Source organism: Candidatus Thiodiazotropha endolucinida, assembly GCF_001715975.1.
Lineage (GTDB): Bacteria > Pseudomonadota > Gammaproteobacteria > Chromatiales > Chromatiaceae > Thiodiazotropha > Thiodiazotropha endolucinida.
Genome location: NZ_MARB01000017.1, coordinates 1 through 57,671, shown reverse-complemented (window position 1 = coordinate 57,671; position 57,671 = coordinate 1). Strand labels below are relative to the sequence as shown.

Sequence of the window (57,671 nt, the reverse complement as noted above, 5' to 3'; positions counted from 1 at the left end):
TGCTGCGTGGACTGCGCGGCTGTAGCAATCGATCAATCCGCGTCTTGGCGGTCCTTTGAGTTTTTCCTCAAGAGAAGGCAGGGTCCGGCTTGCCTGTTCGATCGCATCCATACCCAACAAGGGTATGGCGAGGGAAATCTTGCTGATGGGCTCTTTTGGCGGGTTCGGCAGATTGTTGATCTGCCGCATTACATGCAGGCTGAAACCGGGATCGCGGGAGATGACTTCGGATAATCTGCCGTGGTTGACACTCGACTTTCGCAGCAGATCCCTGACCTGAGTCAGTGTCCTTTGCATGACAAGGAGCGGCTCTGAAGAAAGTGCACGGGTCCATTCTTGGGCTGATTGGGTCATTGGGGATTGCCCTTTGAAACGGTTTTTATCGCCAAATGATTTTACCTGTATGGATCACCCAAAGGTGGCGGTTGCCGAGCCGGATGGGTGAATGGAGCTCGATTGTTATGCCCTCAGATTGTACTTAACAGATCGGCAATTCACAGTGAATCTTAAGCCGTCGGCATTCCTCGGTTTCTGCGAGATCGGGTGGATGATAAAATGTCATATTTGAATGCAGAGTTTTGAGAGGTTTGTATGGCAGGACACAGTAAGTGGGCCAATATCAAGCATAAGAAAGCCGCCAATGACAAGAAGCGCGGTAAGATTTGGACCAAGCTGATACGAGAGATTACCGTGGCTGCCCGCATGGGAGGGGGGGAAATCAATGCCAATCCGCGTCTGCGGCTGGCCGTTGACAAGGGTCTCGGTGCGAATATGCCCAAGGACACCATTGAACGCGCCATCAAGCGTGGCGCGGGAGGCACCGACGGCGATAACTATGACGAGATCCGCTATGAAGGCTATGGGCCGGGGGGTACGGCGGTCATGGTCGACTGTATGACAGACAACCGAAACCGTACCGCATCCGAGGTTCGTCACGCTTTCAGCAAGCTGGGTGGCAACCTGGGTACCGATGGGTCTGTCTCATATCTGTTCAGCAAGCAGGGAATGCTCAGCTACAATCCGGGAGTGGATGAGGATGCCATCATGGAGGCGGCCTTGGAGGCAGGTGCCGAAGATGTGGTCACCAACGACGATGGCTCGGTCGATGTCATCTCCACACCTGAGGAGTTCTCCCAGATCAAGGATGCCCTGGTTGCCGCCGGCCTGAATCCGGATACTGACGAGGTCACCTATAATGCCTCGACCAGCGCAGTCCTCGATCAGGACGATGCCGAGAAACTGTTGCGCATGGTCGACATGCTGGAGGACCTGGACGACGTACAGAATGTCTATACCAATGCCGAGATCTCGGATGAGATTTTGGATGCAATCAACTGAATGTTACGTATTATCGGCATCGATCCCGGCTCCCGCATGACAGGCTACGGCCTGATCGATACCGATGGCATGCATTCTGTCTACTTGTCCCATGGGGTTATAAAATTGAGCGGTGAACCGCTTCCCCCCAGACTTGGGGAGATATTTGCGACAATCAGCGGCTTGATCCAGGAGCATCAACCGGATGTGATGGCTATCGAGCAGGTCTTCGTGGCCAAAAATCCCTCTTCAGCCCTCAAGCTGGGGCAGGCGAGGGGGGCGGCCATCTGCGCTGCGGTATATCGCGGACTGAGTGTGGCGGAGTATACGCCCACCCGCATCAAACAGGCGGTAGTGGGAACGGGGCGGGCGGACAAGGCGCAGATCCAGCATATGGTGCAGATGATCCTGGGTTTGCGGCAAAAACCCCAGGCGGATGCCGCGGATGCCCTGGCGGTGGCCCTGAGCCATGCCCATACCCATACCACGCTGATGCGCCAGTCCGGCCGCGGAAAGTGAGGATACCCGTGCCCCATCCGTGCCATAATCACAGCCTGAATCGTCAACCGGATAACAACCCAGGATGATAGGCCGTTTAAGAGGGGAGCTTGTCCACAAACAGGCACCCCACATGCTGATCGATGTCAATGGCGTGGGGTATGAACTTGAAGCCCCGCTCTCCACCTTTTTCACCCTGCCGGAAGCCGGCCAGGCGGTCACGCTCTTCACTCACCTGGCTGTGCGTGAGGATGCCCATGTCCTGTATGCCTTTGCTACGGAGTCGGAACGGACCCTGTTTCGCAGCCTGCTGAAAGTGAGTGGAGTCGGCGCCAAGATGGCATTGGCGATACTCTCCGGTATGAGTGCCGATGAGTTCGGCCGCTGTGTGGAGGAGGAGGATGTGGCATCCCTGGTACGGTTGCCGGGAATCGGCCGTAAGACAGCGCAGCGGCTGATTGTGGAGATGCGTGACAGATTGGCTAAGCTGGGCGATCTGACGCCAGCCGTTAGTCCAACACAGGGTGGCTTGGCCGCAAATCGCGGCAGTGCCTCAACCGATGCCGTGGCCGCACTGGTGGCCTTGGGCTATAAACCGCAGGAGGCCGGCCGCATGGTAAAAGCGGTGGTGGAGGATGAGATGGATAGCGAGGGTTTGATACGGGCTGCGCTGCAGAGTGTGGTGCAGAAATAGCGGGGCTCTCGAGCATTGATACTAGGGCCTGCTAACAGGCCCTAAGACCGAACCGGAAAGATAAGTGATTAGTGAACCCAGATTGATCAACGGCGATGCCACGGGTGAAGACGCCGCCCTGGACCGGGCTATCCGGCCCAAACGTTTGTGCGACTATGTGGGCCAGCCCGCAGTCCGCGAGCAGATGGAGATCTTCATACCCGCCGCCAAGGCGCGGAGCGAGGCGTTGGATCATGTCCTGATTTTCGGTCCTCCCGGATTGGGCAAGACCACCCTGGCGCATATCATCGCCAATGAGATGGGGGTCAATCTGCGACAAACCTCCGGCCCGGTACTCGAAAAGCCGGGAGATCTGGCGGCGCTGTTGACCAACCTTGAACCCCATGACGTGTTGTTCGTCGATGAGATCCATCGCCTCAGCCCGGTGGTTGAAGAGGTGCTCTATCCGGCAATGGAGGATTTTCAACTCGATATCATGATCGGCGAGGGGCCGGCCGCACGCTCGATCAAGCTCGATCTGCCGCCCTTTACCCTGGTTGGCGCCACGACCAGGGCCGGTCTTCTGACCTCCCCCTTGCGGGACAGGTTCGGCATCGTTCAGCGGCTGGAGTTCTACAGCAGCAGCGACCTGGCCCATATCGTCACCCGTTCAGCAGACATTCTCAATATCGGTATGGACGCGGACGGGGCCAGAGAGATCGCACGTCGTTCCCGGGGTACGCCGAGGATTGCCAACCGTCTGTTGAGAAGGGTGCGCGATTATGCCCAGGTCAAACAGGATGGCCATATCAACAGAACTGTGGCCGACAGCGCCCTGGGCATGCTCAAGGTCGATGGCAACGGTTTTGACAACATGGACCGGCGCCTGCTGTTGGCGGTCATCGAGAAGTTTGAGGGCGGGCCCGTCGGGGTCGACAATCTGGCCGCGGCGATCGGTGAGGAGAAGGGTACCATCGAGGATGTCCTTGAACCCTATCTGATTCAGCAGGGGTTTCTGATGCGCACACCAAGAGGTAGAGTGGCGACCCAGGCTGCCTATCTGCACTTTGGATTGTCGCCGAAACCCGGCGAACATGTACCCACCGAGGACGATCTGTTCCGCGAAAAGTAGTCGACGAGATCCCACCCGAACAGGGCTTGCCCGGTGGACTGCAATCTGCCAGCACAGAATGTGAAATCGTGATTGAGTTACGATCTTTGCCGCCATCGATCCCGAAGCCTGACGGATTCAATCCGGCACGATGGGAACTCCTTGCAAATCACATACTCATAGATTGGGATTCATGCAGGGGTTTAACTATTTTCACTACCATCGGTTTACGAAGCTAAGTATGATTAACCGTTTAACTGAACTGCACCAGATGAAGCTGGCGCAATAGTGATTCGAGTCTGGAAAGAGGTATGAACGACGAGTCGCCGGGTTTTGTCTGGCCCATCAGGGTCTACTACGAAGATACTGACGCCGGTGGTGTTGTCTACTATGCCAATTATCTGAAGTTCATGGAGCGGGCACGTAGCGAGTGGTTGCGTTCACTCGGTTTCGAGCAGGATCTGTTGCTACAACAGGACGGGATCATCTTCGCAGTTCGACAGGTGGAACTGGGTTACCATGCTCCAGCCCGTTTTAACGATAACCTCGAGGTCATTGCCAGATTGTCTCAGAAGGGACGTGCCAGTCTCACCTTCTTTCAAGAGGTGGTGCGACCATCGGATTCACAACTGTTATGCCGGGGTACCATAAAGATTGCTTGTGTGAATATGGAAACAATGCGCCCCACCCCCATACCCAAGAAATTACTGATGGAGATACCGGATGTCGACTGACCTGACCATTACCCATCTGATACTCAATGCCAGTCCGGTGGTTCAGCTTGTGATTGCCCTGTTGGTATTCGCATCCGTCAGCTCATGGAGCATGATTTTCGACCGTATGCGTGTCCTGAAGAGCGCAGTACGCGCGGCCGATGAATTCGAAGGGCGTTTCTGGTCCGGCGGCGACCTGGCGGAACTCTATCGCCAGATCGAAAGAGAGACCGACGAAGAGTCCGGCATGGCATCCATCTTCCGTGCCGGGTTTCGTGAATTTGCACGGCTACGCACCAAGGGCCACAAGGATCCGATGGCTATGGTACATGGTGCGCAACGCTCCATGCGGGTCTCTCTGAACCGTGAGGTCGATCGCCTGGAACATCATCTTTCCACCCTGGCCACGATCGGTTCCACCAGCCCTTATGTGGGACTGTTCGGGACTGTCTGGGGCATTATGAATTCGTTCACTGCACTGGGTAACGTCAAGCAGGCAACCCTTGCGCTGGTTGCCCCCGGCATTGCCGAAGCATTGATCGCAACCGCTATCGGCCTGTTTGCCGCAATTCCTGCGGTTGTTGCCTACAACCGCTATTCCAACGATGTGGAGCGTCTGAATAACCGTTATGATGACTTTGTCGAAGAGTTTGCCACCATCCTTCAACGCCAGGCTGTCGCCTAAGCCGCCATATCACAATGAGTCGTCAAAAAAATCGCCGTCGCCCAATGTCCGAGATCAATGTAGTCCCCTATATTGACGTGATGTTGGTGCTGCTGGTGATATTCATGATTACTGCACCGCTATTGACCCAAGGCGTCAAGGTGGAGCTGCCCCAGGCCGATGCGGAGCCTTTGCCGAAAGAGGCGGATGAGCCGCTGGTGGTAACGGTCAATCGAGAGGGTGAGATGTTTATCGATATCGGCCAGGATAAGGATAGTCCGATTGATTCGGATGACCTGGTCAAGAGGGTGCAGGTTGTTCTCAAACACAAACCGAAGACCCCGATCATGGTGCGTGGTGATGCCGGAGTGGCCTATGGACGAGTGGTGGAGGCAATGGTGCTGTTACAGGCCGGCGGGGCGCCCAGTGTCGGCTTAATTACGGAGCCGCCGGAGTCATAGCCTTGTTCTCAGTTATAAAAAGAAATCCCGTTTCAGTCATGCTGGCAGTCCTGCTGCATGTGCTGATCGTGGTCTTTCTGGTGTTCGGCTTCGACTGGTCGAAAATTCACAAACCCGCGACACCCAATGCGAATGTGGTGCAGGCACATACCGTCGATGCCAAGCAACTCGATCAAGCCAAGGAGAAAGAGCGGGCGATAGAGCGGGAGAAACAGCGTAAAGAGGCGCTGAAGCGTAAGCAGGCGGAAGAGAAGAAGCGCCAGCAACTCGAGCAGAAACGCATTGCCAAGCAAAAGGCGGAGCGGCAGAAGCAGGAGGCGGAACGCAAACGTCAGGCACAGTTGAAGAAGGAGCGCGAGGCGAAAGAGGCCAAACGCAAGGCGGAAGAAAAACGCTTGGCGGTCGTTGAAGCCAAACGCAAGGCAGAAGCGAAACGGAAGGCAGAGGCTGAAGCCAAGCGCAAGGCGGAGCTGGAAAAAAAACGTAAAGCCGAGTTGGAAGCCAGGCGTAAGGCAGAGGCGAAGCGAAAAGCGGAAGCCGCAGCACAGGCCGAGCGTGAACGCGCCTTGCAAGAGCAACTGGCGGCGGAGCAGAATAGCCGTGAGATTGATCGCTATGTAGCCGTCATCAAACAGCAGATCGAACGAAATTGGCTGAAGCCGGGGCAGGCGGGAAAAGAGCTCTCATGTATCGTCCAGGTGCGCCTGATACCGGGTGGGGATGTGGTGCCTGGTGGTGTGAGCATTGTCAGCAGCAGCGGTAACCCGGCCTTCGATCGTTCTGTGGAGACCGCGGTCTATAAAGCAGCGCCGCTGCAGGTGCCGAGCGGACCCTTGTTCGAGTCCTTCCGCACTTTAAGATTGAAATTTAAACCTAGTAGCTAGCTAATGGTTATGATGAAAAAAAATCTACTTATCCTGATTTTGATACTGTGTTGGCAGCCGGCGCTCTATGCCGAGCTGACCATTGAAATCACCGAAGGTGTCGAGGGGGCGTTGCCGATCGCCGTGGTCCCTTTCAGTTGGCAGGGTAAAGGAGCGCCGCCTGAGGATATCGCCGCTGTGATCAACGCAGACCTGCAACGCAGCGGTCGTTTCAAGACCCTGCCCCGGGAGGATATGCTGGCAAGACCCGCCTCGGTGGATGCAGTGGAATTCAAGGACTGGCGAGCCCTGGATATCGAAAATCTGGTGATAGGCCAGGTACAGGCCCACGGTGCCGGTGGCTACCAGATACAGTTTCAGCTACTTGACGTCTTCCGGGGGGAGCAACTCACCGGTTACAGTATACCCACCACGGCGCCGAACCTGCGCAGTACCGCCCACCGGATTGCCGACCTGATCTATGAAAAGCTACTCGGTGTGCCCGGCGCCTTTGCCACCCGGGTGGCCTACATAACCTCAACCAAGCTGACCGACGGCGGGGCGCGAATCAAACTGAATATCGCCGATGCGGATGGATTCAATTCGGAAACCATCGTTACTTCCACCGAACCATTGATGTCCCCCGCCTGGTCCCCTGATGGACGGAAGATCGCCTACGTCTCTTTTGAGGAGGGACAGTCCGCTATCTATGTACAGGGGGTCTATACCGGCACGCGGAAGAAGGTCACTTCATTCAAGGGCATCAACGGAGCGCCCGCCTGGTCGCCGGATGGGCGTAAACTGGCCATGACCCTGTCGAAAGGCGGTAATCCCGATATTTATGTTTACGATTTGACTACACGCAAGCTCAAGACCATCACCAACCACTACGCCATCGATACCGAGCCTGCCTGGTCGCCGGATGGACGCAGTATCGTCTTTACCTCGGATCGTGGAGGCAGACCGCAGATCTACCGGGTCTCCGCGCATGGCGGCAAGGCCCAGCGGGTGACATTCCAAAACAGCTACAATGCCCGTGCCTCCTTCTCGCCCGACGGAAAGCTGTTGACCCTGGTTACCCGTGAAGAGGGGAAGTATCGCATCGCGGTCCAGGATCTCGAGTCCGGTGTGATGCAGGTACTCAGTCAGGGGAGCCTGGACGAATCGCCCAGTTTCGCGCCCAATGGGAGCATGGTAATTTACGCATCCAAGGCGGGTCATCGTGGTGTTTTGGCGGCAGTCTCGGTCGATGGCCGTGTACGACAACGCCTCGCCCTGCAGGAGGGCGATGTGCGCGAACCGGTCTGGTCACCTTTTAATAATTAACTGCACCGCTGCTAAGGAGATATTAAATGAAGAAAGTACTATTCCTCTGGATCCCAGTTCTACTATTGTTGCTGCTGGTAGCCGGCTGTTCATCCACGCCGACCAGTGACGGTGAAGGTGCTGAAGTCACTGAGCAGTCCACCGGTGCCGATGGCAGTGGCGATGGTAGTGGCGGAGCTTCAACATCGGCCGCCAGCCAGGGAGGAGAATGGCAGGGGGATCCCTTGGAGAATCCCAACAGTCTGCTGGCCACTCGGGTGATCTATTTTGATTTTGATCAGAGTACAGTGCGTTCCGAATATCTGGATGTGATTCAGGCCCACGCCGACTATTTGGCGGCCAATCCACAGGCTGTTGTGCGCCTGGAGGGTCATGCGGATGAGAAAGGAACACGCGAGTACAATTTGGGTCTGGGCGAAAATCGTGCAAATTCAGTGCGTAGCCTGATGTTGGCACAAGGTGTATCGGACAATCAGTTGGTTGTGGTGAGCTACGGGGAAGAGAGGCCCGCGGCCTTCGAGCACAATGAAGAGTCCTGGGCACTCAACCGGCGTGTCGAACTGATCTACTGATACGGGAGAGCGTGATGAGGCTGATCATCAAACGAGTCTTGCTCTGCATCTTGATGGGGCTGTTTTCAGTAGGGCCGGCATTTGCCGCAAATGGGGCCAAGCTGACGATGGAGCAACGCCTGCAGCGTATCGAGCGCATACTGCAGAACCAGAGTCTCGCGGATCTGGTACTGCAGGTGCAGCAGTTGCGGCAGGAGGTGCGGCAGCTTCGTGGGGATCTTGAGGAACAAAAATACAATATGGACGGCATGAGTCGGCGCCAGCGTGATCTCTATGTGGACATTGATCAGCGACTCTCGCGAATCCAGTCCGGGGGCGCCATGTCACCCACACCACAGTCCGTAACCACGCCGGTGACACCGCCCTCGGCATCGGGTGCTGTAGGCCAAACGGCTGCCGTATCTCCGGAACCGCCCCCTGAGGCACCGGCAAACGCAGCGATCGGCAGTGTGACCCCTCCCGATCCTAAAAAGGAGTCGGAAGCCTACCAAGCCGCCTTCAATCTGCTGAAGCAGGGTCGCTATGGGGAATCGATCACCGCCTTCTCCAGTTTTCTCAGGGACTACCCCGGGGGTGAATACGAGGACAATGCCCAGTACTGGCTGGCGGAGGCCAGCTATGTCAATCGTGACTTCGATACTGCCCTGGGTGAATTCACGAAGATAATGGAAAATTATCCGGACAGCCCCAAGGTTCCAGGTGCGATGTTGAAGATAGGGTACATTCAATACGAGAAGAAGAACTGGACCGGCACCAGAAATATTCTGAAACAGCTGATGGACAATTTTCCTGCTACCACCGAATCGCGCCTGGCGCAAAAGCGCCTGCAAAGGCTGACCAAAGAGGGGCATTGAGGGGGGATTTCGACCTTCCCTATACCTGAGAGTATGTCTCAACTCCGTATTACCGAAATCTTCCTCTCCCTGCAGGGGGAGGGGAGGTGTGCAGGTTATCCCACCGTTTTCGTACGTTTGACCGGCTGTCCGTTGCGTTGTCACTACTGTGATACTCCCTATGCCTTCAGCGGTGGTGAGAAGTACACCCTCGAAGAGATCCTGCAGCAGGTTGCCGGCTATGATGTGGAGCATGTCTGCGTGACCGGTGGGGAACCGCTGGTACAACCGGAGTGCCACTCTCTCCTCAGGGCCCTTTGCGATGCCGGTTTTCGGGTCTCCCTCGAGACCAGTGGCGCACTCGATATCGGTAGTGTGGATGAGCGGGTCGCCAGGGTGATGGATCTCAAGACGCCGGGCTCGGGGGAGATGCAGCGAAACAGGATGTCCAATATCGACTTTTTGCGGGCGGATGACCAGGTCAAGTTTGTGATCACCGACAGGGCCGACTACGAGTGGAGTTGCGAACAGCTGAAGCGGTTCCGTATTACGGACAGGTGCGAAGTGCTCTTCTCTCCCGCCCAGGACCGGATGAATCCCACGCAGCTGGCCGATTGGATGATTGAAGATCGGGTACAGGCTCGACTGCAGCTGCAGTTGCATAAACTGTTGTGGGGCGACCTGCCTGGAAGATGACCATGAGTAGACGCGCAGTGGTACTGCTTTCCGGAGGACTGGACTCGGCAACCGTACTGGCGATTGCCCGTAGCCGGGGGTATGCCTGCCATGCACTCAGCATGGCTTATGGTCAGCGCCATGCCGCAGAGTTGGCGGCCGCGTCAAGGGTTGCCGCGTCTCTCGAAGCGGAAGATCACAAAGTCGTGCATATCGGTCTTGATGACATCGGCGGTTCCGCCCTGACCGACCAATCCATACAGGTGCCGGAGGAGATGGGTAGCGGTATTCCGGTCACCTACGTGCCGGCGAGAAATACCGTGTTTCTTTCCCTCGCCCTGGGGTGGGCGGAGGTGCTGGAGGCCCAGGATATCTTTATCGGTGTCAATGCAGTTGACTATTCCGGTTATCCGGATTGCCGACCGCAATTCATCGAGGCCTTCCAAAGGCTCGCCAATCTGGCCACCAAGGCGGCTGTTGAGGGTGCCAGCTATCGTATACACACACCGTTGATCGATCTTTCCAAGGCGGAAATCATCCGTCTGGGTGTGGATCTGGGTGTCGATTACAGCCTGACGATATCCTGTTATCAGGCGACCAAGGCCGGTATGGCCTGTGGGGTATGCGACTCCTGCCGGTTGCGCGCAAAGGGTTTTGTGGATGCCGATATCGACGATCCCACCGTCTACGTCAATGCAAAGCGACAGCGCTGAAATGTCAACAGGCCCTGACAGCGCGGGCTTCAAATCACTTCTGGATCAACTGGATAAGCGGCAACTTGAGCGATTTAAAGCGGATCATCTTAAGGGGATCCACAACTCGGCCAACAACGTTATTGTTGAACTGAGCGCGGATACGCTATTTGGCGCGGTGAACCTTTGTAGATCGATCCGATTTATACAACCCTATTATCAGTGATAGAGCAACTCCGCCCAGCGCTCCTGCTCGACCAGAGTGGATTTCTCTTTGTTCCAGGCCTCTTCCGAACCGAATGCGTCCACCATGACTTTGTCGAATACCTGGGCAGCCTTCTCCTGCCCGGCAAGATAGAGATAGGTGTTGGGTTCACGGAGTAAGCGAACACACTCCTCGACGTTGTTCTTAAGGCTGTCCTGAAGACCCTCTTCCGCGCCGGAGAGCGGACGGTCTGTCAAAACGCTGAATGCCTTGAAGCTCTGTTCATCATAAAACTGAGTCAGGTCTTTCTGCTGGTCATTCATGTAGAGTAGATTCATGCCCCCGCGATCACCGTAGAAGAGCCTGACATCGCCTTGCCAGCTCCCATGCTGAGCGTAGATCTGACGCACGAAGGCACGAAACGGGGCGACACCGGTGCCGGTTCCGATCATCAACAGATTGCTCGAGGTATCGGCGGGTATCTTGAATGGGCTGCGATAAGGACCTGTGATCTTGATCTTATCGCCGACCTTGGCGTTACAGAGGTAGTTTGAGGCAATCCCCGGGTACTGCTCTCCGGAGATCTCATCCAGATAGAAACAGCGTCTGACCAGCAGCTCCAGTTCAATACTCTGGCTATTGTCGCTCTCCACCGGATTGGCTATCGAGTAACGGCGATGGTGAAACTCGTTGCCGAACTGGTGCGGACCAGGCACCAAAACGCCAATCGACTGACCGGCCGTATAACGGAATGACGGTTCATCGATCTTCAGAACGAGTTGGCGAACCTCATCCGTCGTTTCGGGAGTAATGCGTGTGGTTGATTTGAGCGTGGCAACACAACTGCTCTCAAGGTGGATCTCGTCAGCGCTATCAGACATGATAAATTCCCATAAAAACTATTAATTACAACTAGTTATAGTGTTTGTTCAGTGCAGCATCGTTGCATTATAAAGTGAAATCCATTGATGCTCCAGCCTTAGGCGTAAGCCAGTTGTCGTCACCGCGATGACGGGTGTTTCAATAACCGGATCCGCAGGATGAGGCGATTGATTGAGACAGTATGAAATGATATGTGACGAGTGGGGGTCGGATCGGCGAGAATGGACTCATGTCTTTAACTCCTATCGATAATGTTGTTGCCGTCACCGTCACCTACAATGTCGGCGGCAAATTTGAAAACGCCCTGCGGAGCTATCTGGATCAGGTATCGCAGGTCATTATTGTCGATAACAGCAGCGATGTAGACGCCAGGGAATTGTTGGAAGCCATAGTCAGGTCGGCAGGCGATCGGGTGACACTGATACAAAACGGTCAAAACCTTGGGCTCGGCATGGCACAGAATATCGGAATCCGTACTGCCCTGGATGCGGGTGCGACCTGGTTGCTGATGATGGACGACGACAGCCGTGCCGCACCCGACATGGTATCGACCTTATTGCAGACTGCACAGCGACAAGCGCCGGAAGTCGCAATTCTGGCGCCGCGATATGAAGAGCAGGGGGTCCCCAGGGAAGCGCGCTATGTCACCGCGCCACGGGGCGCCTACGGCGGTCCCCGCTTTACCATTCAGGATTTCTCGAATAGATCGATACTCCCACATCTGTATATCGCAATCAGTTCCGGTAGTCTTATCCGGGCTTCGCTGTTTCGTGAGATAGGCCTTATCCGTGAATCATTCAGTATCGATTACCTTGATGTGGATTTTTGTCTGCGTGCCCTGCGCGGTGGTTACCGGATCGTAGCGGTGGCCGATGCGGTGCTCTACCATCAATTGGGGGCACAGTCGGAACACCGGTTCCTGGGCCGGCGCTTCCTGGCGTGGAATCACTCACCCAAACGTCGCTACACCATCTATCGCAACCGCACCCGCATCTGGCGCGAAAACCTGTTCACCTTTCCCGGCTTTGTCTTCTACGATTTTCTCGCCAGTCTGCATGACCTGTTTCGTATCCTGATGTTCGAGGAATTTAAGATGAGCAAGCTTTGGGCTGCGACGAAAGGGATGGGTGTAGGCTTATTGGGCGGCGGACTTTGCTACGAAGATTAGCGACCGCCTGGCACGCTTACATGCGGCCTCAGCCGTTGATGATATGGACCAGTCGGTCGATGTCAACAAACTTGAGCCTATCGACTCCGATATGATCGTTTGATTCAGATTAAGGGGTTAGCGTTTCACCCGCAATAAGAGTTGAGGACAATAGCAGATTCAGGAGCAGTGACGAGAGACAAAGGTGAACTCGACGGCGGATATTGACTCTGCTGCAACGCATTATATTCATTCAGGCATCATAATAAGCGGTCCGGGTTCATCCATTTCGACTACCCTCCCATCCTCGGCAAAGTTGAAGTGCAGCGGTGATTGGGTGATCGGCCACTCCCCCTTGAACGCTATCTGTGCCTGATCTCCCTTGAATACCAGATAACTGTATTTGCCATAGTGGGGCAGTTTTCTCATCAGTCGCGCGATCGCCGCATCCGAGTTGCCGGCAACCCATGCTATGGTCTGGCCATTGTTCAGATTACGCTCACTCAGTACAAAACTGTGCTCCCCGGTGGAGTAATCGGTGTCGGTTAGCTTGATATATTCATGTCCCAGGGAAAAAGGCAGGCCGGAGAGCTGTTTTACAAACTCATGGTGGAACAGGTTTTCCCTGCCGAGCAGCCAAATGGGGCGATCCTGCGGCAGACTGTTCAGTTCACTGTCGAGGCGTATATCCGCCTCGTCATAGCCGTCGCTCCACTGTTGAGCCAACCCTCTATAGGCCTGCAGCATCCGCTTGTTCGCATTCGACGGTAGTACGATCAATATCCTTTCACTGCCAAACAGACGACTCAGGGTCGCCGGGGTTTCCGCGGGATCGAGTTGTCTGAAAAGGTCGAACCAGGGGTCTATCTGCAGTTGTTGCGGTTCTTGTTCCACCTTAATCGTAAAGGGAGTCTCTCGTGCCTGGGAGGAGAGAGTGGTCTGCGATACGCTTCCATCTTTCATGCGTGTAAGCATGGGGACCTTCAGGGGAAAGGGGGCGCTACTCTGGCTTTGCTGCAGGGTGCCGCTGATCTGAAAACCGTCCCCAAGCTGTTTCACAGTGAGGTTACTGACGGCCAGGCGCGGGGCGCCGTTGCGTTCGGTCCAGTGTTGGAAAAAGGTATCGATTGACACGCCTGCGGCTTTCTCAAAAGCCAACTTCAGATCTGCATACCCGGCTGTCTTGAAACGGTTGTCCCGAAAGAAGATCTGCAGGCCCTTAATGAAGTTGTGATCGCCGAGGCGGCGCCGCAGCATATGGAAAAACATCAGGCTCTTGTCATAGCCTACCGCCTGGCTGGCGGTTGTATGGCGGGCCCTGAACGCCGCCAGCGGAAAGTCATTCTCGTTACGCACGAAATCGCCATAGCGTTTCAGTGCCGTGCGCCGATGGTTGGCGCCCCGGCCCCGCTGTTCGGCCAGCAGATGGTCGGCCAGATAACTGGTCAATCCCTCCGCCCAGTTGCCGCTTTGATAGTCTATGTAGACGCTGTTTCCCCACCAGTTGTGAAGGATCTCATGGGGATAGGAGGTGTGCAGGATAAAGGGGAGGCGCAGTACCCGCGGTCCCAACAGAGTGAAGGAGGGCATCCCGTATCCACTCTCCCAGAAGTTTTCCACCAACGCGAACTTGGCGTAGGGATAGGGACCGATCAGGGATTGATAGAGTCGCAAATAATCCGCGGTGGCCTCTATATAGCGCTCTGCGATTTCGGCATCCGGCTGGCGCAGAAAAACCTGTGCCTCGATGCCCTCCGTGGTTTTGCGATAGAGCCGGTAGGGTGCGGCGACCAGATAGATATCATCCTGGGGAGAGTTTTCATGCCAGCGGATCAAGCGTCTCTGACCCTCTCCGCCTATCTCGGGTCCCTTGCCCTGGCTTACCGCAAGCCAGGATGAAGGGAGTTCCACCTGCAGTTCGAAGGTATGGAGTGTATCGGCAAAGTAGGGGTACCAGCCGGTAGCGGCATCCAGATAGACACCCTGTTCCGATATGGTGCCGCGCAGGCGTTCGCTGGCCCGTCCCGGGCTCTCCCTCAGTGTGGTCAGCCGGTGTGCGATCTTCCCGCCATACTTCAGGGTGAAATGACGTTGATCTTCAGGCATGCTGAGCTGGTATGCGATCAAAGGAGCGCTATCAGAGATCGGTCCGATCTCTTTCAGGGCCACTTCCGCCGTCATGCTGCGTGGGCTGAGACCGCGATGAAGCAGGAATCGCAACCGGCCCTGATGGGCTAGGGTAGGCTGCGTAGCGCCACCATCCTGCGGGGAGGCGAGAGAGATTCGATCTGTCACCTGCAGCTGCTGGCTGTTCGGGTCGAGGGAGACCTGCAGTTCATGGTGAACCGTTGATGCGGCAATAATCGGTTTGCAAAATAGCGTCAGCCACAGCAGGATGTAACAGATCGTGGTTTTGTTTGTCATAAGGCGCATTGAGTCAATCTTAATGGGAGAATGTAGTGCTCTATTTTCGTCTTCTGTTTCTAGTCTTGGCCTGCGCGACGACAGGTGCTAAGGCTCATGAGCCCGTGCCTGACCCGGTGATCGATCTCTCCGCAGTGATCGATGTCTCGAGCCTGATAGAGAAGGTCGCGGACCGACGTGTGGTCTTTGTCGGCGAGTCCCATGATCAGTATCAACACCATCTGAATCAGTTGGCGATCATCAAGGGGCTGCATGCAAAGCACTCAGACCTGGGAATCGGACTGGAGTTCTTTTTTCAGCCCTACCAGGATGTCCTCGACCGTTATATCGTCGGGGAGATCGATGAAGCCGACCTGATTCGGGAGTCGGAGTACTTCGATCGCTGGCGTTTCGATTATCGGCTCTACCGGCCTATTTTCCAATATGCCAGGGAGCATGGCATCCCGTTGATCGCCCTCAATCTGGAGAGTGAGATCACCCGGCAGGTGGGAAGGGAAGGCATCGAGAGTCTACCCGAGAAATTGAAACTGAGATTACCCGCCGAGATAGACAGGGATAACGAGGATTACCACAAACGATTGCAGTCGGTCTTCGATGCGCACCCCCATAAAGAGGGGAGGAGTTTTGAAAACTTCCTTGAGGTTCAGCTGCTGTGGGACGAGGGAATGGCGCAGCGGGCGGCGGAGTGGATGCAACGGAATCCCGAATCCCACCTGGTCATCCTGGCGGGGGTTGGTCATCTGATGTATGGCGACGGTATTCCCAAGCGGCTGTTGCGCCGTATCGACGCCAGTCAGGCAACCATTCTTAATGTCGATACAGCCACGGAACTGGACCAGGCGTTAGCGGACTATTTGATTGTGGCCGAGAAACGCTCCTTGCCACCTAGCGGAAAGCTCGGTGTTTTGCTCGATACCACAAGTTCACCCCCCAGTATTAAGGATTTTATCGAGGGCAGTGGTGCCAGGGAGGCGGGTGTGGAGAAATTGGATCGGCTACTATCCATCGATGGACAGCCGATCAAGAGCTATGCCGATATCCGTATCGCCCTGATGGACAGAGAGGTTGGGGAAAAGGTCGAGTTGGAAGTGGAGAGAGAGCGGCTGCTTCTTGGCACCATTGTGGAGACCATGCTGGTTACCCTGCGTTGAGTTCTATAGCTGACAGATGAAACGACCCGAACTCCTTTCACCCGCGGGCACCCTGAAGAACGCCCGCTACGCCTTTGCCTATGGCGCCGATGCCGTATATGCCGGCCTGCCGCGTTATAGTCTGCGGGTCAGGAACAATGACTTCCTGCAGGACAATCTGGCGATCGGCATCGCCGATGCACACGGCCTGGGACGCCATTTCTACCTGGCCTGCAACGTGATGCCCCACAACGCCAAGCTGAAGACCTTCATCAAGGATCTGGAACCGGTGATAGCCATGGGACCGGATGCCCTGATCATGTCCGATCCGGGATTGATCCTGATGGTCAGGGAGGCCTGGCCGGAGATGCCGGTCCATCTTTCGGTGCAGGCCAACACGGTGAACGCGGAAGCGGTGCGATTCTGGCAGCGGCAGGGCCTGAGCCGTGTGATCCTCTCCCGGGAACTTTCCCTGGAAGAGGTGGAGGAGATCAGGCAGGCTGTCCCGGATATGGAACTGGAGGTGTTCATCCATGGCGCCCTCTGTATTGCCTACTCCGGCCGTTGCCTGCTGTCGGGCTACTTCAACCATCGGGATGCCAATCAGGGTACCTGTACCAACAGCTGCCGCTGGGACTACAAGATGTCACAAGCGGTGGAGCCGCCAACTACCGGCACAGGCCCTGCGGGAGTTGCCCGGCACAGCGAGGCCGACCAGGTCTACTACATCGAGGAGAGAGGCAGGCCCGGTGAGCCGATGCCGATGTTCGAGGATGAACATGGCACCTACATCATGAACTCCAGAGACCTGCGCGCAGTTGAGCATGTGGCGCGTTTGGTGGGTATCGGGGTGGATTGCCTGAAGATCGAGGGCCGAACCAAATCGCACTACTATACCGCCCGCACCACCCAGGTCTACCGGCAGGCGATCGACGATGCCGTTGCGGGACGCCCGTTTCAGATCGAACTGATGGCCGACCTGGAGAGTCTGGCCAACCGGGGTTATACCGATGGGTTCTATCAGCGTCATGAATCCCAGGAGCTGCAGAACTACCGTTACGGCAGTTCACAGACTGAAAGACAGCAGTTCGTGGGTGAGGTGACCGGTGTCGACAACGGCTCAGGCCTGATCGATCTGGATGTGAAGAACAAGATCCGCGTGGGGGACAGACTGGAACTGATGACGCCTGGAGGAAACCACAGTTTTGTATTAGAGCGTATGGAGGATCAAAACGGGAATGCCATGCAGGAAGCGCCTGGCGGTGGTTATCGGGTTCGTGTGGCACTGCCTACCCATAAGGTGGAGAACGCCTTGTTGTGTCGTTATCTTGGTCCTGTATAGCGACAGATCCCATTCATGAGGGTAGGTCTTCGAGTATGCGTCAACACTCTGCAAGGCGCCCTGTTGGGAGTGCCCGCGCTGCTGAGGCTATTCGATGAATATAAGATTCGCGCCAGTTTCTTTTTCGCCACCGGCGCTGATAAAAGCGGTCGTCGCATCGGTCGCATCCTGCAACCCTGGTATCGCGATCTCGATATCGCATCACGACTCTACGGCATAGCGCTGCCGCCTCCGGTTATTCACCGAAGGGCGGCGGAGGTCATGCGCACCACGCTGGCGGCAGGCCATGAGACAGGCATTCTCTGTCATGACCGCTCCCGTTGGCTGGATGAGATCGCCCATGCGGACGAAACCTGGACCCGGCAGGAACTGGACAGGGCAATCGACGCCTACACAGAGGTTTTCGGTAAAAAACCGACATGCATGGCAGCCGCAGGATGGCAGATCAATCCCCACCTGCTGGCGCTACAGCAGAGCAGGGGCTTTAGTTTTGCGAGCGATGTCAGGGGCAGGACCATCTTCTATCCCCACCTGCAGGGTGTGGATTCGAACTGTCCCCAGATATCAACGACACTACCGACCCTGAGTGAATTGCTGGGCCAGGGTGGCGAAATCACAAATCTGAATGTGCATGAGTACCTCTATGCGGAGAGCCAACATATCTTACCCCATGGTCATGTCTACGCCTGTGACGCGGAGATGGAGGGTATGTCCCATTTGCCGTTGATGGAGAAACTGGTTGTGATGTGGAAAGGCATGCAGGGGGGCATTCAACCCCTGGGGCAACTGATCGAGGATAAGGATTTGCCACGGCTACCGATACACCAGGTGGGGTGGGCGCCAGAACAGAGCGGCAGCATATATTATGCAACTCAGAGCGTGGAGTTGAAGGAATCTGCGGAAGGGTAGATCCATTCGGATTGATTTTGATCTACTAATCCCATCACAACGGTAGTTCTGTTCATGAAATAAACTACCTTCATGAACACAGAGAAGAGCTCGGTATTGGAAACGGACAGACTGATACTCCGTCAGTGGCGAGATGGAGATTATATGCCGTTCGCACGGATCAATGCGGACCCCAGGGTAATGGAATTTTTTCCTCAGTCCCTTTCGCGGGTTGAGAGCGATGATCTGGCAAGGAGATGTCGTGATTTGATCGCTCGGAGAGGCTGGGGTTTTTGGGCTGTCGAATTAAAAGGGCGTAGTGACTTTATCGGCATTGTCGGTCTCAACGAACCACAACATCGTTTGCCATGTTCGCCCTGTATCGAGATCGGATGGCGGCTCTCATTTGGGCATTGGGGCAAAGGTTTTGCCACCGAAGCTGGAACCACAGCATTGCGCTTTGCCTTTGAAGAATTGAATCTGGATGAGGTAGTGGCCTTTACTACATTGATGAACAGACGATCCAGAGAAGTGATGAAGCGGCTTGGTATGGTCAATACGAACCGAGACTTCATTCATCCGGCATTGACGCCTGGCCATCCTCTATCAATGCATGTGTTGTATTCTATTTCCAGGAGCGGATGGAATGAGAGAGAAGAAATAAAGCGTGAAAGTACCCCGTAATAAAAAGGAGTTCATGGCATGGCAGCCGATGGGGGCGGGGGTTGCATCGATTCTGGGAATGACTCTGATAGATGCTCTTACTGTATTCCATAAAACAATCCTGACCATCGAAGGTGAAACCATCCTGGTGGGCTATCTTTTTCCTGTCTGCATGGGTATTGGAATAGCCATACGTCTCGACGCCAGAGATTGGCTTGGGTATGGCTGGCTCGCTTTTATCTTCTATCTTGGTGGATTACTGGTGAAGTTTATCTCCATAGATGAGATGATGGGACACATCTATACGGTCCTGATAAGCTGCGCGATCATGTTTACGGCGCAATCGTTCTTTCTCTATATCAAACGACGAATACAGAACGAATATCCATCCTAAACAGACTTGTAGGGTGCGGCTTGCCGCACCGTATATCTGTCAATAGTCGGTACGGCAAGCGGCGCCCAGGGTTTTCGCTTATGCTTTGTCAGCTAATATAGATACAAAAGATCCGCGACCCGATGAGGATATGTGATGCCAGGAAACAGAGTTACCGGCAGTTGTCTATGTGGTGAGGTCAGTTATGCCATCAAGGACAATTTGGGGATATTTCAGTACTGCAACTGTTCCCGTTGCCGAAAGTTCACCGGCAGCGCTTTTTCATCCAACCTTTTGGTGGCACCTGGTGATTTCGAATGGCTGAAGGGAGAGGACTCAATCGGCAGGTATGAGCTGGCGGAAGCCAAGCACTTCGCCACATGTTTTTGCAAGAAGTGCGGTTCCTCACTGCCCTGGCTTGCACAAACCGGGAAGACAGTTGTGGTGCCGGCAGGAACGCTTGACAGTGATCCGCAAATCAAGCCGATACAGAATGTCTATTGCGCCTCTCGGGCGGTCTGGTACCAGGATCCAGCTGAACTGCCCTCCTATGACGAACTACCGATAAAAAAATAAACAAGTGCCGCCCCATAAGTTTATTTCCGTCGCGGAATCAACCGGGCAGATAAATCCTATTGGGGACTATATTATTGATACGGTTTATCGAGAATTTAAAGAGATCCAGTCAATATGGCAATCGCTAAGGGTTTCAATAAATGTTTCAGTGAAACAGCTCCTACGAAACGATTTTGACAGCTATTTGAATAGCAAGTCGGCCGAGTATGGTATTTCCCCATCCAGGTTGGTTGTTGAAATTACTGAAAGCCTCTTTATCGAAGATTTTGACCAGATTCAAACCCTGTTGGCACAAATCAGAAATGATGGCTACACAATTGCACTCGATGATTTTGGAATATGCGCAGGCTGTGAGCCATATTTTCAAGGCGCTGCGATTCGCGATCTATAAATTCAACTCGGGCATTGCCTCGATCAAATAGGGCTTCACATGCAGATAGTGGGTAGTCTTGCGCTTGTTTTCGATGTCCTGATAAACAAACTTCGTCTGTTCTTCCGTGATGCCGAGCATCTCTGCCAACTCGTTGGCGGGGGCGCCGATGTTGTGGGCCCACAATGCCTTGTCCATCTCCTGATAGGGGAGCGCGAAGTAGAACTCGTCCTGTCCCTGGGGCAGGCTGTAGGTATCGGTGGTCGGTGTCGCATTGCAGATTGAATCAGGCAGGCCGAGATGTTTAGCCAACGCATAGACCTGGGTCTTGTAGAGATGGGCGATCGGCTTCAGGTCTGCGGAACCGTCACCGTTTTTCACGAAGAAACCCTGGTCGTATTCGAGCCGGTTGGGTGTGCCGATTACCGCATAGTTCAACCTGTCTGCATGGTAATACTCGATGGTCTTTCGAATCCGCTGTTTGTAGTTGGTCGCGGCTACGATCTGCAGGTACTCCTTGAGATCGAGGCGTTTTTCGAACTGTTGACCCTGCGGGTCCTGGACCACCAGCGAAAAGTGGTTGACTTGTCCGTCCAGTCCCCCTTTGATGACGATCTTGTTTTTCCAGCCGTCGGCATACTCGGGGAATGTTTTCACAATCGCCTCATCACGGGCCTGGTAACAACCGATGGCCTCCAGGGTCGCGGCGATGTTGTGGGTGGCATGATCCACGCCCAGGTGCTCGATCAACTGGCTGCCGCGGGATTGGGTATCCTGGGCCGAATCGATTTCCGGCAATTGAATGAAAAAGGCCTTTTTCGGGCCAAAGGCCTTGACCGCCAGGGCCGCTGATACAGAGCTGTCTATTCCCCCCGATACCGCGACCACAACGCCGCGCCGGCGCAGTTTGGTACGCATGATATCCCGCATGGATTCACAGATTCTTTCGACCTCTCCGTCCCGGTCGAAATTGAGGATTTCAGCTTCGTACCGTTCTGCTAATGCTTGCATTATTGTTCTCCGGATAGATTCTGCTCGGTTTTATTAATTATGGTCCACGGCATCCGATTAGGATGTACTTGCATTCAAAATATTATCCCACTTTGGCATGCTCAGGCGAAGGTTAAAAGACTTCTATTTCAGCAGGAACCTCTTTATCTTGCCTGAAGCCGTTTTTGGCAGCTCCTCGATAAACGCTATGGACTTTGGGATTTTATAAATAGCCAGATTGTTCTTACAGTGGCGCTGAATGTTTCTTTTTTTCAATTCGCTCCCCTGTTTCAACACGACAAAGGCCTTGATGATCTCCCCAAGCATCTCATCGGGACTGCCGATTACGGCCACCTCGTGCACATCCTCCAGCTCCTGGATCACCTCTTCGATCTCCTTCGGGCTGATACGGTTGGCGCCGCTCTTAATCATGTCGGATGAACGCCCGTCGATATAGAGATAGCCGTCGGCGTCGGTATGCGCCAGGTCGCCGGTATACAGCCAGCCGTCCTTCAGGACCTGGTCGGTCCTCTCCTGGTCCTTCCAATATCCCTGCATGATGTTTTCGCCGCTGGCACATATTTCACCTGTCTCACCAGGCGCTGTGACCTCGTCTGTTTTGTTCCTGACTTCAATGGTTGTATTTGGGATAGCGATGCCGATCGAGCCCCGCTTTTTCTCCAGCATACCAGGAGGCAGGTAGGTGAGACGCGCACTGGCCTCGGTCTGCCCATACATGATGAAAAGCTCAGTATGGGGCAGGGCAGTACTCAATCTGTCAGCCAGCGCGGGTGCCAAGGGTCCCCCGGCCTGCGTGATATAGCGCAGTTTTGATAGGTCATAATCACCGATGTTGACCCTGCTGAGCAGTAATGCAAAGGTCGAGGGTACGCCGGAAAAACCGCTCACTGCCTCCTCTGACATCTTCTCCATGACGCGATGGGGGTAGAGCAGGCTGTTCTGCAGAATCATTGATCCGCCAATCGCAAGGTGGGTATGCAGAATGGAGTTGCCATAGGAGTAGTAGAAGGGCAGTACATTGAGAATACTGTCCTCGGCTCTGAGTTCAAGATAGGCCAGGATGGATTCGATATTGGCGCAGAGATTGCCATGGCTAAGGGTGACGCCCTTGGGATTGCCGGTTGTGCCCGAGGTATAGATGATCGAGGCCAGGTCCGACCGGCCCGGCAACATCCTCGGATTGGCCGGTTCCAAGTCGACTATTCGTTGCCAATCCACATTGATGTTATCTGACTCTCCGGTATCATCACCGCCCACATCGATCAGTGTGAACTCCCCGCCGGCCTCGTATACACCTTTGTATTCCGGGTGTCGCCGATCCATGAACAGCCACTTGGCATCCGAATGCGTTACCCAGTTGATGATATCCTTCGCTTTCGCCTGGGTGTTGAGTGCGACGGTGACCCCGCCTGCAGACCAGATTCCATAAAAGATGCCGGCATATTCCGCCGAGTTGGCGACGACCATGGCGACCCGGTCACCTTTCTGCAATCCCGACGACATCAGGTAATGACTGACTTTTCCTACGAGATCGGATAGCACCTGGTAAGAGACCCGCTGTCTGCTGTCGGCAACGGCGAGTGAGTCAGGGTGTTTTGCAACACTCTCTCTGAAGCGATTGACCAGGGTAGCCTGCATTGAGGTCACGTCACTGCCTTTTTCTTCCGATAAATGCAACGATGTTATTAACGGAATCGAGGTTCTCCGGCACCATTTCGGTATCTTCAACCTTGATGCCGAATTCATCTTCCAGAAAATAGATGACTTCCAAGATGCCGGTTGAATCCAGGATGCCTTTGTCCAGGAAGGAATCCGCGCTGTCTAATGCGGATTGATCCTCGGTGAACAGGTAATTTTCAAGTATGTAGTTTCTGATTGTTGCTTCTGTTGACATGAAATTTTCCAAATGTTCTGACAGTTTGATAGTGAGACTAATGCTCGCCATTCAGTATGTCGACTGATCAGTGAACTTGTTTAGTCCAAGGGTCAGTATTGTAAATTGGCCAGTTTAAACGAAACAGTTATTTTTTCACTCGCGTTAGGGCCTGTTAACACTAATCCACAGAACCTGCCAGGTCTTTCTGCCGATCAATCATACATATTTATACAACAGGTTTGGTGTGAATTAGTGTTAACCACCCTGTCAGGATTCGATGGTCGCTTGTTCAATGAACAGCTCATCCACCAGCATGCTGGAGAGGATACCCACAAAGGCCATGTTGTCGGCGAATCCCAGGGCCTTGCCCCGGGCGCATTTTTTCAACAGCAGATTGACGGTCTTCGGATTGTAGTATCCCGCTTTCCGGATCCGCTCCTCACTCAACAGATAGGCGACATATTCCAGAGGGGTCTCGCCGTCGAAGAAGGATTGACTGTCCGGTGCGCGATAGGGTTGTTTGCTGCGGTTTCTGATGCTTTCCGGTATCAGTCCCTGCATCGTCTGCTTGAGCATATATTTTTCATTCAACCCCATGATCTTGTAGCGGCTGGGGAGGGTTGCCGCAAACTCTATCACCCGGTGGTCGAGGAAGGGGTATCGGCCTTCGATGGAGTTGGCCATCGCCACTCGGTCTCCCTGAGAGCTCAGCAGATAACCGGATAACAGGGTATTGGCTTCGATGTACTGATCACGGTTGAGGGATTTCCAGGCGTCGATCTCCGCCGGCAGAATGCGATTGATGGCGTCAAAAGCTATCGGTTTGACGGCCGCCCGTGCCTCATCGGAAAAGAACTGCATGATGCGCTGGGTCGTGGCCCAACGCGGTATATGGGCAAAATAGGGTTTGTCGAGATGTTCCATGCCCTGTTGAAAGAAACGTTTGGAAAAGGCCCCGCTGGTGGTGGGCGAATGTTTCAGGTAGGGGTAGAGGCGCTGCAGGATCAGGGGGCGCCACTCTGAATCCGGGGCATGGCTCCAGAAACGCCTTACCTTGGCCTCTTTGAAGATATCGTAGCCGCCGAATACTTCATCCGCCCCTTCGCCGGTCAGGACAACCTTGTACCCGGCCTCTCGAACCGCGCCGGAGAGGAGCATCAGCGGAGTTGGCGCGGTCCTGACGATCGCAGACTCGGTATGGGAGATGACCCTTGGAAAGGCGGTCCCGATGTCCGAGCGCTTGCACAGTACATGGGTATGATTGGTGCCCAGATAGTCGACCAGATCTTTTTGAAAACCGCTCTCGTCGAACTCTTCATCCTCGAATCCGATGGAGAAGGTCCGGAGCGGTGTATCGGTGAAGTTCTTGATCAGGGAAGTCAGTACCGAGGAATCCAGGCCGCCACTGAGGTAGGCACCCACCGGCACATCGGAGCGTAGCTGCAGCCGCACCGAGTCGATCATCAACGCCTTCAACTCCTCACTCCACTCCGCCACGGACTTGTGCTGATCGATCTGCTCATTGGGATAGGTCCAATCCCAATACCTGGAGAGGCGCTTAACCCCATTTTCGATCACCATCAGGTGGCCGGGGGGGACAACCTCCACCGACTCAAAGAGTGAGTGAGGGGGCAGGGTTGTCCAGAAGGTAAACACTTCCTGCAAAGCGGTCAGATTGATCTGGCGTGGAATAGCGGGGTGAGCGAACAGGGACTTTACCTCCGAGGCGAAATAGAGCCGGCCTCCGGTTTCGACGGTGAACAGCGGGCGAATCCCCGTTCTATCCCTGGCGAGTATCAGTTTCTGCCTGGTGCTGTCCCACAGGGCGATGGCGAACTGCCCGTTCAGGTGGTCGACGAACTTCTCTGCATACTCTTCATAGAGGTGGACGATGACTTCGGTGTCTGAGTGGGTGTAGAAGCGGTGTCCCTGCTGCTTGAGCTGAACGGTCAGTTCGACGTAGTTGAAGATCTCACCATTGAAGACCACCTGCACGGACTGATCCTCATTGTGGATCGGCTGGTCGCCCCCTGCCAGGTCGATGATGCTGAGACGGGCGTGGGCCAGCCCCACTCTGTCATGACAGTAGTAGCCGTAACCGTCTGGGCCGCGGTGATGGACGGCGTGTATCATGCCCTCGAGTTCGCTTCTGGAGGGTGGTGTGCCGTCTTTGAGATTTAAGATGCCTGCAATACCGCACATAGTATCTGTTACTGTTTTATGTTGTTTTTAATCCAAGTCCTGGCCTTGCAAAATCGGGGCAATAAGGGGGAACCGCTCAATAGTCGACACGCTTGTCACTCGCCTGCCACTACCTGAACAGGGCGAGACTCCGCTCCCTGAGAAGTTGCTGGGTCGCCATGGCCCTTCCATCCCTCGGTTTGTGCAGTTCAGCCTGTATGAAACTGTCGTTAAAACCGATGGCGGCGGCGTCATCCGCCTCAGCGGCATAGACCAGACGATCTATATGGGCCCAGTAGGCGGCGCTCAGGCACATCGGGCAGGGTTCACAGGTGGTATAGAGTACACTGCCGGGCAGGTGATAGCTCGCAGCATGGGAGCAGGCTTCGCGTATCGCCACTATTTCCGCATGCGCGGTGGGGTCGTTGCGCCTGATTACCTGATTCCAGCCATGCCCGATAATCCGACCATCCATGACCACCACCGCACCGAAGGGACCGCCATCGCCCTGCTCGATGCCCCGTTGCGCAAGCTTCAGCGCCTCGGTCATGAATGTCTCGTCCTGGTGATCCATCCTGTCTACTCCCAGCGAAAGGTTTTCGAACCTATGATGACAAAGCATAAGGTAAATAGCGTGAGGATGAACAGCTGGGAGGCAACATCCATAAATCCTGCCCCCTCGATCATGACCACCCGGGCAGCATCCACCATGTGGGTCAATGGCAGGGCCAATGCCAGGTTCTGCACAAACGGATGTGAGCCTTCCAGCGAGAACCAGACCCCCGACAGCAGCATCATGGGCCAGCTCATCAGATTCAACAGCCCGTTGGCCGCTTCTTCGCTGGTGATGCGGGCCGCCACCAGCAGCCCGACGCTGATCATGCTGAGCGCGCCGAGAATGAGGATCAGAAAGAGCAGCCAGTAGGAACCGACCATGCGGAAATCCACCAGCAGGTCAGTCCCCACATAGACCAGCACGGTGACCGCTACGATCATCAGCAGGCGCGACGCAATCTGTGCCGATATAAACTCGAAGGCGCTGAGCGGGGTTGCCCGCAACCGTTTCAAGACACCGTTTTTTCGATACCTGACAATGACGTAGCCTACGCCGAACAGAGCGCTGAACATGATGTTCATGCCCAGGACACCAGGGATGACCCAATCCACATAGCGTATCTCCGACCCGCTGAGCGTCTCGCGCTGCAGCCCGTAGGGGAATAGCAGCTGTTCAAGCAGGTAACCCTTGGGCGAGGTACTGTTGACCCAATAGCGTTTGTCTTGCAGGTCCAGCAACAGATCTATCTGGTGTCTGTCCACCTTGTCGATCATCTTGCTCAGGTCATCCACCGGGATGAAATCCACATACCGGGTCTTCAGGAAATCGTCCAGGCTTTGATTCTGTTCAGGATCCCCATACAGTCCAACCTTGTAGAGCTCCTCCTGTCCGGTGGTGAATGCAAAGGCGAAACCCATCACGATCAATACCGGCATGATCAGGTTCCAGCCGAGTGCGGTGTGGTCTCGCAGGAACTCCAGGTTGCGTGCTTGCAAGGCAGCCAGAAAGCGACGAAGCGACATAGTGAGAGCGATCCTAGGTGCGAAGATGGTGCCCGGTCAGTTCCAGGAACAGATCTTCCAGGGTCGGCGAACGCACCTGTAACTGTTGCAAAGAGATCTTCTGGGCTGCCAGGTGGTGTATGGTGGTGTCCACATCCTTAGAGAGGATCTCCATCTGCCCATCCTGGGGGTGGAGTGTGGAGAATTCATCGGCTTGAAAATCCTTGGGCAGGGCGGAGAGTGGCAGGGTGATCACCGATTTGTCGAAGTGGTTGGCCAGCAGGGTTTTCGGATTGCCCTGGGCGATGATCGTACCGTGATCCATGATGATGATCTCATCACAGAGTTCAAATGCCTCTTCCATATAGTGTGTGGTCAGCACCAGGGTTTTGTTTTCCGCCTTGATGCGGCGAACCTGATGCCAGAGATTGCGCCGCGACTGCGGATCGAGACCGGTGGTGGGTTCGTCGAGGAAGACAACTTCCGGATCGTTTATCAGCGCGATGGCCAACAGCAGCCGCTGCTTCTGACCGCCTGAGAGTTTGCGCGTATCCCGCGACAGGAACTCCTCCAGGGCGCAGATCTCCACCAACTCATCGATAGGGCGGGTCTTGGTGTAGAACTGCTGAAACATCTTCAGCACCTCGTCCACACGGATATACTCCTGCAGGGCGGTGTGCTGAAACATGATCCCCGCCTCGTTACGGAAGCGTTTGCCCAGTGGCTCGCCCTTGTATCGTATCTGGCCCGATGTTGGGGTCTTGATGCCCTCGAGCATCTCCACGGTGGTGGTCTTGCCCGCACCATTGGGGCCAAGCAGACCGAAGCAGACACCGCGGGGGATCGAGAAGCTGACCCCGTCCACCGCTTTGATACCCGCATAGTGCTTGCAGAGGTTTTCCGCCTCAATCATGTTTGGACCCTGTGGGGTGTGAGGTCACGATATGAACATGACCTCGATATTCTGGATATCGTCTGCAACACCTTCGATTTCGATGATATTGACCTCGGGTTCCAGACCGACCTTTACGAAGGCCGGGATCTGCGACAGGCTCGTTGCGTCGATGGGGCCGTCGTTGTTCATCTGTGATTCGAGCCGCGCCACCAGCACGATATCCACATAGTCCATTTCCCCTTCGCTGGTGTAATCGAGATTGAGAAAATTCGCCGGTACCCGGATCAGGGATTCGGGAAAGTCCCACATTTCGAGTATGCGTTGACCGATCCGGGGGCTCAGGGCATCGATAATCCGATCCAGTTCTTCGGCATCCTCAAGCAGCTCATCATGGCTCTCCGCAAAGGCGAGAATCGGCAGGGCGCCGATGTTGTGGATCAGGCCCGCCAGCATCGCCTGCTCCTTGTCCAGGTGGTCCGTATTGGCGGCAAGGACACGGCTGAACGCGGCAATCTCCACACTCTCTTCCCAGATCTGTCTGAATTTGGCGTCCAGCAGATCGCTGGTGGCCTGGAAAATCTGCTGCATGATGAGGCTGATCACCAGGCTGCGTACCAGGCGTACCCCCAGCCTCGCGACCGCCATCTGCAGATTGTCGATGGTCACCCGGCCGCGGTAGAGGGGGCTGTTGGCGACTTGCAGAAGCCGGGCCGAGAGGGCCGCGTCAGAGGCGATGATGTCGGCAATCTGGTTGGCCGAACTCTGCTCTCTCTCCACTGCATCCCTGACCTTCAGCGCCACTTCCGGCAGTGTGGGAAGAGTGATGCGGTTGTGGTCGATGGCGTCGCTGAGCTTTTGCAGAAACTGGTTTTCGTCGATCATTTTTTACCTGGGTTTCCAACGATTGATTATCGTCCTTGTTAACGGTCAGTCCGGGTTATTCTGAACGGCTGCGATAGGTGTATCCTACTCTTCAGAATAGCTGTAAGGGAGGTTGAGGATTTCCAGCCTGGGCCCGTTCTCACCCAACCTGACCTGGTTTTCCTCGGCACTGGCGATTTCGATGACAGCCAGAAGGTCGTAACCTTCGCCGCTGGCCTGTGCATCCACGACCTTGCCCGCACCCTGCTCCGATGTGCTTTCTTCCGCAAACAGCTCATCGCCAGGTTGCGGTGGGGTCTGTGTAACCACATGGGCCAGATACATCCGGCGTTTCAGTTTACCCAGGTATTGCATCCGCGCCACCACCTCTTGACCGGTGTAGCATCCCTTGGTGAAACTGACCCCGTCGATCAACTGCATATTGGCCATTTGCGGCACAAAAGACTCCCGGGTTTGAGGATAGAGGGTCAGGACGCCCGCACGAATCTCATACAGCGACCAAAGTCCTCTCGTTGCAGGCTGTGCCTGGCCTTCAGCGGTCTGCCAGATCTCCTTTACCTGTGGGCCTGGCCCGATGACTTCGAAGCGGGGTGTGGTACCCGGCAGGCGTATCAGGATCATCCCGTCCTGCTGTTCCACACCATTGACCTGTTCGGGCAGCTCGTTGAAAAAGGGCTGCAGCAGGGCCTCGGCGCAGTCACCGGTCAGACCGATCCGAACCCATTCGTCACTGACATCGCTGATCTCGACCTTGGATCGCAGCACATACATGGAGAGTCGTGGCAGTAGTGCGGGGATGGCATCGGCCGGGGTCTGCAGATAGAAACTCCCGCCTTGGCGAAAGCAGCGAAAGCTGGCTATCATGCGGCCCTTGGCGTTACACCAACCTGCCAGGTTGCTGTGAGTCTCAGTGACCTCACGCATATCGTTGGTCATCTGACCCTGAAGGAACTGCTCTGCATCTTCACCCTCGACCCGGATAAGGCCGTAGTGGGAGAGATCGTTCAGGGCACAGTTGATGTCGGCACCATCGCTGCCGGGTGTGCTTCGGGTGGCAAGGAATTCAGACCATTCTCTATTCATGGCAGGAAGCGGCTCCTGGGTTTGACATACAACAGTGCGTATCATACCCGATCCCGCTGGTGACGAAACTCCCTGTGTAAATCGGGAATTAACTATTTTTTGGAAAGCTTTAATGAGTAGATTGACGACAGGCGCACTGGTTCTCTACAAGATTCGGCCGGCCCGGGTCATCGAGGTCACGGATAAGATCACGATTGAACTGGAAGGGGGTAAGAGCAAGCGGGTCAGGGACAAAGATGTAGTTCTGCTGCACCCCGGCCCCTTGAGTGACCTCAAGCAGTTGACACCGCAAAACGGTGAGGTGGAGGAGAATTGGGAATTACTGGAGGGCGCGGAGACCGATATCAAGGAGCTGAGTGAGTTGGTGTTCGGCGACTACACGCCCGCCATGGCCTGGGCCAGCTGGCAACTGGTGGCAGAGGGGATCTATTTCGAGGGGAGCCCGGCGTCGATCCACCCCCGTTCAGCCGACGCGGTCGAGAGCGAGATTGCCGAGCGCAACAAAAAGGCTGCCGAGGCGGAGGCCTGGGAGGGGTTCATGCAACGCGTGCGATCGGGCGCGATCATCGACGAGGACCGCAAGACCCTCGGCGAGGTCGAGGCGCTGGCTCTGGAGAAGCGGGAGAACAGCCGTATCCTACAGGCCCTGGAGATCCAGGAGACGCCGGTCAACGCACACCGCTTGCTGATCAAGACCGGTTACTGGCCGGCTAATGAAAGTCCCTATCCGCGTCGCATGGGCATAGATGAGACCATTCCCGATCACGCAGTGCCAACCTTGCCGGAGGAGGCACGTCTCGATCTGACGCGGCTCCCCGCCTATGCCATCGATGACGAAGACAATCAGGACCCGGATGATGCCGTCAGTCTCGATGATGAACGGATCTGGGTTCATGTGGCGGACGTCGCCGCCCTGGTCACTCCCGACAGCGAGATGGATCTCGATGCACGCGCCCGGGGGGCCAATCTCTATCTACCGGACCGGGTGATCCCCATGTTGCCACCCCAGGTGACCGACCGGTTGGGCCTCGGCCTGCAGGAGAAATCGCCCGCCCTGTCGATCGGTTTTACCCTCTCGGTAACGGGTGAGGTGGAGGATGTGGAGATCCATCCGAGTTGGGTCAGGGTCGAGCGTATCAGTTACGTAGCTGCGGACCAACGCTTGCAGGAAGAACCCTTTGCCGCATTGTTGGCGATGAGCCGGCGTTATCGTCAAAGGCGCCAGCAGGCAGGTGCTGCGACGATTCAGCTGCCGGAGGTAAAGATCAAGGCGAGAGATGATAAGGTGGAGATCGAACCACTGCCCCGGTTGCAGAGCCGGGAGATGATCACCGATCTGATGCTGATGGCAGGAGAGGGGGTCGCCGGTTTCTGCCAATCCCGGGAGATAGCCGTGCCATTCGCCACCCAGGCGCCGCCGGATCAGCTTGAACAACCGGAAGATCTGGCGGGCATGTATGCCTATCGCCGTTACTTCAAACCAACCCGGATCAAGACCCAGGCGGAACCCCATGCCGGCTTGGGACTGGCGGTCTATACACGCGCCACCAGTCCCTTACGGCGCTACTCCGATCTGTTGGCCCACCAGCAGCTGCGCGCCCACCTCAAGGGCGGAGCGGTACTTGATATCCATGCAATTTCCGAGCGTATCGCCCAGTCCGAGTTGGGCAGCATGGCGAACCGCAAGACCGAGCGGGTGTCAAACGATCACTGGCGTCTGGTCTATCTGCGCGATAATCCCGGATGGCAGGGCGAGGCGGTGATCGTCGCCAAGGAAGGAGAGCGTACCACCGTGCTGCTGCCTTCCATTGCCATGGAGGCCAGGGTACGCATCCGCGGTGAAGCAGGATTGAACGATCGCATCAGGCTCAAACCCCGCGAGATCGACATCCCCGATCTCAGTTGCTATTTCCGGGTGGTCTGACAGCACGCCGGCCTTTTCAGTAGCCTGTTCAACTGAGGTGGATAGCTATGCGATGGATAATACTTCTTTTGCTGTTGTCGGCATGCAGCCAATCCTATATGGTCAGTGACAACCTGGCTTACCCCTACAACTTGCCGCCGGTCGGCAGCAAACTGGTACTGATGCAAGCGGTAGCAATCGAGCCGGGTACCACCCGCACTTTCCTGCAGCGGGGTAGGAAGACAACGCTTGGTGATTTTAATCGTTACCGAGCCAATTGTAATTTCGAAGTTGAGAACCTGAGCGACAGGGCACAGCGGATCGAACCGGATACCTTTATCATAAAAAAGGTACAGCGCTTGATGACTGAGGTTGTGCGGCAATACAACCATCGGTCTGGATTTATCAACGTCGAATATGGCGACCCGGGTTCGCCCATGGTGACACACGGCTACCACCTCTGGCTCAGTTCAGAGAAACAACCCGATGTCATGCGCATGACCTGCCGTGGCGCCTTTGACGATTTGTCGCGGTCTGAGCCGCCCTCCATCAATGAGATACGGGAGGCGTTGGGTAACATTGCTGAGTTGGTATTGGCGGCTTAGTCCGGTATTTGTCGGTCCGCAAATCAACACTAATTAACACAAATGGGTTTACAGCCTCAGTGAGAGAATGATGGGCTCAGCTATCTATTTGTTGTTCCATACCATATTTATTACGCAACATAATTCAAGAACAGCGCCTAGCTGACGGCTTACCTGTTCGATGGGTCTCTGATATCTTTATTGTATTCATAGGGATTTTTGTCATTTTGCAGTAAGCTCTTTCCGATTGGTTTCATTTCCGATTATTTCTTAATGCGAATTGTTTATAGTGCGGTACAACACAATATTTGTGTCGGTGTCATACTTGATCATCCGCAGCATGCCTAACCAGTACATCAAGCCGCATACTGTTGCTCGACAGGATGCCCCGTTACTTAAAGCACCCCTGGACACAGATTATCGCCACAAATTAAAGAGGGATGAACCAATGCCATCGATCACGATAAAGACGATGGAGGAAGTAACGAAATCGGTTCAAACAACCTTGGTTATGATCCTGCTACAGACATGATCAGACATTCGGTACCAGGCCCTAGTTCTTTAGACACCAGATACTACGGTTACGATGCGAATAGCGCTTTGTACAGATTCGGCCAACCAGCTGTGGTGCTATACTAGCCTGTGGGGATTTCCGAATGGCAGTCGTCTTCAGTGGCCAATGCGGTATCCGCTGCTATCCATAATAACCTTAATTTAATAAATGTTATATGCATTGTCCTTGAACAACGGACTTGAGGCATGGATTCGCTGAACCAGATATAACCGGAACTGATCCAATATCCACTGCATACCTGCAAGGCAAGCGAGGAAAATACCAGATTCCTGGTTGAGCTAAATCAATACTATTGCTCAGGATATTGCAGGTTCAGGGATAAAGGCGTTAGGCGCATAAAGTCGACGACAAATCTGCCGCTACCAATTTAGGCAAACTGCTGGTGACCATCTTGGCCAAACGGACCATGTCGAATAACGAAAGCGGGCAGCAAGTAACTGTCAAAGCGTTGATTGCCGAAGAGCAAACCCGGCTTCTCTATCAGCAGGCCCCGATATCCAACGTTACTGTTTATTCGGTTGCATTACTCTTTTACTTCATATTGAAGTCTCATATTGACTCGGGAATTGTGGAATTATGGGTACTGGCCCTTTTTGCTACAGCCACATTTCGCCTCGTACTGTGGCTGATGCGAAAAAACAACCCACAAAAATGGACGACCAAGCAATGGCTGCGGGCCTATCTGATCGGCTGCCTGCTAGTGGGTACCGCTTGGAGTCTGATCGTTCCCTATATCATTCTCGCAAACAATCTGACAATCGCGATTGGCTTGAGCATGCTGCTGTTCGGTATCGTTGCTTCCGCTGTCGTTATCCTATCGGTATACCTGCCGGCCTTCGTTGTCTATGTCTACCCGCAGCTGCTGACACTCATTGTCACACTCTTCACCTATGGGGATGCGGGGCATAACGCCCTGGCGATTGCGACCCTGGTGTACCTGGTTATGACCACATTGTTTACCCGTAATGTGAATCGGAACCTGCTGGAAAATATCAGCCTTCAGGTACAGAACAGTCAGCTGATCCAGGATCTCGGTGAGGAAGTCAAGAACCGCGAAAACGTCATAAAAAAACGTACGCTGGAATTACAGGATAAAAACAATGCGCTCAGCAAGGAAATCAGTGTGCGGAGGCTTACGGAAACCGCATTACGCAAGAGTGAGGAACGTTTCGAGCTGGCGATGCGCGGTGCCAACGATGGTGTTTACGACTGGAATCTCCAGAGCAATGAAATCTACTACTCACCACGCTGGAAGCGTATGCTGGGCTATGAAGACCATGAACTGCCCAACGAATTCTCCACCTGGGAGAGCCTGATCGATGATAAAGACCGTGAACGTTCTTGGGAAATGTTAACTGACTACATCAACGGCAGGCGTGATAACTTTCACATCGAGTTCAAAATGCAGCATAAGGACGGTCATTGGGTGGATATCCTGTCCCGTGCATTTCTGGTCCGTGACGCGCAGGGGAATGCGATCCGTACTGTCGGAACCCATGTAGACATATCCGAAAAGAAGCGTCAGGAAGCCCATATTCTCAGGCAGGCCCATTACGACGGACTGACTGGCCTGCCGAACCGGTTCCTGGCAATGGATCGTTTGGCCCAGTTGCTCAAAGAGGCATCCAGAGATGTCAGCAAGGTCGCCATCTTATTTCTTGATCTCGATGGGTTCAAGCGTGTCAACGATACCCTGGGGCACGAAACCGGCGACCGGCTGCTGGTGCAGGCTGCGGAGCGTTTGCAGTCTGTGGTGCGTGAAGGTGACAGCGTCTGTCGCCTGGGTGGAGACGAATTCGTTGTGCTGCTGCGAAATCTTGGGGAACTGACCGATGCCAGGACGGTGGCGAGCAGCCTGATTTCACAGTTTCGGCATCCTTTCAGTCTGGATGAACGGGAACTGGTGGTGACCACCAGCATTGGTATTGCAGTCTATCCAAGCGACGGTATTACACCGACAGAACTGTTGCGTAACGCCGATACCGCGATGTATCACTCAAAGGAGCAGGGCCGAAACACCTTCAATTTTTTTACTACCGAAATGAACCTGAATGTTTCGCGAATGCTGGAAGTCGAGGAGCAGTTGCACGGTGCCCAGGAACGGCATGAGTTCTCGGTGGTATACCAACCGGTTGTCGAACTGCAGAGCAATCGGGTAGTCGCGGCTGAAGCATTGTTGCGCTGGAACAACCCGGTGTTGGGTACCGTATCACCCGATGAGTTCATACCGATCGCAGAACAAACCGGTGTGATTCTTGGCATAGGTCGATATGTACTGCAACAGGCTGTCGAGAATGCCCTGCGTTGGCGGGAAATGCTTGATCACGAGTTTAAAATTGCCATCAATCTATCGCCCAGACAGTTCCGCGACACTACCTTGGTCGATTACATTAAAGACCTCCTGGAATGCAATGGTCTAAAAGAAAATGCACTGGTACTTGAGGTCACGGAAGGTGTGCTGATGAGCGGGCAGCAGGATATCGAACATGCTCTGTCCCGGTTGCATAATGCCGGCATAAGACTGGCGATGGACGACTTCGGTACCGGCTATTCGTCGCTGAACTATTTACGTAAATACCCATTCGACGTGTTGAAAGTGGACCGGAGTTTCGTCAACGATCTGACGGTAGACCCGGCCGATTGCGAACTGGTCAACGCTTCCATACTGATGGCTCACGGTTTGGGGCTGGAAGTGGTGGCTGAAGGTGTGGAAACCGAGAATCAACTCAGCCAATTGCGCGATATGCAGTGTGAATATGCCCAGGGTTATCTGTTCAGCCGGCCTATCAATGTGGATGCCTTCACCGATTTGTTGCAGTACCACTCGAAAGCAGAGTCTTCTGTCTGATACAGCGTAATCCCGGATACTCGCTGAAATTCCACCCTGGTCAATATTTACATTGAAAGTTTAAATACCATCCACTATCCAGTGGTAATATTAACGATTAATATCCTTTGTATAATGCTGAAATATATAGACATTGGTCTACAATTTACTTGAACGGACAGTGTTATCGGCGAGTGGATTGTAATTGCATGATGGCATGCAGCAATCTGGTAAGCGATGATCCGGATTGACAATAATAATGACATCGATAGAGGAGAATCAGCCATGTTTTGCCCGGAGTGCGGAACCGAAAACCCGGATAGCGCGAGATTTTGCGGAAACTGCAGGCATCAGCTCTCAGGTATGACCGGCGGTTCAGTGGGTAGTCAAGATAACGCGGTAGTAGAAGTCGGCAGTGAGAAGAAAACCGTCTCTGATGGTATGAAGTACGGGATACTCGCCGGCTCGCTGATTATCCCGTTTATCGGTCTGATCATGGGCATCATCTATCTTGCGCAAGGGGAGTCGGAAGAGAAGAAGGATGTCGGTAAGCTGTGGTTGTACGGCAGTATAGGGATTATTGTCTTCTACATGATAATCAGTGGCGATTTCTGAGGAAACCGCTAAGGGCCCCGCAATGAATAAGCCAGCTGCTTTCATCACATTAAAAAGAAAGAAAACCAACTCATATCAAATTCGCCAATTTGCAATCACCATTGATGACAATGTCGTTGGTAAAATCAAGTCGGGGGAAACAAAGCAGTTCAAAGTACCCATCGGCTCCCATGCCATCGGGATAAAGATAGATCTCTACAAAAGTGAACCGTTGCGGGTTGATCTGAAACCTGATCAAACGCTGGACCTGGAGTGCGGTGATCGATCGCCTGAAAATATCAGGGAGGCATTCACCCTGAAGGGTATGGAAAAGTCACTCAATTCTCTGATCAAGCCAAAGCAGTATCTGTATGTGCAACAGGTCGGCAATACCGTACCTCGATTGACACCCCACAGTGCGAAACCAACAATCAAACCCTCGGAAAAGACCCCGAAACAAAGAAAATCCTGCACTGTCTTTATCTCTTACCGGCGGGGGGATAGCCGGGAAATCACTGGCAGGATATGTGACAGGCTCACTAACGAATTTGGCAAACAGGCCATCTTCAGGGACGTTGATTCCATACCTGCCGGGGTCGATTTCAGAAAACACATCAATAAGACCATCGATCAATGCAGCATGCTGGTGGCGATAATAGGGGACAAATGGCTGGAAGCCAAAAATAAGAAGGGTGAACGCCGACTGGACCTCTCCAACGATCACCTCAGGGTGGAGATTGAGACTGCCTTGAAGAAGGAAATTCCGGTGATCCCGGTGTTGGTGAAAAAGGGCATCATGCCGGATGAAGATGACCTGCCGGAAGGCCTAAAGCCCCTGGCGTACAGAAATGCAATCCCGATACCGGAAGAACCTTTTTTCCATAACGGGGTCGATTTGTTGATTAAAGAAATGTCTAAGACATTTTCACCAAGTGATCCAGGAAAGCAGTCGAATGGAATGGGATTCTGTATCTATTGCGGTAATGAAATCATGCCGGGCAATAAGTTCTGTATTCATTGCGGCAAACCAGTGTAGGTGTATCTCCAACATTTTTTGATGATATGTCAAGGTAATAATACACTCCATATCACTTGAATATTGCAAAACCGAATTTCACGGTGTGCTGTAAAGTCCATTTACCCGACATGAAACTACTTGCGAAGCTTGCGGAATCTTGAGGGAAACGTGAATGATTATCTTGCGATACCAAATATCTATAGTGATTGGATTACTGTTGTCCCTGATTGCTGGGTGCAGTGATGAGCAAACCAGCCCGGTCGCTCAGAATCAGATCAGCGTTACCCCGCCTGTGAATACTCAACAGCCTGTACAGCAAGCGTTTGATCCATGTGCACTGATCTCACACACTAACATGGAAGAGATCGTCGGAACATCGGTCACTACACCTTCAGCATCGGTAGACAGGCTCGGCAATGTCATGTACCTCAACTGCAGCTCCGATGATATCCATATCAACATTGAATCCTGGGGCGATGCATCCAAGGCAGCTGCGAGCTACGATTTCAGCAGTAAACATCCATCGATCGAAGGTCTCGGTGACAAGGCTAGAAACACCCAGCCATTGGGCGAAGTCGATGTACTGTACGGTTCATACATTATCAGCGTCGATCTCTTCCTGGGTTTAAATAGAAAGGACGAGTTGGATGCTGCTCAAGAAATTGCCCGGGTCGTGCTCGAGAATTTACCGGACTGATTCATGCCGCACAATGCGTCGGCTATCTATCATCGCTAAAAGAAGCGTGTAATGGCCAGCTCGAAGTAATCATCGCGATGAAATGTGAATAGCGGGTCGTCTATGGGAATATCCGACCATAGCCGTATCTGCGCAGATGTCTTCCAGTGATTGCCGATGCGCCGGCTGGCCTCCAGGTTGAACATCCAACCGTCATCGTCGAGATCCTTGATCACGCCAGCCAGGAGTTCGCTGTCGTCCACATCGTTGGCGGTGAGGCGTAGCCCGACGAACAGGTCGTTTTCGAAGGGGGTGGTGGCGTCATCGCGCCTGTCGTCATAGAGATACTCCCCCAGAAAGCCCAGGTCCATATCACTGTCGGCAATACCGACCAGGGTATATTCGAAGCCGCCGGTGGCCGCATTGTAACTGCCGCTATCGCCGGCGCGGTGGATGGCTTCCAGTTTCCACAGCCAATCGCCTTTGGTGGCCTGCAGGTCGAGACTGGTTTGCCGTATCTGTTCATAGAAGGGGATCAATACGATCTCACCGCCGCTGTTGCGCCCTGGTGTCAGCAGCGGATCGCGGCTGGTGCCGTCGAAGTGGGCAATGCCGATATCCCAGTCACCGATGAAGTGGGACCAGCGCAGCGCCAGGTCGATGTGTCTCTCCTCCCTGTCGGACTGGTATTCGGCCAAGTCGGTATCGACGTGAGGATGGGTTCGCAGGCGACCTGCTTCACCAGGGTAGGTGCGCTCTCGGAATCCGGGCAGGGCATACAGGTCGATGATGCCCCAATCCTTTTCCAGGGAGAGCTTGAGCATGGGCTGTCCCAGTTTCTGTTCGCCGTCAGGGTTCTCTATCAAGTCTGTCTGGTTGATGATATCCACCAGGTGCAGCGCCTCTGTGACCCCCCAGAAGACCTTGCCGATACCGGCCTTGGTCTCCCAGCCATCACCGGCGTAGGTCCAGATCAGCTCCCGGATATCGCCGTGGGTGCGCTCGTCATCTTCACTGTCCCAGCGCAGGAAGGGAATGAACAGCAGGCTTTGTCTGTCATTATCCCAACGTTGATAGTATTCAGGCTGGACGACAATCGACAGCAGTTGATCGGATTGATCCCTGTCCATCGCCTGTTGCGGGAAGTGCCGTCCCTGCAGTTCGACAAACCCGCTCCATTCGCCTGCCGACAACACTCCGGGTATCAATAACATTAACCGGAGCAGTGGTGCGGCAAGCCGCACCCTACATCGGCGGAAAAGGCATATCAATAATTTGCTCCTGATCATCTTGGTTGAGCGCTATCGTGCGCGCTTCAAACTGTTCTTATTGAAATCACTGTCAGTCAGCCCGGAGCGGAAATTGTATTCCTTCCATGTCAGCAGGGTGCTTTTTCCTGTCTGGTGGTTTTCCATGAACATCTCGTCAGCGCGCCAATATTGGTCCAGGTATTGTTGATAGCCGCGAAACACCAGGGTCTTCAATGGGGAGTTCTTGCGATCGTAGTAGTCGATTTTGAGCGGTATGTAACGCTGTTTGTCGACCCAGACCTGCTGGCGGGTGTAACCGGAGTTGGGATCCACCGGGTAGCGTTCGATCAGGAAGGAGGGAGTACCTTGGTGGTCGCCATCCTCGATGTACTTGTAGGTGTACTTCTCAACCTCCTGGGATGAGATATCCTCATAGGCGAATTCGCTGCCCATGAACGGCCCAGATTTATTACGAGAGGCGATGCGCTTGACCCTTTTCAGTGCCGGCAGGTAGAGCCACTGATCATCGTCACCGACCTTGTGGGAGAAGCTCAACAGGGCGGTGCCTTTCACATCCCGCGGTTCATCGAACACCACCAGTGTTTTGTCACCGTCGTTCTCGACCTCCAAGGTCCGATTACGCATGTCGCGCAGACTCTCTTCGCCATGCTTGTTGCGTAACAACATCGTCATGGTGGCCTTGAAGTCGTGAAAGCCGGTATCGCGGGCCTCGATCTCCTTGGCGATCTCCAGTCCGCGTTCTTCCGCGGTCATTGCCAGGGTCAGTGCCGGTGTCAAAACCAGCAGCAGCGTTAGAAGGGTGGACTTCATGATTTTTTTCCTCCGAAATAGATCAACAGCGGGGGCAGGAACAGGAAATCGGCAATCAGCGCCAGGCCGAGTGTAATGGCGGTCAGCAATCCCATCCCGGCATTCAGTTGGAAGTGGGAGAAGGCGAGGATGCCGAAGCCGACCATCAGTACCAGTGTCGTAACCCACAGTGCGGTGCCCACTGTGGAGAATGCGTAACGTACTGCGTTTTCGCGGTCCATATCCTTTTCACGGCGGGCACGCAAATATTTGCTGAGAAAGTGCACCGTATCGTCGACCACGATGCCAAGGGTCATGCCGGTTACCACGGAGAGTGCCAGTCCAACCTCGCCGACAAAGATGCCCCATAATCCGAATGCCATCCCCATCGGCACTAGATTGGGGATAAGACTGAGTCCGCCCACTCGCAGCGAACGCAGGGCGAAGATCAATATAACGGAGATCATCACCAGCGCCAGCGTGGTGCCTTTCAACATGGAGATGATATTTCGATTGCCGATATGAGCGAACATGATCGTGGGACTGGCACCATCGATACGCATGCCTGGCGCATTCTCCTACAGCCATGCTTGGGCACGCTCTTCGATCTCCAGCAACTGGGTGGTGGAGATACTCTCCATGGTGACGGTAAAACGCGTCGCCGACTTTTTTACATTGATCTGATTATTCAGATCGAGGCCGAAGGGGAGGGAAAACTCATACAACAGCAGGTATTGGGCCGACAGGTCCCGTTGATCCGGCAGCCGGTACCAATCGTCATTGTCCGCATGCATGTTGCGATTGAGACGTTTCATGATGTCAGTGATGCTGTTGACGTGCAGTACATGGGGCTGTTGCCGATACCAGTTGGCGAACTCCTCCACTCTCTGCAGAAACTGCGGATCGCTGATGCCTCCGGTCTCACCACTCTCCAGGGAATACTCTATGAGATAGATGCCGGTTAAATTTTCAGTGGTGTAATCGGTTGCCTGCCGAAAGGTGATAGTCTCGTCGAAATATTTTACAAACTGATCATCGAGCCGGTTGTTGGGTATCTGCGAAATGAGCAGCAACACAACCATGCCCATGCCCCATAGCAGCTGTTTTTTGTAACGCACAACAAAGTCAGAGAAGCGTACCATGGCAATGCTGCCCAGGGTGTCTCCGCTGAGGGCCTTGACCGGTAACAGCATCATCATGGCGGGCAGGAAGGTGATGGAGAGAAAGAATGCCAGCACTACCCCCATGGCCGCCATGTTGCCCAAATCACGGAACGGCGGTGCTTCACTGAAATTGAGACTGAGAAAGCCGATGGCAGTGGTCAGGGTGGTGAGGAAAATGGGCTGCAGGTTAATGCGCAGACTCTCCATCATCGCCTCATATTTGTTCTGCCCGTCTCGCATGAAGTGGAGAAAGTTGACCAAAATGTGCACACAATCGGCGATCGCCAGGGTCATGATTACGATCGGTACTGTGGTGGTGGGCGGCGACATCTTGATGCCGAGCCAGCCTGTCAGGCCCATGGTGGCGATGATCATCAGAATAATGATGATCACCGTCGAGAGGGTGCCGGGAATGGAGCGCAGCATCACTACCAATACCAGGATCACCGCGGCGAACATGATCGGGTAGAGGCTCGTCATGTCGTCCTGGGAGGCGGAAGGAAAAGCGTTGTTCATCATCACCATGCCGGTGAGATGGATGTCGATGTTGGGATAGGCCGCCTCGATGTTTTTTGCCATCTCCCTGGCCCGGTTCGCCACTTCCGGTACCTCGGTCAGTTTTTTGCCCGGCAGCTGTACCGTCACATTGACGCCGGTGGTGTGGGCCGAGGGCGATATCAAACGATTGACCAGGAGGGGATCGCTGGTGGCGATTCGCTGTTTCTCAGCCAGATCTTCATCGTTCAGGGATTGGGGGTCCAGGACAAGATCCTCGACGATCAGATCATCCCCTTCGGCATGGGTATGCTGGAAGTTGGTGATGGAATCGACACGCAGGGAGTAGGGTATCTGCCAGGATTCCTTGGTCAGCTCCGCGACGGCGGTGAGGGTTTCACGTGTAAATACCTTGCCATCCTTGGGTGCGATGACAAACAGTACATTGTCATTTTTCGTGTAGGTATTCTGCAGTTGTTCGAAGGCCTTCAGTTGTGGATTCTCTTCGCTGAAAAACATGCGGTAATCATTGCTGAATGCCAGGTGTTGTATACCACTGCCCATCAACAGCGAGATCGCGATGGCAAGAAAGATGACCAGCAACCTGTTATTCAGTACGAAGCGGAAAAAGGATTCTTTCATATCATTTCCCTGTTGCTGATTTGTCAGTTTCGTTTGGTTGTTTGTTCATTTCACGTTCCTTGCGATGGGTCTTTGGTTTGAATTTACGGGTTTATGTGCGAAGGCTGTTCAGATAGATTGAAAGCGCCTTGCCGCAACGCATCAGCTCATCGTGGCTCTGGGCATTTTTCGCCATACTCATGCAGCCCTCCAGTGAGGCAAGAATGAAAAAAGCCGTATCGGCCGGATCGATCGCGGTGGAGACACTGCCTTCCTGCTGTCCTCGGGTAAGAAGCGTTTCGATACTCTCCTGCCAGCGTTTGTAGATCGAGTCGATGCGTTGACGAAAACCGTCATCGATGGCCGACATCTCCTGGGCCAGGTTGTTGAGCGGACAGCCGAGGGTGATCTCTTCACACTGGTAGTGCTCGCCCATCTTCATGATGGTTCCCATCAACACGTCGATCGGGTGTCCGGGTTGGCGCAGGGGTTCGAACCAGAGTCTCTGCAACTCCTCGGCGATATGTTCGTCCAGTACGGCGTAACCGAGTTGCAGTTTGCTGCTGAAATGGTGATAGAGGGCGCCTTTGGTGACGCCGGTTCGTTCCAGGATGGCATTCAGACTGGCGGCCTGGAAACCGAAACGATGAATCTCCTCATAGGCGGCTTCCAGCAGTGACCGTCGGGTAGCGTCAGCATCGGCAAGCATGGCAGCGGGAATCCCATTCATGAAACATACCGACCAGTATGTATCTTGATTGGAAGTCTGTCAAATTTCATTTTCCCGCTGATCGGTTTCATCTGGTTTGTTACCGGCCGAAAACCCCAAACACGCTGTTGAAGGATTGATCTGAAATTGGTAGAGCACTCGGAATGGCTTACGGTCAGAGCTGATTCTGGCCGCCGCCGATGGTTTAATCCTCTCTGATCGGTAACGCGTTGTAACAAGATGTAACATGGAATATATCGATATCTTTAGGGCTTCAATCAATGAGATTCATTCGAAGCCACATGCAGCTGTTCAATGGCGGGAGATATGGCGTGAAGCAATTCAACAGCACACACAGCATTACCATTTGCCAGTGGTAGTGATTATTACGGTGTTTCGGATACTTTGTGCTTGAAGTACAGGGAAAGGATTATTGCTGCGGAGGCTTCTTTACCTGCTGTTTGATTGAATCCAACATGCTTTCGATGTCGGTGTTCTCTTCATATCTGCAGTCACGAACCTTCAATTGATTTGCAATTCTGAGCGTGCCATCTTCGTGCAGGATGCCCAGCACTTTGTTGTGTTTGTTTCTGAGAATCGTGGTTGCACTGTCTCCCGAGAGACGCCTCACGCAGAAGGTTGTCCAGCCATACTCTCTCAGGTGTATCAATCCCAGCTGTTGTTGCTCGTTGAGATAGCTTTTTGGGTCAGAGGGAATGGCGCTGATACCAATACGTCTATCCACAGTCATTTACCGGTCAATTATTTGTACATTGTTAATTTTTACATAAACAAAAAAAATGCCAAACATTAAGATATTCATTTAAAACAGTAAGATAGGGTCTGACACATTTTCTTTGGGGTTGTTATGCTTCGTGAGCGTAAAAAAAACCGACACATTTCGGCTATTCGCCACAAGGCTTTTAATTTCTAAAAAGCAATAGCATAAGTTATTGATATTATAGGGCATGAAAGGGGAAACTGTTTGATCCAGCCATGCAATAGTCCCTTAACGGATTGTTACCGATAGATATTTCGAATTGTTGCAGATCCGGCAACGGGCTGTTTCGTTGATGACCTGCTGATCAGAACTCCCTATACTGGGCTGACGACCGAATGCGCAATCAATATGGGGATAACGACGGCAACTCATCGACGGGTTGCCAATACGGTTGGGCATCAATATTTTACTGGTTCAAGCAGTTCAGGCGGTACACAAGAAAAAAGGGGAGTTTTGTATGTCTTCGTCAGATCAGACAACACAGCAAGAGAATCTGTCGCTGGGGGCGTCTGCCCAGGAGTTTCTCGACTACTGCAAGGCAGAAAAAGAGCGCCGTCTCAACTCTGGGGAGGCGTTTGACGAGGAGACATTCGATCAGGCCATGCAAATGGTGATCAACAAACTGCGTGTGCTCGCGGATGAGGGTTGGTCATGATCATTAATTCCATCAAGGCGAATAATGTTCTGAAGTATACCGACCTGAATTTGGAGAATATCCCCGGGCAGGGCTTGATCGCAATATCCGGACCCAATGAATCGGGCAAGAGTACGATTGGTGAAACCGTCTGTTTCGCGCTCTTCGGCAGGACCTTCTCCCTGGATGTGGATGATTTGACCAAGGTGATACGCTGGGGTGAAACCCACTGTTCGGCACAGCTCGAATTTACCCCGAGGGACGGTAAGCGTTATTGCCTGGATCGTTTTCTCGATGATGCGGGTAACCACAGCGCCAGACTTACCCTTACGGCATCCGATAACGATGAGGAACCGATCGCGCGAGGTGTGGAGCAAGTTGCGGACAAGGTCTATGAGTTGGTCGGATATGAGTTTGAGGAGTTCGTTGAATCCTTCTATCTGGCGCAACGCGAGATCACGACTCCCCATCCCCATAGCTTTGCGGTAAAGACCATGGCTGGATTAGTAACCCTGGAGTATGTCAACGAGGCATGCCAGGAGGACAAGGGCGCCACCCTGAATGAGGTTGAGCAGCGTCAAGCGGAACAGATCAGTGTGCAGACTCAAATCGATGAGATCGATATTGATCACAACCTGATGCCGGCGTTACAGGGTGAACACAATGAGGTGACCCGCCATATGGAAGATTCGATGGACCTTATCGAACAGCTGGAGAACGCATCCATTACCTACCAGGATGCCGTGCCGAGACGGGAGTCAGATCTCAGTACAGCCGGACGCGCCGGCTTTCTGGCGTTTCTGTCTCTGCTATTGGCATTGATTGCGGGCGGGGCCTGGTATCTGCTGGCAAAACTACCCGAGCAGGCCTCTGCACAGCAATTGAGTGAAATACTGAGCAACAATATCTCTGCCTGGCAAGATTCGATGATCCCCTGGCTGCTGTATGGTGCGGGCGGATTTGCGTTGTTGTTTTTGATCTTCTGGATTCGTCGCGCCGCCAAAAAGCGCAGCGCCAAGGCCTACGACGAGGCGGCATCCGGGCTGGTGGATGCACTGGGTAACCTGGATAGCCTCTCCAGTGTGGTTATCCGTAATGAACTCGTGGAGGAGGTTGAATCCAACCAGGCAGATATGGATACGGAGAGCACGGAAGGGACAGAGAGCGAACAACCTGACGAGGCCGAGGCAGAACCGGCGATTGTCGATCGTGCCGCACGGGAGCGCCTGAGTCAGCGGGTGAGTGACTGGAATGTCACCATCGCCGAAGTCAGAGACGGCGTGGCGCAGGAAGAGGGCCAATTGAGGCAGGGTGTGGAAACGGACCGGCGCCGGCTGGGTCAGCTCGATTCGGTCATTGACCAGGAGCAGGAGCGTTTGGATAAGTTCGAACAGCTGAAACAGATCAAGGGTGATCTGCAGCAGAAGATCGATGACAAACAACGCCACATGGAGATCTGCGCGGTGGCGGATCAATTGATTCAGGGCGCGACCAGGGAGGTCTCCCATAAATTCAACCACAAGCTGCGCGGTCTGGTCAGCAAGACCCTGCCCTTGTTTACCGAGAACCGTTATGAGCATCTGCAGATCGACGACGATCTGAGTGTGCGCGCCTTCTCCAGTGAAAAGCGGGACTTCATGGACCTGGAAGAGATATCCAGCGGTACCCAGCGTCAGATCATGTTGGCGGTACGTCTCGCGCTTTCCCAGGAGCTGGTCAACCGGGCCATACAGGGGAGTCAGTTTCTGTTTCTCGATGAGCCTTTTGCCTTCTTCGATGAGAAGCGTACGCGCAGTTCACTCACGGTGCTGCCGACTTTGAGTGAGGATCTGACTCAGATATGGATCGTTGCCCAGGATTTTGCGGATGACCTGAACTTCGATATGCATGTACATTGTGATAGAGAGAGCAATTCCATATCGCTGCAACAGGGTTAATCTGCTTTTTTCCACGCTCCATTACGGTGTAGGGTGCGGCTTGCCGCACCATTAACCCTATGGCCTCATAGTACGGATCAGAAGACGAAACCTTCGGTGCGGTAGCGCCGCACCCGACCATGGTGCCGATGGTGTCTGAACTCCCCGTCACACAAATCATGCCCGCACTGGACGATACGCTTGCAAGCACCGGCAGAGCCGTGTTGTGCGCGCCGCCCGGATCGGGTAAGACGACCCTGGTTCCAATCCGATTGTTGCAGGCTGCCTGGTTGAGGGGGCAAACCATTCTGTTGCTTGAGCCCCGTCGACTGGCTGCCCGGACAGCAGCAGTCCGCATGGCCCATTTATTGGGCGAGGCCGTCGGTGAACGGGTAGGTTATTCCATACGCCTGGAAAGAAAGGTCTCCCGGAAAACCCGTGTCGAGGTGGTGACCGAAGGTATCCTGACACGCCGTTTGCAACAGGATCCTCAGTTGAAAGGGGTTGGCCTGCTGATCTTTGACGAGTTCCATGAACGTAATCTGCACAGCGATCTGGCTCTGGCCTTGGCCCTTGATGCCCGGCAGGGGCTGCGGGAGGATCTGCGGCTGTTGATTATGTCGGCAACCCTCGATTCGGATCGTATCTCCGCGCTGATGTATGGAGCGCCTATCATCACCGCCCAAGGTCGGCAATTTCCTGTGACCCATCACTACCTTGGAATAAAGCCCGAGAAAAGAGCCATTGCCGAACAGGTGTCGCAGGCCGTTGCCAGGGTATGGTATGAGGAACAGGGTGACATCCTCGTGTTTCTGCCTGGCGTTGCCGAAATCAGACAGGTGCAGACGCTGATCGCTAGCCGCTTTGCCGAATCTGAACGCTCGCCCCTGATTGCACCGCTCTATGGCGACCTGCCGAAGGCGGAACAGGATCGCGCGTTACTCCCGGACAGGGGAAAGAGGCGCCGTATCGTGCTCACCACGTCCATTGCGGAGACAAGCCTAACCATTGAGGGGGTCAGTGCGGTCATCGATTGCGGTTGGTCGCGACTGCCGCGTTTTATGCCCGGGATCGGGTTGACCCGGCTGGAGACCGTTGCGGTATCGAAGGCTGCAGCCGCCCAGCGAGCCGGGCGGGCGGGGCGTCTCGGCCCCGGTATCTGTTATCGTTTATGGTCATCCCAGTATCAGGATCAATTGCCTGATTACCATCCTGCGGAGATCCTGCAGGCCGATCTGGCTCCCCTGGCCTTGCAACTCGCCGCCTGGGGTGTGGCTGATCCAGTCGATCTGCGCTGGCTTGATCCGCCACCGCAGGCTGCCTACAACCAGGCCTGTGATCTGTTACAGCGTCTCGGCGCCATGGATAGACGGCGTCTGCTGACATCAATGGGAAAGCGGATAGCCAGACTGCCCGCTCATCCACGATTGGCCCATATCCTGATAAATGTGGTCGAGGGAGATCGTCAGCTCGCCTGTGACCTGGCTGCGCTGCTGAGTGAGCGGGATATCGTAAAACGCCAGCGAGAGAGCCATCCGGGTGCGGACCTGGAACAGCGTTTACACTTGCTCGCATCGTGGCGGAATCGAGGTCATGGCGGCAGTGTAAACGGCATCGACACCCATGCATGTAAAAGGGTCGACAGGGTAAGCAGGGATTGGCGCATGCGCTTACAGCGTCTCGATAGTGACACGAACAGTGTGGAAATGTCTGCAGCACAACTTCTGGCGCTGGCCTATCCCGACCGGATTGCTCAGCGGACAGGGCATGGCCGATTTCGCCTGGCCAATGGTCGAGGTGCGCTGTTGAACGATTCGGATCCCTTGGCGACACAGGATTTTTTAGTCGTAGCCGAGTTGGATGCCGGCAAGGTTGAGGGGTGGATCAGACTGGCCGTTGCCATCACTGAAGCGGAGATCCGTCAACTTCCCGATATCGAAATCGAAACAACCTCGGCTGTTGTTTGGGATAAGCGGGAGCAACGGGTTACGGCCTTTGAGGAAGCCCGGGTCGGGGCAGTGGTCCTTGATCATAGTCCACTTGCCGAACCCGACCCGGAAAAGGTTGTCAGCGCCATGTTACAGGGACTCACATCGATGGGATTGGCAGTATTGCCGTGGAGTAAACGGCTTCGTCAATGGCAGATGCGGGTCTGTTGGTTGGCTAGTCAGCTGAATGATTCAAACTGGCCCGATCTTTCGGATGAATGGTTGTCGAAACATCTCAGTGACTGGTTGGGACCCTGGTTGCCGGGAATCAACAACAAAGAACATCTGCAGCGACTCGACCTGAGCGGGATACTCAAGGCAAGTCTTGATTGGCAGCAACAACAGCTACTGGATCGCGAGGCTCCAAGCCACTTGAAGGTGCCAAGTGGATCCAGGGTTCCGCTTCACTACACGGTGGAAGGGCCTCCGGTTCTTGCAGTCAGGTTACAAGAGATGTTCGGTCTGGCGGATACACCCAGAATAGGTGGTGGTAAGGTACCTGTCATGTTACACCTGCTCTCACCGGCGCAAAGACCCATGCAGATCACCGATGATCTGGCTGGATTCTGGCAGAGGACCTATCCGGACGTGAAGAAGGAGTTGAAGGGGCGCTATCCGAAACATTATTGGCCTGACGATCCGGTTCATGCAGAAGCAACCGCCAAGGCAAAACCCAGAAAATCATGAATCAAAGATACTGATGGATCTGTCGGTCGATTAAGCAGAATCGGTTCATTGGGAGGTAACGAGTCTCTGATGATGCCAGGCAACTAACCTGTGATTCTGTAGGCATATTAAATGGGTAATCTACTACTCAGGTTTGATTCATCAGGTATAGGCAACAATAAAACGTACGATCAATATCCCTGCGATTACCCAGAGCAACCCCCTTAACAGGGTCACGTAGCGTTCTGCTGTGAAGCGTTTACGCAGCTGCATGCCGATAAATAGCGAGGTCAATGCAAAAGGTGCGAGCAACAATGTGCGCAACAGAAATAAGCCGATACCGGGGATGTCCTGCTGCATAAAGATCAGACTCTGGGTCAATTTGCCGGTGAAAAAGTTCAGGTTGAATAGAACCACCATGGTCGCTGTGGCAATACGCAATTCCATGAAGAGGATGATCAATACCGGCAGCATCACATTCACCATGCCGGCCATCAGTCCAGCTGTTGTGCCAAACAGGATATAGGCGGGCAGGGTGTGATTTCTTACCCAGGAAAATTCGATGCTTTGCAGACGATCCTGATTCAGATAGAGCAATACGGCCACGGCTAGCAGCAGCAGAAAGGGACGAGGATCAAGCCAAAGTAATAAAAAAGTGCCGGTCACCGTACCCAGTAGCGCAAAAGGTATAATCAGCAGGTAAGGACGGACATTCCTCAATTGCGCTCTGCCGCCATGCCATATGGTCGTAAGGTTGACCGACATGGTGGGGACCACACAAATCAGCACGGCGGTAAACACGTCGGTGAACAGGGCTATCAATGGCGTTGCGACCATTGGGAAACCGATACCGAAAGTGCCATGAACCAGCCCGGCCAGGAAGATAACGGGTGCGGCTAGCCAAATGAGATCCCAGGATAGCGGTACCAGTTCAATCAAGGTGTAGTCCAACAGTTACTGGAATGACACGCTTGCATATCAATATTTTCCCGGCTACTTGCGTGCCTGTCATCGAATGGCTGAGCCTGATGGTCAAGTGGGTAACTATTTATCGATATGACGCCGGCCCCGCGCATACTTCAGCCGAGTGGTCGCGCCGATATCTTGTCGTTCAATCCAGATGACGTGGAGGTCTCCCCTGGTATCCAGCACGATACTTGGATTACTCTGATGGCCTTCTCCGGATGCAACAGGCAGCAACCAGTCATCACTCCACACTCCATCATCTTGCCAGCTCAACACCACGTCGGTATTACCTTCCCGCTCATCATCCCAAGCAGCGACCAAGCTGCCATCCCGATGTCCGGAAAGTGCAGCATGACGCTGCTTAGCCAGTCCTCCAAAATCGTCCTGGAGCTTTACGTTGCTGCCGAAACGGGATTCTGCGGATAGAAAAGGGGCCCCCCAGATATCGTAGCCATCGCGAAAGTCGCGCTTGTCTTCCCATGCAGCGAATACGCCACGATGGCCGTAATGCCCCAAGGCGACTCTCGATACCCCGTGGCCCGACCCGTATGGCAGACCGCGAATCTCAGGTTTTTCACTGATACGATATGCGGCACTGAATCGGCATGGGTTACCAGGATGATCAACCGCAGCCATGATAATCGTGTGCTTTGGACGACGGTCTTCCCAGGCTACCAGCAGGCGACCGTCGCTGATGACTGCTGCCGGGTATAGTTGTTCATCCGTGGGAGGGATGGCATCAACAGGACAGGCCATACCGAGTTTCAATACGCCTTTTTCATTCGGCCTCAAATCTGTAGCATGAATCCGCCCAAAGCGTCCGCGGCGCTGTGACCAAACAGCATAGACCCTGTCACCATGGGTGGTCAGATTGACTTGCGATGAGGGATTGCTGTCGACTTTGACGATAGGCCCTAGAACAGGAGTACCGTCGAGCGAGGCCATTCGAGCATGAATATACCCATCCTCCTCCCAGGCGATGACGAAGCGGCCGCCACTGAGGGCGACCAGTGAAGGTTCGTATGCCTCACCACCTCCACTGAGTCGAATGTCATGGTTGAAATTGTTGTCGGTGGCCCCTTTGTATGCCAGGTAGATACGTGGAACGCCATCCCGATCATCTTCCCATGCGATAGCAATGATCTGCTCTGAGACGGCGATATTGCGTCGACCAGAGGAATCGATATGGTGGAAGTAGCCGGTGTTGGGACCCGAGACGTCGATTGCCCGTTCGAATTTCCAGGAAGAGGCAGTAAGTGCCGTCGGTAACATAAAACAGAGTGTGAGGACAACGAAATCAGCAATTTTCACTGCGCTTCCTTCGCCAGGGCCGCTTGAATCCTTCTATCCGCCTCGATCAGGTCCTCAATACGCTGAACACCGATCATGCGGTAGATGGGCTTTCCATCCGGAGTAAGGAAAGAGAACACAGGGGTGACCAGGGCATTGTAACGGGTTCCCAGTTCACGCTCGGTGATCCTTTCACCGCTGTGGAGTCGAAGTCGGCGGCCGCTTTCTGCATCCACGTAGGCAAGGGCATAGTTGGCTATGTAACGCGCTTTGACCGTTGGATCGATAAACGCTTCCTTATTGGTTTTTTCGCAATAACCGCAGCCGTAGCGCCCAAAATAGACGAATAATGGCTTGGCGTCGCTTTTCGCTTGCGCCATGGCCTGATCGAATGGCTGGAACGGGTAGCCATCAGGAGCGTCGGCACTGCAGATTGGGGGCAACAGTAATACTGCTGCGACTGACAAGAAAACCGGTCTGATAGCGCGTGCAAGCGGCTGATGCCAACTGGCAAGGTATTGTAAGCAGGTTGTGTTCATGACCTACATAATAGCAACAAGCTTACAAATCAGCTCTGTTTATTTGACGCTTGTCCAGACAGGCTAGTCGGGGATCACAGGAGAACGCATGGCCCCTTCATTCGGATGCAGAAGTGCGCGATACAGTCAGACTGCTTTATATTTAATGTCGTCCAAAGAGTAGCGTTTGATCATGCGATAAATGCTCCGCTCGCTGATCCCCATAACTTCCGCAACTTTTCCACGGCGACCAGAGTGTTTCTTTAATTGATATGACAGGTAGTGAGCTTCCAGTTCTTCCAAGGAGGGATCGTGATCAAAATTGAGTGTCACAACTCCCTCACCCTTGCTTAGCACCCGGGTAAAGGCAAAATGTTCAGGTTTGATCGCCTGTCTTTCACCCGAGAGAATAATCGCTCGTTCTATTACATTCTTTAACTCTCTGATATTGCCGGGCCAATCGTAGGAGACGAGTGAGCGAATGGCCGATGATGAAAGTGTTTTGTTAACCCGGGTGGAAAAATTATGATTTGTCAGGAAGTGCTTGGCCAGCTCCGGGATATCGTCACGTCTGTCGCGCAATGGCGGTACAATAACATTGAAAGCATTGAGCCTGAAGAAGAGGTCGGAGCGAAAATCTCCCTCAGACGACATGGTTTCCAGGTCGCGGTTTGTGGCGGCCACTATCCTGACGTTGGCGTTCAAGTCCTTTGTGCTGCCCAGTCTCCGGAATTGCCCGGTTTCCAGAACGCGTAGAAGCTTTGCTTGCCCACTGCTGTTTATTTCGCCGATTTCATCTAAAAACAGTGTTCCTCCCTCCGCTCCCTCAATCAATCCCTTTTTCTGTTTGTCCGCACCGGTAAATGCCCCTTTCTCATGACCAAATAATTCTGATTCAAATAGATTTTCTTGCAGGGTACAACAGTCTACTGCAACGAAATTATGCTTTTTACGGTGGCTGTGTGCATGAATGGCACGCGCTACCAATTCTTTACCCGAGCCGCTCTCACCTTGAATCAGTACAGTGATGTCATTGGGAGCGACGGCTCCGATTAATTGCCTGACCTTTGTCAGTGCCTCGCTGTTTCCGACAAGCGATGAATGGCGTTGCGTGCTCTGCTCTAATTGTCGTTTGCAAAACAGGTGATCTTTCCGCAGTGCAGCATTATCGAGAGCTCTCTCAACAGTCAGTGAAAGTGTATCGAGACTGACTGGTTTCAGAATGTAATCGATCGCTCCGGCTTTTATGGCGCCCACGGCATCTCGAACAGAACCGAATGCGGTAAGGATTATTACAGGATAATTAATGGATAGATTTTCGATATACTCAAGGCTGTTGGCGTCGGGTAGGCGGGCATCTGTGATGATTAGCGATGGCTCATACTTTTCCAGATAACCCAGGACGTTGTCCCAGCGACTGAGACCGTCCGCCTCATACCCTAATTTAATGAGGTGTTGTATGATGAGGTTTCTGAGTATGTCGTCATCCTCTACGACGACTATTCTAGATGTCATGTCTTTACCTCTAGTTCATGCTCGGCGTCCGGCAGTTCGACAGTAAAAACACTGCCAGCGGAAAATTCACTCTCAACTCTTATCGTTCCACCATACTTTTCTATGATGGCAAGACTGATTGATAGGCCAAGGCCGGTCCCTTTAACATCGTCAGCACGACGACTGAAAAAGGGATCGAATATATAAGGCAGGTCTTTGGCGCGGATACCGGCGCCGGTATCGGAAAACTGCAGTAAAATCGTTTTACCGTCGGAAAAACTGGAAACGGTCAATATCCCGCCTTCAGGCATTGCATGAAACGCATTTTGTGCCAAATTTAGCGCAACCATTCTGATTTCACTTTCAGATGCCAAAGTACGAAGCAGATCGGTTTTATATCTCTCTTCAACAGTGATATGCAACTGGTCAGCCTGCCATTGCAATAGACTCAGTGTCTCATGCAGGGCGTTATTGACATCGACCAACTCAAGGCTTTCAGGGGGTGGCGAGCCTAATTTGAGCAACTTTCCGGTGATCTCGATACAGGTATTGATCTCGTCATCGATAAGTTCGAAATGTTTCATGACGCCATTCGAATAGTTATTATCGGCAATAAGCGCGTTTTTCGTGGCATCCAGGGCCAACTTGACAGATGCGAGTGGGTTATGGATCTCATGGGCTACGCCGGTTGCCAGTCGTCCTAATTCAGAGAGTTTCTGTTCCTGGGAATATTTAACCTCTTTTGCAAGATCCCGGATCGACTCGACGATCAGGGTTGTTTCGCGCCTGCCTCGCTTTACTTCCATGGGTGCTGCAAAAATTTCAACCTCAAAGGTTGATTGATCGGAGCGATGGTGTTGATGCAACACTTTGATCGGCTTATGGTGCTGCAGGATTTCATGAACCGGACATGTGATCAGAGTAGGTGGGCAGGGCTTGGTTGTATTATGTGTGAGTGTGTAGCAGTTGTTTCCGACTTCTGTCGTTTGCAGCAGTGTGTGTTGTTCTCGATAGGCTTTGTTGGTCAATACGATTTTGAACTCATCGTCGATAATTCTGATACCGTCGGGAACGGCATCCACAAGCGCCTGTAAAAAACCTTTCTGTTCTTCCAGTTCAAGTAGTTTCTCCTGCAATCTTTCCGCCATTAGATCGAAGGTGTCACCCAACTTCGAAAGTTCATCGGTACCCCGCATTGAGACGCGGGATTCTAGATTGCCGTTGGTCAACTCTTTACTTGCATGGGTTAGATGGTTTACTGGTCTGAGGATGTAGGCATGGATGAACCACCAGCCTCCAATCAGGTTCAGGATGACGATCAGCGCGCCCGCCCCCATCAGCATCAGGGTAGTGTCACGAACCCTGTTTCTGATCGGCACGGCATCGTAATCCACGTACAGGATGCCATTGATGGGATTTTTCTCTGCAGGCCCGTGACACTCCTTACAGGGTGCTTTGTTGTGTACCGGATTGATACTGCGCAGGATTTCCTGTCCATCGCCGTTTTCGAGGAATTGGGTTGTGAGGGATGTGGCACGGTAGGGATTGGCCAATTGTTTGCCAAAGTCGCCCAGGTTACTGCTGAACCTGATTTCGCCGCCAGGATTGGTAATGAATACGGATACGATGCCCTCCTGCTTGCCCAGTTTTTTTACCATTTCGCTTAAACCGGGCAGGTCTCGCTTCAGCATGGCATTTTCCAATGAGACCTGCAGCAAATTGTTGACCTGGCTGGCAGTGTGCGCGCGTTCTCCCTCCAGTTCAGACTGGTAGAGCGAGATGTAGAGTAGGAGAAAGACCAGGGAGCTGATGGCAAGACCGGAAGTGGTGCCAAGGATGAATTTCCGATTCAGGCTGTTGGCTATCCAGTTCATCACTTATGACGGCTCAGATTTACAGTGTCAATTGATTTGATTTTAATGCCAAAAGCAGCCATTTTTCCTGACATTTTGTCAGGTTATAGGCGAGGAATCGACCTTTTTTACGAATGCATGCCCCGCGTGTGCACTCTTGGCGCATGTTTTGCTGATTAATCCAGGATTCAGTGAATTATACAATGCGGAGGAGTCCCGAAAGTGAAAAAAAACAGAAACAGTCGATATCGTTGCATCAGCGTTCATCTGTTGTGGCTTGCACTATCAATACCCACAGCAGGCTTGGCAGAACAGGGAGTTACCCTCTCTCAATCACTGCGTGAGTCTCTGCTTCTTCAAGGGTGGCAAGAGTACATCTCCGCGGATGGCAGTGTTATCTATCGCCAACCTGTAAAAAAGCCGGCAACTGACAATCAGTCACCTGAAGCTGAACTGCCGAATATCAGACAATTTGGCAATGCGCTGCAGGAGCGCGGATGGAAGGTTGAGTGGGATAGTGACGGCACGTTGATTCTGCGGCCGGGTGATACGGGCGATAAGGGCGATACGGACGATACGCCTGCTCAAACGGCAACTCAAACAGTTGAGCGTGGCTCCGTGACATTACCGGCAAATTTAAAAGGCTTTGAATACTGGCATATTGAAAGGGATGAAAGCGGGGCACTGCTATTTCATCCCGTGGAGTTGCCGACCACAAACCAGTCTATGGCAGTGGATTCAACGGCTAAAATGGCTGAATGCCGTATTGACTATTTTCAACTTGATCCGGGTGTACTGCCTCTCGATGAGTGGTCGGAGGTACATGAACTGACAAAACAATGGATAGACGCAACAAAGGAATCTGGCCTGCAGGTAGGGAAGATTCGTAAGATTAATCGTGTCTATCTGGTCAGTGTGGTCGGTGTTTCCGAGCCATATCGATTGAAATATCAGCTGGCGATTCGTGTATCGGATGGTGGTGTCATACGTATTTTTTAGTTGACTCTTTGGGTTCGATCAATGGGTGGAGGTCTCTATTGACCTCCACCCTGTGATACGACGGATGTAAGCATCAGTTATCCCTGTATGACGAAATGTCAGTCGAGCCTAATCCTATGAACTATTGCAGTAGTCAATTAAATATCCATTCTAATCGAATGATAAATATGATTTAAATTCTGTACTTGAAAATAACTTACAAATTTATCTCTATTACGGACATGCATCAGCAGCACTTAGCATGACAGATCGTCAGACAATCTTTTATCCGCATCAGCACGCATATTTGGGTTTTTGATAAAAAATCATTGTAAAACAAAGGAAAAGAGGTAGATACAGCATAATGGCACAGCTGTTGCCTACATAGACATGCCAACCCGTACTGATACAAAAGATAAATCGAGGAGGGTGTTGGAATGAGGTTGTTTCTGTCTGCCGGCTGTGGCGCTTTGATGCTGCTGTCGCCACATCTCATGGCTGACTATCCCATCGCTGGGGTAGAGCCTTCCATACGGCCTGTTGGTGCGCCTGCCATTGAATGGGTGATGCGAGACAAGGTCTGGTATCAATCTTCCTTGACTGGTGTGCAGCAACCCTATCCCAAAAGTCTCTATTTCCTTGACAACCAAGGAAATTGGCACACGCCTTTCAATCAACCCGGCATGAAGGGTAGATACGATATTCGACAATGGCATCAGTAGTGTTGGCATAAATAGGGGGTCAGGATTATCTGCCGGTTCAGGCGGATGACCGATTAACGGCCCCGAGTTGGGAGAAAATATTTACTACAACGTGAGGCAAAAAATTATGAAAAAGTTTCGAATGCCGAGTTTGAAAGGAGTGATCAAAGCTATGGGGATGGCCGTTGCACTAGCTGTCGCACCCGTGGCGTCCGCAGGCATGTATGGCATGTCAGGCATGGACGGCATGTCCGGCATGGGCGGCATGTCCGGTATGGGTGGCATGAGCGGTATGTCCGGCATGGGTGGAATGTCCGGCATGGGCGGCATGAGCGGTATGTCCGGCATGGGTGGAATGTCCGGTATGGGCGGAATGTCCGGCATGGGTGGCATGAGTGGAATGTCCGGTATGGGCGGCATGAGCGGTATGTCCGGCTATTTCAAGATCACCCCGCAAGGACAGATCTTCTTCTATCCAGCTAGTGGTATGAGCGGCATGGGCGGCATGAGCGGTATGTCCGGCATGGGCGGCATGAGCGGTATGTCCGGCATGGGCGGCATGAGCGGTATGTCCGGCATGGGCGGTATGTCCGGCATGGGCGGTATGTCCGGTATGGGCGGTATGTCCGGTATGGGTGGTATGTCCGGTATGGGTGGTATGTCCGGTATGGGCGGCATGTCCGGCATGGGTGGCCAGTGGGTTTGGGTGTCCAGCGGTATGGGCGGCATGAGCGGCATGGGCGGCATGGGCGGTATGTCCGGCATGGGCGGCATGGGCG

At 53.6% G+C, this 57,671-nt stretch carries 56 protein-coding genes (1 of these 56 running past the window's edge); 33 read left to right on the top strand and 23 right to left on the bottom strand.

The window, feature by feature from the left end:
* On the bottom strand, positions 1-297 hold the beginning of the coding sequence (locus tag CODIS_RS14365; protein WP_162420236.1) for an HDOD domain-containing protein. 1,134 nt of this gene lie to the left of the window's left edge; the window shows 297 of its 1,431 coding nt (coding positions 1-297); the start codon lies at positions 295-297; its stop codon lies beyond the left edge, outside the window.
* 294 nt (positions 298-591) lie between these two features.
* Between CODIS_RS14365 and CODIS_RS14360 the strand changes: the two genes are divergently transcribed.
* From CODIS_RS14360 to queC, 13 genes are all read left to right on the top strand, one after another.
* Positions 592-1,338 (top strand): YebC/PmpR family DNA-binding transcriptional regulator, encoded by a 747-nt coding sequence (locus tag CODIS_RS14360; protein ID WP_069126521.1) that lies wholly within the window; start codon positions 592-594, stop codon positions 1,336-1,338.
* Entirely contained in the window at positions 1,339-1,836 is a 498-nt protein-coding gene (gene ruvC, locus CODIS_RS14355) for a crossover junction endodeoxyribonuclease RuvC (RefSeq protein WP_069126518.1), read from the top strand.
* A gap of 64 nt (positions 1,837-1,900) precedes the next feature.
* Positions 1,901-2,509 (top strand): Holliday junction branch migration protein RuvA, encoded by a 609-nt coding sequence (ruvA, locus tag CODIS_RS14350; protein WP_069126515.1) that lies wholly within the window; start codon positions 1,901-1,903, stop codon positions 2,507-2,509.
* Positions 2,510-2,573: 64 nt separating this feature from the next.
* Entirely contained in the window at positions 2,574-3,620 is a 1,047-nt protein-coding gene (gene ruvB, locus CODIS_RS14345) for a Holliday junction branch migration DNA helicase RuvB (RefSeq protein WP_069126513.1), read from the top strand.
* A 290-nt stretch (positions 3,621-3,910) separates the two neighbouring features.
* Positions 3,911-4,333, top strand: coding sequence for a tol-pal system-associated acyl-CoA thioesterase (gene ybgC, locus CODIS_RS14340; RefSeq protein WP_069126512.1), 423 nt, complete (start codon positions 3,911-3,913; stop codon positions 4,331-4,333).
* Positions 4,323-4,997, top strand: coding sequence for a protein TolQ (tolQ, locus tag CODIS_RS14335; RefSeq protein WP_069126511.1), 675 nt, complete (start codon positions 4,323-4,325; stop codon positions 4,995-4,997). The genes ybgC and tolQ overlap by 11 nt, the downstream gene beginning before the upstream one ends.
* A gap of 44 nt (positions 4,998-5,041) precedes the next feature.
* Positions 5,042-5,437 (top strand): protein TolR, encoded by a 396-nt coding sequence (tolR, locus tag CODIS_RS14330; RefSeq protein ID WP_235615234.1) that lies wholly within the window; start codon positions 5,042-5,044, stop codon positions 5,435-5,437.
* A gap of 2 nt (positions 5,438-5,439) precedes the next feature.
* The gene (gene tolA / locus CODIS_RS14325) at positions 5,440-6,321 is read left to right on the top strand and encodes a cell envelope integrity protein TolA (protein WP_154723140.1); all 882 of its coding nucleotides are present in this window, start codon (positions 5,440-5,442) and stop codon (positions 6,319-6,321) included.
* Between the two features lie 9 nt (positions 6,322-6,330).
* Positions 6,331-7,626, top strand: a complete 1,296-nt coding sequence (gene tolB, locus CODIS_RS14320; protein ID WP_154723142.1) for a Tol-Pal system beta propeller repeat protein TolB — start codon at positions 6,331-6,333, stop codon at positions 7,624-7,626.
* 26 nt (positions 7,627-7,652) lie between these two features.
* The gene (gene pal, locus CODIS_RS14315) at positions 7,653-8,198 is read left to right on the top strand and encodes a peptidoglycan-associated lipoprotein Pal (protein WP_069126503.1); all 546 of its coding nucleotides are present in this window, start codon (positions 7,653-7,655) and stop codon (positions 8,196-8,198) included.
* A gap of 14 nt (positions 8,199-8,212) precedes the next feature.
* A complete protein-coding gene (gene ybgF, locus CODIS_RS14310) occupies positions 8,213-9,052 on the top strand; it encodes a tol-pal system protein YbgF (protein WP_069126500.1) in 840 nt (279 codons plus the stop codon).
* A gap of 33 nt (positions 9,053-9,085) precedes the next feature.
* Positions 9,086-9,727 carry a 7-carboxy-7-deazaguanine synthase QueE gene (gene queE / locus CODIS_RS14305; RefSeq protein WP_069126497.1) on the top strand — a complete coding sequence of 214 codons (642 nt, stop codon included), beginning with the start codon at positions 9,086-9,088 and terminating at the stop codon, positions 9,725-9,727.
* A gap of 2 nt (positions 9,728-9,729) precedes the next feature.
* Positions 9,730-10,419, top strand: coding sequence for a 7-cyano-7-deazaguanine synthase QueC (gene queC / locus CODIS_RS14300; protein ID WP_417903660.1), 690 nt, complete (start codon positions 9,730-9,732; stop codon positions 10,417-10,419).
* A 198-nt stretch (positions 10,420-10,617) separates the two neighbouring features.
* On the opposite strand, the gene CODIS_RS14290 is transcribed toward queC, so the two are convergent.
* Positions 10,618-11,484: an FAD-binding oxidoreductase gene (locus CODIS_RS14290; RefSeq protein WP_069126488.1), complete on the bottom strand. Its 867-nt coding sequence runs from the start codon at positions 11,482-11,484 to the stop codon at positions 10,618-10,620.
* A 230-nt stretch (positions 11,485-11,714) separates the two neighbouring features.
* On the opposite strand from CODIS_RS14290, the gene CODIS_RS14285 reads away from it, so the two are divergent.
* The gene (locus CODIS_RS14285) at positions 11,715-12,653 is read left to right on the top strand and encodes a glycosyltransferase family 2 protein (RefSeq protein WP_154723139.1); all 939 of its coding nucleotides are present in this window, start codon (positions 11,715-11,717) and stop codon (positions 12,651-12,653) included.
* A 228-nt stretch (positions 12,654-12,881) separates the two neighbouring features.
* Here CODIS_RS14285 and CODIS_RS14280 read toward each other — a convergent pair whose 3' ends face one another.
* Positions 12,882-15,065, bottom strand: a complete 2,184-nt coding sequence (locus CODIS_RS14280; RefSeq protein WP_069126480.1) for a M1 family metallopeptidase — start codon at positions 15,063-15,065, stop codon at positions 12,882-12,884.
* Between the two features lie 26 nt (positions 15,066-15,091).
* Between CODIS_RS14280 and CODIS_RS14275 the strand changes: the two genes are divergently transcribed.
* From CODIS_RS14275 to CODIS_RS14245, 7 genes are all read left to right on the top strand, one after another.
* Positions 15,092-16,207 (top strand): ChaN family lipoprotein, encoded by a 1,116-nt coding sequence (locus CODIS_RS14275; RefSeq protein WP_069126478.1) that lies wholly within the window; start codon positions 15,092-15,094, stop codon positions 16,205-16,207.
* A 16-nt stretch (positions 16,208-16,223) separates the two neighbouring features.
* A complete protein-coding gene (gene trhP, locus CODIS_RS14270; RefSeq protein ID WP_069126475.1) occupies positions 16,224-17,528 on the top strand; it encodes a prephenate-dependent tRNA uridine(34) hydroxylase TrhP in 1,305 nt (434 codons plus the stop codon).
* A 15-nt stretch (positions 17,529-17,543) separates the two neighbouring features.
* Complete coding sequence (locus CODIS_RS14265; RefSeq protein ID WP_069126473.1) at positions 17,544-18,437, top strand: polysaccharide deacetylase family protein; 894 nt, start codon at positions 17,544-17,546, stop codon at positions 18,435-18,437.
* A gap of 72 nt (positions 18,438-18,509) precedes the next feature.
* Complete coding sequence (locus CODIS_RS14260; protein ID WP_069126470.1) at positions 18,510-19,100, top strand: GNAT family N-acetyltransferase; 591 nt, start codon at positions 18,510-18,512, stop codon at positions 19,098-19,100.
* On the top strand, positions 19,084-19,473 hold the full coding sequence (locus CODIS_RS14255) for a hypothetical protein (protein WP_069126467.1): 390 nt from the start codon (positions 19,084-19,086) through the stop codon (positions 19,471-19,473). The genes CODIS_RS14260 and CODIS_RS14255 overlap by 17 nt, the downstream gene beginning before the upstream one ends.
* Positions 19,474-19,608: 135 nt before the next feature.
* Complete coding sequence (locus CODIS_RS14250; RefSeq protein ID WP_069126465.1) at positions 19,609-20,028, top strand: GFA family protein; 420 nt, start codon at positions 19,609-19,611, stop codon at positions 20,026-20,028.
* Between the two features lie 4 nt (positions 20,029-20,032).
* Positions 20,033-20,419, top strand: a complete 387-nt coding sequence (locus tag CODIS_RS14245) for an EAL domain-containing protein (protein WP_069126463.1) — start codon at positions 20,033-20,035, stop codon at positions 20,417-20,419.
* Here the strand turns inward: CODIS_RS14245 and nadE are convergent.
* The 9 genes from nadE to ygfZ all read right to left on the bottom strand — a co-directional run bounded on the left by nadE (position 20,414) and on the right by ygfZ (position 29,883).
* The gene (gene nadE, locus CODIS_RS14240; protein ID WP_069126462.1) at positions 20,414-21,409 is read right to left on the bottom strand and encodes an NAD(+) synthase; all 996 of its coding nucleotides are present in this window, start codon (positions 21,407-21,409) and stop codon (positions 20,414-20,416) included. The genes CODIS_RS14245 and nadE overlap by 6 nt on opposite strands.
* A gap of 123 nt (positions 21,410-21,532) precedes the next feature.
* Complete coding sequence (locus tag CODIS_RS14235; RefSeq protein WP_069126461.1) at positions 21,533-23,047, bottom strand: class I adenylate-forming enzyme family protein; 1,515 nt, start codon at positions 23,045-23,047, stop codon at positions 21,533-21,535.
* A gap of 10 nt (positions 23,048-23,057) precedes the next feature.
* Positions 23,058-23,303 carry an acyl carrier protein gene (locus CODIS_RS14230; RefSeq protein ID WP_069126631.1) on the bottom strand — a complete coding sequence of 82 codons (246 nt, stop codon included), beginning with the start codon at positions 23,301-23,303 and terminating at the stop codon, positions 23,058-23,060.
* 249 nt (positions 23,304-23,552) lie between these two features.
* Complete coding sequence (gene asnB / locus CODIS_RS14225) at positions 23,553-25,487, bottom strand: asparagine synthase (glutamine-hydrolyzing) (protein WP_069126459.1); 1,935 nt, start codon at positions 25,485-25,487, stop codon at positions 23,553-23,555.
* A gap of 109 nt (positions 25,488-25,596) precedes the next feature.
* On the bottom strand, positions 25,597-26,040 hold the full coding sequence (locus CODIS_RS14220) for a nucleoside deaminase (protein WP_069126457.1): 444 nt from the start codon (positions 26,038-26,040) through the stop codon (positions 25,597-25,599).
* Positions 26,041-26,045: 5 nt separating this feature from the next.
* Complete coding sequence (locus tag CODIS_RS14215; protein ID WP_069126455.1) at positions 26,046-27,044, bottom strand: ABC transporter permease; 999 nt, start codon at positions 27,042-27,044, stop codon at positions 26,046-26,048.
* Between the two features lie 13 nt (positions 27,045-27,057).
* Positions 27,058-27,936: an ABC transporter ATP-binding protein gene (locus CODIS_RS14210; RefSeq protein WP_069126453.1), complete on the bottom strand. Its 879-nt coding sequence runs from the start codon at positions 27,934-27,936 to the stop codon at positions 27,058-27,060.
* Positions 27,937-27,960: 24 nt separating this feature from the next.
* Positions 27,961-28,800: an HDOD domain-containing protein gene (locus CODIS_RS14205; RefSeq protein ID WP_069126450.1), complete on the bottom strand. Its 840-nt coding sequence runs from the start codon at positions 28,798-28,800 to the stop codon at positions 27,961-27,963.
* A gap of 84 nt (positions 28,801-28,884) precedes the next feature.
* Positions 28,885-29,883 carry a CAF17-like 4Fe-4S cluster assembly/insertion protein YgfZ gene (gene ygfZ, locus CODIS_RS14200; protein WP_069126448.1) on the bottom strand — a complete coding sequence of 333 codons (999 nt, stop codon included), beginning with the start codon at positions 29,881-29,883 and terminating at the stop codon, positions 28,885-28,887.
* A 112-nt stretch (positions 29,884-29,995) separates the two neighbouring features.
* Here ygfZ and CODIS_RS14195 point away from each other — a divergent pair, with 112 nt between their 5' ends.
* From CODIS_RS14195 to CODIS_RS14170, 6 genes are all read left to right on the top strand, one after another.
* The gene (locus CODIS_RS14195) at positions 29,996-31,807 is read left to right on the top strand and encodes an RNB domain-containing ribonuclease (RefSeq protein WP_069126445.1); all 1,812 of its coding nucleotides are present in this window, start codon (positions 29,996-29,998) and stop codon (positions 31,805-31,807) included.
* Between the two features lie 47 nt (positions 31,808-31,854).
* Positions 31,855-32,391 carry a hypothetical protein gene (locus tag CODIS_RS14190; protein ID WP_069126443.1) on the top strand — a complete coding sequence of 179 codons (537 nt, stop codon included), beginning with the start codon at positions 31,855-31,857 and terminating at the stop codon, positions 32,389-32,391.
* A 944-nt stretch (positions 32,392-33,335) separates the two neighbouring features.
* Positions 33,336-35,792 (top strand): EAL domain-containing protein, encoded by a 2,457-nt coding sequence (locus CODIS_RS14185; protein ID WP_154723138.1) that lies wholly within the window; start codon positions 33,336-33,338, stop codon positions 35,790-35,792.
* Between the two features lie 264 nt (positions 35,793-36,056).
* Positions 36,057-36,386 carry a zinc ribbon domain-containing protein gene (locus tag CODIS_RS14180; RefSeq protein WP_162420233.1) on the top strand — a complete coding sequence of 110 codons (330 nt, stop codon included), beginning with the start codon at positions 36,057-36,059 and terminating at the stop codon, positions 36,384-36,386.
* Positions 36,387-36,408: 22 nt separating this feature from the next.
* A complete protein-coding gene (locus CODIS_RS14175; RefSeq protein WP_069126432.1) occupies positions 36,409-37,401 on the top strand; it encodes a TIR domain-containing protein in 993 nt (330 codons plus the stop codon).
* Between the two features lie 199 nt (positions 37,402-37,600).
* Positions 37,601-38,080, top strand: a complete 480-nt coding sequence (locus CODIS_RS14170) for a hypothetical protein (RefSeq protein ID WP_154723137.1) — start codon at positions 37,601-37,603, stop codon at positions 38,078-38,080.
* 35 nt (positions 38,081-38,115) lie between these two features.
* On the opposite strand, the gene CODIS_RS14165 is transcribed toward CODIS_RS14170, so the two are convergent.
* The 6 genes from CODIS_RS14165 to CODIS_RS14145 form a co-directional block, all read right to left on the bottom strand.
* Complete coding sequence (locus CODIS_RS14165) at positions 38,116-39,273, bottom strand: hypothetical protein (protein WP_069126426.1); 1,158 nt, start codon at positions 39,271-39,273, stop codon at positions 38,116-38,118.
* A gap of 87 nt (positions 39,274-39,360) precedes the next feature.
* Positions 39,361-40,140, bottom strand: coding sequence for an outer membrane lipoprotein-sorting protein (locus tag CODIS_RS14160; protein WP_069126422.1), 780 nt, complete (start codon positions 40,138-40,140; stop codon positions 39,361-39,363).
* Positions 40,137-40,682: an MMPL family transporter gene (locus CODIS_RS21420; RefSeq protein ID WP_235615233.1), complete on the bottom strand. Its 546-nt coding sequence runs from the start codon at positions 40,680-40,682 to the stop codon at positions 40,137-40,139. Before CODIS_RS21420 ends, CODIS_RS14160 begins: the two co-directional genes overlap by 4 nt.
* 15 nt (positions 40,683-40,697) lie before the next feature.
* Positions 40,698-42,419: an efflux RND transporter permease subunit gene (locus tag CODIS_RS14155; protein WP_235615232.1), complete on the bottom strand. Its 1,722-nt coding sequence runs from the start codon at positions 42,417-42,419 to the stop codon at positions 40,698-40,700.
* 91 nt (positions 42,420-42,510) lie between these two features.
* Positions 42,511-43,128 carry a TetR/AcrR family transcriptional regulator gene (locus CODIS_RS14150; RefSeq protein WP_083220781.1) on the bottom strand — a complete coding sequence of 206 codons (618 nt, stop codon included), beginning with the start codon at positions 43,126-43,128 and terminating at the stop codon, positions 42,511-42,513.
* 409 nt (positions 43,129-43,537) lie between these two features.
* Positions 43,538-43,852 (bottom strand): hypothetical protein, encoded by a 315-nt coding sequence (locus tag CODIS_RS14145; protein WP_154723136.1) that lies wholly within the window; start codon positions 43,850-43,852, stop codon positions 43,538-43,540.
* 493 nt (positions 43,853-44,345) lie between these two features.
* On the opposite strand from CODIS_RS14145, the gene CODIS_RS14140 reads away from it, so the two are divergent.
* The 3 genes from CODIS_RS14140 to hrpB all read left to right on the top strand — a co-directional run bounded on the left by CODIS_RS14140 (position 44,346) and on the right by hrpB (position 49,113).
* Positions 44,346-44,543: a nodulation protein E gene (locus CODIS_RS14140; RefSeq protein ID WP_069126416.1), complete on the top strand. Its 198-nt coding sequence runs from the start codon at positions 44,346-44,348 to the stop codon at positions 44,541-44,543.
* The gene (locus tag CODIS_RS14135) at positions 44,540-46,459 is read left to right on the top strand and encodes an ATP-binding protein (protein ID WP_069126414.1); all 1,920 of its coding nucleotides are present in this window, start codon (positions 44,540-44,542) and stop codon (positions 46,457-46,459) included. Before CODIS_RS14140 ends, CODIS_RS14135 begins: the two co-directional genes overlap by 4 nt.
* 128 nt (positions 46,460-46,587) lie before the next feature.
* Positions 46,588-49,113, top strand: coding sequence for an ATP-dependent helicase HrpB (gene hrpB, locus CODIS_RS14130; RefSeq protein WP_069126625.1), 2,526 nt, complete (start codon positions 46,588-46,590; stop codon positions 49,111-49,113).
* Positions 49,114-49,254: 141 nt separating this feature from the next.
* On the opposite strand, the gene CODIS_RS14125 is transcribed toward hrpB, so the two are convergent.
* The 5 genes from CODIS_RS14125 to CODIS_RS14105 form a co-directional block, all read right to left on the bottom strand.
* On the bottom strand, positions 49,255-50,031 hold the full coding sequence (locus tag CODIS_RS14125) for a sulfite exporter TauE/SafE family protein (protein ID WP_162420231.1): 777 nt from the start codon (positions 50,029-50,031) through the stop codon (positions 49,255-49,257).
* A gap of 105 nt (positions 50,032-50,136) precedes the next feature.
* The gene (locus CODIS_RS14120) at positions 50,137-51,369 is read right to left on the bottom strand and encodes a hypothetical protein (protein ID WP_083220778.1); all 1,233 of its coding nucleotides are present in this window, start codon (positions 51,367-51,369) and stop codon (positions 50,137-50,139) included.
* The gene (locus CODIS_RS14115) at positions 51,366-51,791 is read right to left on the bottom strand and encodes a thioredoxin family protein (RefSeq protein ID WP_235615231.1); all 426 of its coding nucleotides are present in this window, start codon (positions 51,789-51,791) and stop codon (positions 51,366-51,368) included. Before CODIS_RS14115 ends, CODIS_RS14120 begins: the two co-directional genes overlap by 4 nt.
* A 222-nt stretch (positions 51,792-52,013) precedes the next feature.
* On the bottom strand, positions 52,014-53,381 hold the full coding sequence (locus tag CODIS_RS14110) for a sigma-54-dependent transcriptional regulator (RefSeq protein ID WP_069126412.1): 1,368 nt from the start codon (positions 53,379-53,381) through the stop codon (positions 52,014-52,016).
* Entirely contained in the window at positions 53,378-55,234 is a 1,857-nt protein-coding gene (locus CODIS_RS14105; RefSeq protein WP_069126410.1) for a HAMP domain-containing sensor histidine kinase, read from the bottom strand. Before CODIS_RS14105 ends, CODIS_RS14110 begins: the two co-directional genes overlap by 4 nt.
* Before the next feature lie 201 nt (positions 55,235-55,435).
* On the opposite strand from CODIS_RS14105, the gene CODIS_RS14100 reads away from it, so the two are divergent.
* From CODIS_RS14100 to CODIS_RS21245, 3 genes are all read left to right on the top strand, one after another.
* The gene (locus CODIS_RS14100; protein WP_069126407.1) at positions 55,436-56,212 is read left to right on the top strand and encodes a hypothetical protein; all 777 of its coding nucleotides are present in this window, start codon (positions 55,436-55,438) and stop codon (positions 56,210-56,212) included.
* A 416-nt stretch (positions 56,213-56,628) separates the two neighbouring features.
* A complete protein-coding gene (locus tag CODIS_RS14095) occupies positions 56,629-56,913 on the top strand; it encodes a hypothetical protein (RefSeq protein ID WP_069126404.1) in 285 nt (94 codons plus the stop codon).
* A 106-nt stretch (positions 56,914-57,019) separates the two neighbouring features.
* Positions 57,020-57,671: hypothetical protein (locus tag CODIS_RS21245; RefSeq protein WP_201259034.1), on the top strand; the 652-nt coding region annotated here is incomplete at its 3' end.

Excerpts from the sequence above, each read along its gene's own strand:
- queC (WP_417903660.1), top strand. The coding sequence starts at position 9,730 with ATGAGTAGACGCGCAGTGGTACTGCTTTCCGGAGGACTGGACTCGGCA.
- CODIS_RS14135 (WP_069126414.1), top strand. The coding sequence starts at position 44,540 with ATGATCATTAATTCCATCAAGGCGAATAATGTTCTGAAGTATACCGAC.
- CODIS_RS14230 (WP_069126631.1), bottom strand. The coding sequence starts at position 23,303 with ATGTCAACAGAAGCAACAATCAGAAACTACATACTTGAAAATTACCTG.
- CODIS_RS14280 (WP_069126480.1), bottom strand. The coding sequence starts at position 15,065 with ATGCGCCTTATGACAAACAAAACCACGATCTGTTACATCCTGCTGTGG.
- hrpB (WP_069126625.1), top strand. The coding sequence starts at position 46,588 with ATGGTGTCTGAACTCCCCGTCACACAAATCATGCCCGCACTGGACGAT.
- ybgF (WP_069126500.1), top strand. The coding sequence starts at position 8,213 with ATGAGGCTGATCATCAAACGAGTCTTGCTCTGCATCTTGATGGGGCTG.
- CODIS_RS14260 (WP_069126470.1), top strand. The coding sequence starts at position 18,510 with ATGAACACAGAGAAGAGCTCGGTATTGGAAACGGACAGACTGATACTC.
- queE (WP_069126497.1), top strand. The coding sequence starts at position 9,086 with ATGTCTCAACTCCGTATTACCGAAATCTTCCTCTCCCTGCAGGGGGAG.
- CODIS_RS14285 (WP_154723139.1), top strand. The coding sequence starts at position 11,715 with ATGTCTTTAACTCCTATCGATAATGTTGTTGCCGTCACCGTCACCTAC.
- CODIS_RS14215 (WP_069126455.1), bottom strand. The coding sequence starts at position 27,044 with ATGTCGCTTCGTCGCTTTCTGGCTGCCTTGCAAGCACGCAACCTGGAG.
- CODIS_RS14235 (WP_069126461.1), bottom strand. The coding sequence starts at position 23,047 with ATGCAGGCTACCCTGGTCAATCGCTTCAGAGAGAGTGTTGCAAAACAC.
- trhP (WP_069126475.1), top strand. The coding sequence starts at position 16,224 with ATGAAACGACCCGAACTCCTTTCACCCGCGGGCACCCTGAAGAACGCC.
- CODIS_RS14140 (WP_069126416.1), top strand. The coding sequence starts at position 44,346 with ATGTCTTCGTCAGATCAGACAACACAGCAAGAGAATCTGTCGCTGGGG.
- CODIS_RS14205 (WP_069126450.1), bottom strand. The coding sequence starts at position 28,800 with ATGATCGACGAAAACCAGTTTCTGCAAAAGCTCAGCGACGCCATCGAC.
- tolQ (WP_069126511.1), top strand. The coding sequence starts at position 4,323 with ATGTCGACTGACCTGACCATTACCCATCTGATACTCAATGCCAGTCCG.
- ruvA (WP_069126515.1), top strand. The coding sequence starts at position 1,901 with ATGATAGGCCGTTTAAGAGGGGAGCTTGTCCACAAACAGGCACCCCAC.
- CODIS_RS14155 (WP_235615232.1), bottom strand. The coding sequence starts at position 42,419 with ATGAAAGAATCCTTTTTCCGCTTCGTACTGAATAACAGGTTGCTGGTC.
- ruvC (WP_069126518.1), top strand. The coding sequence starts at position 1,339 with ATGTTACGTATTATCGGCATCGATCCCGGCTCCCGCATGACAGGCTAC.
- ybgC (WP_069126512.1), top strand. The coding sequence starts at position 3,911 with ATGAACGACGAGTCGCCGGGTTTTGTCTGGCCCATCAGGGTCTACTAC.
- CODIS_RS14165 (WP_069126426.1), bottom strand. The coding sequence starts at position 39,273 with ATGTTATTGATACCCGGAGTGTTGTCGGCAGGCGAATGGAGCGGGTTT.
- pal (WP_069126503.1), top strand. The coding sequence starts at position 7,653 with ATGAAGAAAGTACTATTCCTCTGGATCCCAGTTCTACTATTGTTGCTG.
- asnB (WP_069126459.1), bottom strand. The coding sequence starts at position 25,487 with ATGTGCGGTATTGCAGGCATCTTAAATCTCAAAGACGGCACACCACCC.
- CODIS_RS14105 (WP_069126410.1), bottom strand. The coding sequence starts at position 55,234 with ATGAACTGGATAGCCAACAGCCTGAATCGGAAATTCATCCTTGGCACC.
- CODIS_RS14095 (WP_069126404.1), top strand. The coding sequence starts at position 56,629 with ATGAGGTTGTTTCTGTCTGCCGGCTGTGGCGCTTTGATGCTGCTGTCG.
- CODIS_RS14250 (WP_069126465.1), top strand. The coding sequence starts at position 19,609 with ATGCCAGGAAACAGAGTTACCGGCAGTTGTCTATGTGGTGAGGTCAGT.
- CODIS_RS14210 (WP_069126453.1), bottom strand. The coding sequence starts at position 27,936 with ATGATTGAGGCGGAAAACCTCTGCAAGCACTATGCGGGTATCAAAGCG.
- CODIS_RS14265 (WP_069126473.1), top strand. The coding sequence starts at position 17,544 with ATGAGGGTAGGTCTTCGAGTATGCGTCAACACTCTGCAAGGCGCCCTG.
- CODIS_RS14360 (WP_069126521.1), top strand. The coding sequence starts at position 592 with ATGGCAGGACACAGTAAGTGGGCCAATATCAAGCATAAGAAAGCCGCC.
- CODIS_RS14195 (WP_069126445.1), top strand. The coding sequence starts at position 29,996 with ATGAGTAGATTGACGACAGGCGCACTGGTTCTCTACAAGATTCGGCCG.
- CODIS_RS14220 (WP_069126457.1), bottom strand. The coding sequence starts at position 26,040 with ATGGATCACCAGGACGAGACATTCATGACCGAGGCGCTGAAGCTTGCG.
- CODIS_RS14180 (WP_162420233.1), top strand. The coding sequence starts at position 36,057 with ATGTTTTGCCCGGAGTGCGGAACCGAAAACCCGGATAGCGCGAGATTT.
- CODIS_RS14190 (WP_069126443.1), top strand. The coding sequence starts at position 31,855 with ATGCGATGGATAATACTTCTTTTGCTGTTGTCGGCATGCAGCCAATCC.
- CODIS_RS14175 (WP_069126432.1), top strand. The coding sequence starts at position 36,409 with ATGAATAAGCCAGCTGCTTTCATCACATTAAAAAGAAAGAAAACCAAC.
- ygfZ (WP_069126448.1), bottom strand. The coding sequence starts at position 29,883 with ATGAATAGAGAATGGTCTGAATTCCTTGCCACCCGAAGCACACCCGGC.
- tolB (WP_154723142.1), top strand. The coding sequence starts at position 6,331 with ATGATGAAAAAAAATCTACTTATCCTGATTTTGATACTGTGTTGGCAG.
- nadE (WP_069126462.1), bottom strand. The coding sequence starts at position 21,409 with ATGCAAGCATTAGCAGAACGGTACGAAGCTGAAATCCTCAATTTCGAC.
- CODIS_RS14290 (WP_069126488.1), bottom strand. The coding sequence starts at position 11,484 with ATGTCTGATAGCGCTGACGAGATCCACCTTGAGAGCAGTTGTGTTGCC.
- CODIS_RS21420 (WP_235615233.1), bottom strand. The coding sequence starts at position 40,682 with ATGCGTATCGATGGTGCCAGTCCCACGATCATGTTCGCTCATATCGGC.
- tolR (WP_235615234.1), top strand. The coding sequence starts at position 5,042 with ATGTCCGAGATCAATGTAGTCCCCTATATTGACGTGATGTTGGTGCTG.
- CODIS_RS14150 (WP_083220781.1), bottom strand. The coding sequence starts at position 43,128 with ATGAATGGGATTCCCGCTGCCATGCTTGCCGATGCTGACGCTACCCGA.
- CODIS_RS14110 (WP_069126412.1), bottom strand. The coding sequence starts at position 53,381 with ATGACATCTAGAATAGTCGTCGTAGAGGATGACGACATACTCAGAAAC.
- CODIS_RS14160 (WP_069126422.1), bottom strand. The coding sequence starts at position 40,140 with ATGAAGTCCACCCTTCTAACGCTGCTGCTGGTTTTGACACCGGCACTG.